This window comes from Pelovirga sp. (assembly GCF_059864205.1).
The window spans coordinates 1-57,671 of record NZ_JCBCBS010000116.1 but is presented as its reverse complement, the minus strand read 5'-3'; the positions used below and the strand labels follow the sequence as shown (position 1 = coordinate 57,671).

At 55.0% G+C, this 57,671-nt stretch carries 53 protein-coding genes and 1 tRNA gene (1 of these 54 running past the window's edge); 20 read left to right on the top strand and 34 right to left on the bottom strand.

What is annotated here, in order from left to right; all coding sequences use genetic code 11:
- The 9 genes from fliJ to AC6F7T_RS07730 form a co-directional block, all read right to left on the bottom strand.
- On the bottom strand, positions 1-357 hold the 5' portion of the coding sequence (gene fliJ / locus AC6F7T_RS07770) for a flagellar export protein FliJ (protein WP_500717579.1). It extends 84 nt beyond the left edge of the window; 357 of the gene's 441 nt are visible here — the first part of the coding sequence; its start codon is at positions 355-357; its stop codon lies off the left edge, out of view.
- Between the two features lie 3 nt (positions 358-360).
- Positions 361-1,689 (bottom strand): FliI/YscN family ATPase, encoded by a 1,329-nt coding sequence (locus tag AC6F7T_RS07765; RefSeq protein ID WP_500717577.1) that lies wholly within the window; start codon positions 1,687-1,689, stop codon positions 361-363.
- Complete coding sequence (locus AC6F7T_RS07760) at positions 1,686-2,417, bottom strand: FliH/SctL family protein (RefSeq protein WP_500717575.1); 732 nt, start codon at positions 2,415-2,417, stop codon at positions 1,686-1,688. Before AC6F7T_RS07760 ends, AC6F7T_RS07765 begins: the two co-directional genes overlap by 4 nt.
- Positions 2,356-3,369 (bottom strand): flagellar motor switch protein FliG, encoded by a 1,014-nt coding sequence (fliG, locus tag AC6F7T_RS07755; protein WP_500717574.1) that lies wholly within the window; start codon positions 3,367-3,369, stop codon positions 2,356-2,358. The genes AC6F7T_RS07760 and fliG overlap by 62 nt, the downstream gene beginning before the upstream one ends.
- Before the next feature lie 37 nt (positions 3,370-3,406).
- Positions 3,407-5,026 carry a flagellar basal-body MS-ring/collar protein FliF gene (fliF, locus tag AC6F7T_RS07750; RefSeq protein WP_500717572.1) on the bottom strand — a complete coding sequence of 540 codons (1,620 nt, stop codon included), beginning with the start codon at positions 5,024-5,026 and terminating at the stop codon, positions 3,407-3,409.
- A 79-nt stretch (positions 5,027-5,105) separates the two neighbouring features.
- On the bottom strand, positions 5,106-5,411 hold the full coding sequence (gene fliE, locus AC6F7T_RS07745; protein WP_500717570.1) for a flagellar hook-basal body complex protein FliE: 306 nt from the start codon (positions 5,409-5,411) through the stop codon (positions 5,106-5,108).
- Between the two features lie 5 nt (positions 5,412-5,416).
- Complete coding sequence (flgC, locus tag AC6F7T_RS07740; protein WP_500717569.1) at positions 5,417-5,848, bottom strand: flagellar basal body rod protein FlgC; 432 nt, start codon at positions 5,846-5,848, stop codon at positions 5,417-5,419.
- Between the two features lie 18 nt (positions 5,849-5,866).
- The gene (flgB, locus tag AC6F7T_RS07735; protein WP_500717567.1) at positions 5,867-6,271 is read right to left on the bottom strand and encodes a flagellar basal body rod protein FlgB; all 405 of its coding nucleotides are present in this window, start codon (positions 6,269-6,271) and stop codon (positions 5,867-5,869) included.
- Positions 6,272-6,314: 43 nt separating this feature from the next.
- Positions 6,315-8,714, bottom strand: coding sequence for a tetratricopeptide repeat protein (locus tag AC6F7T_RS07730; protein WP_500717566.1), 2,400 nt, complete (start codon positions 8,712-8,714; stop codon positions 6,315-6,317).
- A gap of 542 nt (positions 8,715-9,256) precedes the next feature.
- Here AC6F7T_RS07730 and AC6F7T_RS07725 point away from each other — a divergent pair.
- The 4 genes from AC6F7T_RS07725 (at position 9,257) to AC6F7T_RS07710 (ending at position 13,331) form a co-directional block, all read left to right on the top strand.
- Positions 9,257-10,894 (top strand): molybdopterin-dependent oxidoreductase, encoded by a 1,638-nt coding sequence (locus AC6F7T_RS07725; RefSeq protein ID WP_500717564.1) that lies wholly within the window; start codon positions 9,257-9,259, stop codon positions 10,892-10,894.
- Positions 10,895-10,973: 79 nt separating this feature from the next.
- The gene (locus tag AC6F7T_RS07720) at positions 10,974-11,843 is read left to right on the top strand and encodes a ChaN family lipoprotein (RefSeq protein ID WP_500717563.1); all 870 of its coding nucleotides are present in this window, start codon (positions 10,974-10,976) and stop codon (positions 11,841-11,843) included.
- A complete protein-coding gene (locus AC6F7T_RS07715; protein ID WP_500717561.1) occupies positions 11,843-12,292 on the top strand; it encodes a YaiI/YqxD family protein in 450 nt (149 codons plus the stop codon). The genes AC6F7T_RS07720 and AC6F7T_RS07715 overlap by 1 nt, the downstream gene beginning before the upstream one ends.
- Before the next feature lie 166 nt (positions 12,293-12,458).
- On the top strand, positions 12,459-13,331 hold the full coding sequence (locus AC6F7T_RS07710; RefSeq protein ID WP_500717560.1) for a carboxylate/amino acid/amine transporter: 873 nt from the start codon (positions 12,459-12,461) through the stop codon (positions 13,329-13,331).
- Between the two features lie 5 nt (positions 13,332-13,336).
- Here AC6F7T_RS07710 and lspA read toward each other — a convergent pair whose 3' ends face one another.
- From lspA to AC6F7T_RS07690, 4 genes are all read right to left on the bottom strand, one after another.
- The gene (lspA, locus tag AC6F7T_RS07705; RefSeq protein ID WP_500717558.1) at positions 13,337-13,840 is read right to left on the bottom strand and encodes a signal peptidase II; all 504 of its coding nucleotides are present in this window, start codon (positions 13,838-13,840) and stop codon (positions 13,337-13,339) included.
- A gap of 1 nt (position 13,841) precedes the next feature.
- Positions 13,842-16,622: an isoleucine--tRNA ligase gene (gene ileS, locus AC6F7T_RS07700; protein ID WP_500717556.1), complete on the bottom strand. Its 2,781-nt coding sequence runs from the start codon at positions 16,620-16,622 to the stop codon at positions 13,842-13,844.
- 52 nt (positions 16,623-16,674) lie between these two features.
- Complete coding sequence (locus tag AC6F7T_RS07695) at positions 16,675-17,448, bottom strand: ElyC/SanA/YdcF family protein (protein WP_500717554.1); 774 nt, start codon at positions 17,446-17,448, stop codon at positions 16,675-16,677.
- A gap of 68 nt (positions 17,449-17,516) precedes the next feature.
- On the bottom strand, positions 17,517-18,173 hold the full coding sequence (locus AC6F7T_RS07690; RefSeq protein WP_500717552.1) for an endonuclease III domain-containing protein: 657 nt from the start codon (positions 18,171-18,173) through the stop codon (positions 17,517-17,519).
- A gap of 145 nt (positions 18,174-18,318) precedes the next feature.
- Here AC6F7T_RS07690 and AC6F7T_RS07685 point away from each other — a divergent pair, with 145 nt between their 5' ends.
- The 3 genes from AC6F7T_RS07685 (at position 18,319) to radC (ending at position 22,299) form a co-directional block, all read left to right on the top strand.
- Positions 18,319-20,823 (top strand): helicase C-terminal domain-containing protein, encoded by a 2,505-nt coding sequence (locus AC6F7T_RS07685; RefSeq protein ID WP_500717550.1) that lies wholly within the window; start codon positions 18,319-18,321, stop codon positions 20,821-20,823.
- Positions 20,820-21,434 carry a GDSL-type esterase/lipase family protein gene (locus tag AC6F7T_RS07680; protein WP_500717548.1) on the top strand — a complete coding sequence of 205 codons (615 nt, stop codon included), beginning with the start codon at positions 20,820-20,822 and terminating at the stop codon, positions 21,432-21,434. The genes AC6F7T_RS07685 and AC6F7T_RS07680 overlap by 4 nt, the downstream gene beginning before the upstream one ends.
- 181 nt (positions 21,435-21,615) lie before the next feature.
- Positions 21,616-22,299, top strand: coding sequence for a RadC family protein (gene radC / locus AC6F7T_RS07675; protein ID WP_500717587.1), 684 nt, complete (start codon positions 21,616-21,618; stop codon positions 22,297-22,299).
- 9 nt (positions 22,300-22,308) lie between these two features.
- Here the strand turns inward: radC and AC6F7T_RS07670 are convergent, their stop codons facing one another.
- From AC6F7T_RS07670 to folK, 6 genes are all read right to left on the bottom strand, one after another.
- Positions 22,309-23,670, bottom strand: a complete 1,362-nt coding sequence (locus tag AC6F7T_RS07670) for a sigma 54-interacting transcriptional regulator (RefSeq protein ID WP_500717547.1) — start codon at positions 23,668-23,670, stop codon at positions 22,309-22,311.
- 574 nt (positions 23,671-24,244) lie between these two features.
- Positions 24,245-25,117, bottom strand: coding sequence for a succinate--CoA ligase subunit alpha (gene sucD / locus AC6F7T_RS07665; RefSeq protein ID WP_500717545.1), 873 nt, complete (start codon positions 25,115-25,117; stop codon positions 24,245-24,247).
- Between the two features lie 14 nt (positions 25,118-25,131).
- Positions 25,132-26,295: an ADP-forming succinate--CoA ligase subunit beta gene (sucC, locus tag AC6F7T_RS07660; RefSeq protein ID WP_500717543.1), complete on the bottom strand. Its 1,164-nt coding sequence runs from the start codon at positions 26,293-26,295 to the stop codon at positions 25,132-25,134.
- Between the two features lie 233 nt (positions 26,296-26,528).
- Positions 26,529-27,173 carry a fructose-6-phosphate aldolase gene (gene fsa / locus AC6F7T_RS07655; RefSeq protein WP_500717541.1) on the bottom strand — a complete coding sequence of 215 codons (645 nt, stop codon included), beginning with the start codon at positions 27,171-27,173 and terminating at the stop codon, positions 26,529-26,531.
- A 15-nt stretch (positions 27,174-27,188) separates the two neighbouring features.
- Complete coding sequence (locus AC6F7T_RS07650; RefSeq protein ID WP_500717540.1) at positions 27,189-27,458, bottom strand: YHS domain-containing protein; 270 nt, start codon at positions 27,456-27,458, stop codon at positions 27,189-27,191.
- 4 nt (positions 27,459-27,462) lie between these two features.
- On the bottom strand, positions 27,463-27,960 hold the full coding sequence (gene folK, locus AC6F7T_RS07645) for a 2-amino-4-hydroxy-6-hydroxymethyldihydropteridine diphosphokinase (RefSeq protein ID WP_500717538.1): 498 nt from the start codon (positions 27,958-27,960) through the stop codon (positions 27,463-27,465).
- A 115-nt stretch (positions 27,961-28,075) separates the two neighbouring features.
- On the opposite strand from folK, the gene AC6F7T_RS07640 reads away from it, so the two are divergent.
- Positions 28,076-28,477, top strand: coding sequence for a VOC family protein (locus AC6F7T_RS07640; protein WP_500717537.1), 402 nt, complete (start codon positions 28,076-28,078; stop codon positions 28,475-28,477).
- Positions 28,478-28,498: 21 nt separating this feature from the next.
- Here the strand turns inward: AC6F7T_RS07640 and glgC are convergent, their stop codons facing one another.
- Positions 28,499-29,782: a glucose-1-phosphate adenylyltransferase gene (glgC, locus tag AC6F7T_RS07635; protein ID WP_500717535.1), complete on the bottom strand. Its 1,284-nt coding sequence runs from the start codon at positions 29,780-29,782 to the stop codon at positions 28,499-28,501.
- A 190-nt stretch (positions 29,783-29,972) separates the two neighbouring features.
- On the opposite strand from glgC, the gene AC6F7T_RS07630 reads away from it, so the two are divergent.
- A complete protein-coding gene (locus AC6F7T_RS07630) occupies positions 29,973-31,199 on the top strand; it encodes an MFS transporter (protein ID WP_500717533.1) in 1,227 nt (408 codons plus the stop codon).
- A gap of 101 nt (positions 31,200-31,300) precedes the next feature.
- Here the strand turns inward: AC6F7T_RS07630 and AC6F7T_RS07625 are convergent, their stop codons facing one another.
- The 6 genes from AC6F7T_RS07625 to AC6F7T_RS07600 form a co-directional block, all read right to left on the bottom strand.
- Positions 31,301-32,188 (bottom strand): EamA family transporter, encoded by an 888-nt coding sequence (locus tag AC6F7T_RS07625; RefSeq protein WP_500717532.1) that lies wholly within the window; start codon positions 32,186-32,188, stop codon positions 31,301-31,303.
- A 2-nt stretch (positions 32,189-32,190) separates the two neighbouring features.
- A complete protein-coding gene (locus AC6F7T_RS07620) occupies positions 32,191-32,985 on the bottom strand; it encodes a ThiF family adenylyltransferase (protein ID WP_500717530.1) in 795 nt (264 codons plus the stop codon).
- Positions 32,982-33,743: a TatD family hydrolase gene (locus tag AC6F7T_RS07615; protein WP_500717528.1), complete on the bottom strand. Its 762-nt coding sequence runs from the start codon at positions 33,741-33,743 to the stop codon at positions 32,982-32,984. The genes AC6F7T_RS07620 and AC6F7T_RS07615 overlap by 4 nt, the downstream gene beginning before the upstream one ends.
- Positions 33,744-33,759: 16 nt before the next feature.
- A complete protein-coding gene (locus AC6F7T_RS07610; protein ID WP_500717527.1) occupies positions 33,760-35,304 on the bottom strand; it encodes a M48 family metalloprotease in 1,545 nt (514 codons plus the stop codon).
- A 28-nt stretch (positions 35,305-35,332) separates the two neighbouring features.
- Positions 35,333-36,334 (bottom strand): acrylyl-CoA reductase family protein, encoded by a 1,002-nt coding sequence (locus tag AC6F7T_RS07605; protein ID WP_500717525.1) that lies wholly within the window; start codon positions 36,332-36,334, stop codon positions 35,333-35,335.
- 194 nt (positions 36,335-36,528) lie between these two features.
- On the bottom strand, positions 36,529-36,924 hold the full coding sequence (locus tag AC6F7T_RS07600; protein ID WP_500717524.1) for an SDR family oxidoreductase: 396 nt from the start codon (positions 36,922-36,924) through the stop codon (positions 36,529-36,531).
- A gap of 453 nt (positions 36,925-37,377) precedes the next feature.
- Here AC6F7T_RS07600 and AC6F7T_RS07595 point away from each other — a divergent pair, with 453 nt between their 5' ends.
- On the top strand, positions 37,378-38,202 hold the full coding sequence (locus AC6F7T_RS07595; RefSeq protein WP_500717522.1) for an alpha/beta fold hydrolase: 825 nt from the start codon (positions 37,378-37,380) through the stop codon (positions 38,200-38,202).
- Positions 38,203-38,467: 265 nt separating this feature from the next.
- Positions 38,468-39,958, top strand: a complete 1,491-nt coding sequence (locus tag AC6F7T_RS07590) for a glutamine synthetase beta-grasp domain-containing protein (protein WP_500717520.1) — start codon at positions 38,468-38,470, stop codon at positions 39,956-39,958.
- A gap of 152 nt (positions 39,959-40,110) precedes the next feature.
- On the opposite strand, the gene AC6F7T_RS07585 is transcribed toward AC6F7T_RS07590, so the two are convergent.
- From AC6F7T_RS07585 to uvrB, 6 genes are all read right to left on the bottom strand, one after another.
- Positions 40,111-40,206 (bottom strand) — tRNA-Sec (locus AC6F7T_RS07585).
- 90 nt (positions 40,207-40,296) lie between these two features.
- On the bottom strand, positions 40,297-41,106 hold the full coding sequence (gene larE / locus AC6F7T_RS07580) for an ATP-dependent sacrificial sulfur transferase LarE (protein WP_500717518.1): 810 nt from the start codon (positions 41,104-41,106) through the stop codon (positions 40,297-40,299).
- A 75-nt stretch (positions 41,107-41,181) separates the two neighbouring features.
- The gene (locus tag AC6F7T_RS07575) at positions 41,182-42,561 is read right to left on the bottom strand and encodes an MATE family efflux transporter (protein WP_500717516.1); all 1,380 of its coding nucleotides are present in this window, start codon (positions 42,559-42,561) and stop codon (positions 41,182-41,184) included.
- A gap of 33 nt (positions 42,562-42,594) precedes the next feature.
- Positions 42,595-43,236 (bottom strand): YkgJ family cysteine cluster protein, encoded by a 642-nt coding sequence (locus AC6F7T_RS07570; protein ID WP_500717514.1) that lies wholly within the window; start codon positions 43,234-43,236, stop codon positions 42,595-42,597.
- Positions 43,237-43,249: 13 nt separating this feature from the next.
- The gene (locus AC6F7T_RS07565; RefSeq protein WP_500717512.1) at positions 43,250-43,909 is read right to left on the bottom strand and encodes a LysE family transporter; all 660 of its coding nucleotides are present in this window, start codon (positions 43,907-43,909) and stop codon (positions 43,250-43,252) included.
- A gap of 46 nt (positions 43,910-43,955) precedes the next feature.
- Positions 43,956-45,950 (bottom strand): excinuclease ABC subunit UvrB, encoded by a 1,995-nt coding sequence (gene uvrB, locus AC6F7T_RS07560; RefSeq protein ID WP_500717510.1) that lies wholly within the window; start codon positions 45,948-45,950, stop codon positions 43,956-43,958.
- 159 nt (positions 45,951-46,109) lie between these two features.
- On the opposite strand from uvrB, the gene AC6F7T_RS07555 reads away from it, so the two are divergent.
- On the top strand, positions 46,110-46,973 hold the full coding sequence (locus AC6F7T_RS07555; RefSeq protein ID WP_500717508.1) for a YitT family protein: 864 nt from the start codon (positions 46,110-46,112) through the stop codon (positions 46,971-46,973).
- Between the two features lie 6 nt (positions 46,974-46,979).
- Here AC6F7T_RS07555 and AC6F7T_RS07550 read toward each other — a convergent pair whose 3' ends face one another.
- Both AC6F7T_RS07550 and AC6F7T_RS07545 read right to left on the bottom strand, forming a co-directional pair.
- Positions 46,980-47,789 carry a peptidoglycan DD-metalloendopeptidase family protein gene (locus tag AC6F7T_RS07550; protein ID WP_500717506.1) on the bottom strand — a complete coding sequence of 270 codons (810 nt, stop codon included), beginning with the start codon at positions 47,787-47,789 and terminating at the stop codon, positions 46,980-46,982.
- A gap of 3 nt (positions 47,790-47,792) precedes the next feature.
- The gene (locus AC6F7T_RS07545) at positions 47,793-51,362 is read right to left on the bottom strand and encodes a DUF748 domain-containing protein (protein ID WP_500717504.1); all 3,570 of its coding nucleotides are present in this window, start codon (positions 51,360-51,362) and stop codon (positions 47,793-47,795) included.
- Between the two features lie 318 nt (positions 51,363-51,680).
- Between AC6F7T_RS07545 and AC6F7T_RS07540 the strand changes: the two genes are divergently transcribed.
- The 8 genes from AC6F7T_RS07540 to AC6F7T_RS07505 all read left to right on the top strand — a co-directional run.
- On the top strand, positions 51,681-51,881 hold the full coding sequence (locus AC6F7T_RS07540; RefSeq protein WP_500717502.1) for a DUF2905 family protein: 201 nt from the start codon (positions 51,681-51,683) through the stop codon (positions 51,879-51,881).
- A 9-nt stretch (positions 51,882-51,890) separates the two neighbouring features.
- The gene (locus AC6F7T_RS07535) at positions 51,891-52,349 is read left to right on the top strand and encodes a pyridoxamine 5'-phosphate oxidase family protein (RefSeq protein ID WP_500717501.1); all 459 of its coding nucleotides are present in this window, start codon (positions 51,891-51,893) and stop codon (positions 52,347-52,349) included.
- Between the two features lie 8 nt (positions 52,350-52,357).
- Positions 52,358-53,359 (top strand): nucleoside recognition domain-containing protein, encoded by a 1,002-nt coding sequence (locus AC6F7T_RS07530; protein WP_500717499.1) that lies wholly within the window; start codon positions 52,358-52,360, stop codon positions 53,357-53,359.
- Positions 53,356-53,853, top strand: coding sequence for a dihydrofolate reductase (locus tag AC6F7T_RS07525; RefSeq protein ID WP_500717497.1), 498 nt, complete (start codon positions 53,356-53,358; stop codon positions 53,851-53,853). The genes AC6F7T_RS07530 and AC6F7T_RS07525 overlap by 4 nt, the downstream gene beginning before the upstream one ends.
- An 18-nt stretch (positions 53,854-53,871) precedes the next feature.
- Positions 53,872-54,642, top strand: coding sequence for an SIMPL domain-containing protein (locus tag AC6F7T_RS07520; protein ID WP_500717495.1), 771 nt, complete (start codon positions 53,872-53,874; stop codon positions 54,640-54,642).
- 9 nt (positions 54,643-54,651) lie between these two features.
- Positions 54,652-55,299, top strand: coding sequence for an isochorismatase family protein (locus AC6F7T_RS07515; protein WP_500717494.1), 648 nt, complete (start codon positions 54,652-54,654; stop codon positions 55,297-55,299).
- A gap of 5 nt (positions 55,300-55,304) precedes the next feature.
- On the top strand, positions 55,305-56,492 hold the full coding sequence (gene pncB, locus AC6F7T_RS07510) for a nicotinate phosphoribosyltransferase (protein ID WP_500717492.1): 1,188 nt from the start codon (positions 55,305-55,307) through the stop codon (positions 56,490-56,492).
- A 189-nt stretch (positions 56,493-56,681) separates the two neighbouring features.
- Positions 56,682-57,671 (top strand): aminoacetone oxidase family FAD-binding enzyme (locus AC6F7T_RS07505; protein ID WP_500717491.1); only part of this gene is annotated, 990 nt, incomplete at its 3' end.

The following is a 57,671-nucleotide window of genomic DNA, read 5'->3' as shown; positions in this document are numbered from 1 at the left end:
CTCCTGACGTTCTTTGAGTTTGTCCATGACCTGCCGGTCACGTGCCGTTTGAAGCAGCGTCTCGCGCTGCCTGACAATTTTTTTTTCAAGCACTGCAAGCTGCGTCTGCAATTGTGCACTACGGCGCCGACAATGGCTGATGCGGTTTTCATAAAGGTCGATCTCAGCGATGGTCAGCCCTTCTTCCTGCCGCTGTTTAAGCGCTTGATCCTGGGCGTTCAACTCCTCTTGCCGGGTGGCAAGGGCGGCGATCAGTTCCTGCTGTTGCTGGTGGCTTAAAGCTAGGGCCTGCTGCGCCTGTTCCTCAAGGGTCGTGCGGTAATTCAGAACCGACTGCAGTTTGAACTTTTTAGCCATGATTTAATCTTCCCGTGGCGCTTTACGCCGATCAAGCACCAGTGTATTCATCTCCTCAATGGTCGTTCCCAGATCAAAGGACTCATCCATCTCCTGGCGTAAAAAGTCGTTGACGGCCTCAATACGACTGATGGCGTAATCGATCTTCTTATTACTCCCCTCGGCGTAGGCACCGATATTGATCAGATCTTCCGCCTCTTTGTGGGTAGCCATGATCTCGCGCATATTGCCGGCCAGCTGCAGATGTTCCTTGCTGACAATATCGCGCATGACGCGGCTGGCCGAGGCAAGAACATCGATGGCTGGATAATGATTGCGCGCTGCCAGGTCGCGCGACAGAACAATATGCCCATCGAGGATCGAACGCACGGCATCGGCCACCGGCTCGTTCATGTCATCCCCTTCCACCAGCACAGTGTAAAGACCGGTAATACTCCCCTTGTTCTTGAAATTGCCGGCACGCTCCAACAGTTTTGGCAGGGTCGCGAACACCGACGGGGTATACCCTTTTGTGGTCGGCGGTTCACCGATAGCCAGACCAACTTCACGCATGGCCATGGCAAAACGCGTGACCGAGTCCATCAACAACAGCACCTCTTTGCCTTGAGCGCAAAAATATTCGGCGATGGTGGTGGCGACAAAAGCGCCGCGCATGCGCAGCAGTGGTGATTGGTCTGAGGTTACCGTCACCACCACCGAACGCGCCAGCCCCTCCGGACCCAGATCGCGCTCGATAAATTCACGCACCTCACGGCCACGCTCACCAATCAGGGCAATGACATTGACATCCGCCTTGGTATGTTTAGCGAGCATCCCCAACAGTACACTCTTGCCAACCCCGGAACCGGCCATAATCCCCAGGCGCTGACCAGTACCACAGGTCAACAGGGAATTGATCGCCCGCACTCCCAGATCGAGGGGCGCGACAATCGGTTTGCGCGCCATCGGGCTGGCCGGCAGCGCATAGAGGGGGCATTCGTCCGTACAGGGTTCCAGCGGCATCTCATCCAGGGGTCGCCCGAGGGCATCCAACACCCGTCCGAGCAACTGCTCACCGACCGCCAGGGTTGCACTGCTGCGCACCACCTGAATCAGACAACCGGGACCTAAACCGCGCAATTCTCCCAGGGGCATCAACAAAGCACGGGAGTCACGGAAGCCAACCACCTCGGCGGGCACCGCCGGACCACCGTCGTGGGGCAGGAGTTCACACAGGGTGCCAACGGTCGCCGTGGGGCAATAGCCCTCAACCACCAGACCGACGATCTGAATGATCTTGCCACTGACTTTGAAGGGGTTGACGGCTTTGACCCGTTGCACCAGATCGATCATGATGTTCCCGTCATCGCTTCCTGCAGGGCTTGACGGATAGCCGCAAGCTGGGTTTCCACAGTAGCATCCACCTCACCAAGGTCCGACTCAATCTTACAACCACCGGCAGTCACCAGAGCGTCTGCTTCAACTATCAGATTTTTCAAACCGCTGATACTCGCCAAAAACAGGGGTTTGTGTTCGTTGACGGCAGCCAGATCGGCTGGATTAACCTTGATGCGGTAATGATCGGCGCGTACCGAGGCCTTTAACGCCTCGGTAATCACCTGATTGATCATATCGGAGTGAATGCTGACCTCACGCTGAACAACCTGTTCAGCGATCGCCATCACCAGACGCAGCATGTCATCGCGGCTGTTCTGTGCCATCTGGACGCGCAACTGGGAAACTTCCGTCAGCGCGGTTGCCAATGCCTGGGCTGATGATTCCAGCCTGGCCGCCGCCGCCTTCATGGCATCATGTTGGCCGCGAGCGTAGGCTTCATCCATGTCTTGCCTGGACACTGCAGGCGCTGCCGAAGAGGTTGCTGGGCTAGCGGCAGGAGCCCTGGCTTTTGTCGGCTGGTCAGCAACAAAAGCGTGCGAAGCCACGGCAATCGTGCCCCCTTCACCAAAAGAACTGAAATGAAATTCTCTGGCTCCGGTGACCTCTGCGCCCCGATAAATTCTAGACAAGTTCATCGCCACCACCACCTCGACCAGGGATAACAACCGTGCCTTCTTCTTCAAGCTTCAGGGCAACCTTGACAACTTCCGTCTGCATTGCTTCAACCTCGGACAGTTTGCGCGGTCCCATGGCCTCAAGATCTTCCATAATCATGTCGACAGCGCGGCTTGAGATATTGGAAAAAATCTTTTGTTTGACAGCATCGCTGGCAGTCTTCAACGCCAGGGTCAGCATGTCGGTACTGATTTCACGTAGAATCGCCTGCATACCGCGGCTATCGATGGCAACCAGATCCTCAAAGGTGAACATGCGGCGGCGGATTTCTTCGGCCATGTCGGGGTCAGTTGCTTCAATTCTGGTCAGAACGAGCTGATCGGCGCCTTTTTCCATCTTACCGAGAATCTCAACAACCTTATCAATACCGCCGATCTGCTTGTGGTCGTGACCGACCACCACACCAACTTCGCGCTGCAATGCCGCCTCGATCTGATTGATCACCTCGGGTGAGACGTTGTCGATCTTGCCGATGCGATAGACCACCTCACCACGCATTTCCTCCGACAGTTCCACCAGAATCCGGCCGGCGTGATCGTCACGCTGGGTCGAGAGGATCAGGGCAATGGTCTGTGGATGTTCATTTTCGAGCAAGCCGGCGACCATCCGCGGATGCATTTTCGAGATGGTTTCCAGCGGCCGTCCCTCGATCCCGGCAGAGACCTGATCAAGCAGCTGCTGGGCACGTTCACTGTCAGCACCACCTAAAATGGCGTGCTTGGCAAATTCATCTCCGCGGATATACACCCCGATATCCGTGCCACGGGCATTCCTGTATTCTTCGAGAATTTCCCGCGCCAACGAGGGTTCGACGTGCTCAATATCCATCATACAGCGGCTGATTTCGCGCACCTCGGCATCATCCAGCGCTTCAAAAATCCGCGCTGTGGCCTCCTCTCCCAGACACAACAGGAGCAAGGCCGCTTTTTTGGCACCTGACAGATGTTTGGTTTTTATCACTGATAACTCTCCCGCGCTCAGCGCAAATCTTAATCGGTCAGGACTCGGCAGGTTCTTGCCGCAACCAGTTTTTGATTACCTGGACCGGCAATATATCACCGCCTAACACCTCCTGGCGGATTTGCGCCAATGGATCACCAGGGCCACCCAGCAGCGGGGTCAATGACTGGCCACGCAATTCGCTCTCAAGTTCCTCGACGGTTTTCAGCGGCGCAGTCTGCTCGTCGACACCACCTAAGGTGCGAACCAGTGGGCGCAGGAAGATCAGATAAACCATCAGAGCGGCAATCGCCAACAGCGCGTAGCGAATCAACGGCAACAGCGGATAGACCCGATCCACCACCGATGGCTCGGGCATGGTCATATCACCAAAGCTGCTTTCAAAGGGCATGGAGACCACCGAGATCAGGTCGCCGCGGGCATCATTGATCCCCAGGGCGGTACGGACCATCTGTTCGATCTCCTGAATCTCTGCGGCACTGCGCGGTGTCGTCAGCGGCGCTGCGCCATCACCGGCCGGGGCAACCCGGTCGGCCACCAGTACCGAAACGGACAGATTCTGTATGGTTCCCACCGACTGGACGGTCTTACTGACCACCTTGCTTAACTCATAGTTGACGGTTTCTTCGGTACGGCTTGAGGGAATATTGGTCAACGCCCCGGCACCCCCCTGTTCCAAATTAGCCACAACGCCCGGCACGCCACCGGCAATCTGGCGGCCCCCCTCTTCGTTCATGGTCTGCTCACTGACCACCACCGCTCCACGTGGATCATAGGCTTCCTCGACCCGTTCACGTTGATCAAAATCAATACCGGCATTCACTTTAACCAGGGCATTGCCAACGCCAAGGGCGCGCTCAAGCAGGGTCTGGGCGCGATACTCCAGACGACTTTCCAGCGTTTGCTGATAACTCAGCATCCCCGGGGTCATGGGCCCGGGCATTTCATCGTTACGATTGTTGGAAAGGGTGCGCCCATTGGAATCCACAACGGTGACATGTTCCGGTTCGAGCCCTTCAACACTACCGGATACCAGATGAACAATCCCCTGCACCTGAGTGTCGCGCAAAGTGCGCCCGGCGACCAGTTTGACAATAACCGAGGCCGTAGCGGGTTGCTGCTGCTCACGAAACAGGCGTTTCTCCGGCAGGGCAAGGTGGATCCGTGCCGCCTCCACCGGTGCCAGAGAGGTGATGGTGCGGGTCAACTCCCCCTGCAGGGCACGGCGGTAATTGACCTTCTGGGTGAAGTCGGTCATGCCAAAGCTCTGCTTGTCAAAAATCTCAAAACCAACGCCGCCGTCTGCCAGGCCGGAACCGGCCAATTCGAGCCGCGCCTCGTAAACCTGATCGGCAGGGATCATAATCATGGTGCCGTTGCCTTCAAGGCGATAGGGGATTTTGCGATCTTTAAGCCATTGCACCACTTCCGCCGCATCACGACTGGGAAGGTTGGCAAACAGCAGACTGTAATCGGCAACCCGCGCCTGCATGATGATCAGGCCGAACAGCAACATGCTGACCACCGCGACACTCACCAGGCTGAGTTTACGCGCCATTGACCAGGCGGCAACCACATCGATGAAAGTTTGTTTTTTGTTGTTGCCGGTGGCGCCTTTATCACTGGTGCCGATCAAAGCCGGTTTATCCTCAGCCATCGACTTGCTCCTTTTTCACTGGTTCTTGACCAAACAATGAGCTCGCTACCCACTACCCACTACCCGATTTTCATCCAACCTAGACCTGCATGCGCATTACTTCCTGATAGGCTTCGACCGCCTTATTACGGACCTGGACCATCATGCGTAATGAAATATCTGCCTCTTCGAGGCGAATCATCGCTTCATGAAGGTTTTTGGTGTCGCCGGCGACAATATTCTCAGCAGCGCGATCGGCAACAATCTGCGATTGATTGACCCCGGCAATGGAAGTTTTCAATGCCTGGGCAAACTTGTCACCAATCTGCTGTGCCGGGGCAGTGCGCGTCTGCGTCAGGCCTTTGAGATGGGTTGCTAATGTGACATCCGTTATATTTTTCATCATTCACCTCAACGTCCGATATCGAGAGCTTTAAGAGCCATTCTCTTTGCCGCTTTGACCACGGTGACATTCGCTTCATAAGCGCGTGCCGCCGACATCATGTCCGCCGTCTCTTCAACCAGACTGATGTCGGGCATGGCCACCGTGCCATTTGCATCCGCATCCGGATGGGAGGGGTCATACACCAGTCGCGGTGGGCGGTCGCTGGCTTGCACATGCGAGACGCGCACAGCATGAGCGGCATCACGCATACGCCCATCGAGGGTATGGGCAAAGTCCTGCTGGGTACTCTGAAACACCACTTCGCGCTTGCGATAGGGACCACCGTCGGGAGTGCGCGTCGTTTCCATATTGGCCAGATTGGAACTGATTGCGTTAAGCCGAGTGCGTTGTGCTTTCAGTGCTGACGAACTGATTTTCATGCTACTGAACAGATCCATAAAATCTCCTTTAACGCCTTAACGACCGTCCGATACGGCGTATTTGAGCATGGTCAACTTCTTTTTCAAAATTTGCGTGCCGGCTTCATAGAGCAGCTGGTTTTCCGCCAGGGAAAACATTTCTTCATCAAGGGACACGGTATTGCCATCACCAATACCACTGGTATCGACATCACGCTCGATGCGTCCCTGGAGTTGATGGAGGCCGGTACCATTGACCGGAATATGGCGCGCGTTAGCCGGCTTGGTGTTCATTTCCGGGCGCTTGATGGCCTGGCGCAGATTGTCCTCAAAATTCAACTTGCGCGCACTGTAGCCCGGGGTATCGGCGTTAGCCATGTTACCTGCAATCACCTGCTGGTTCCGGGCACGCAGATCGAGACTTTTTTCAAGAACAGCAAGGGTATGATCAGTTATTTTCATGGGTCTCTCCTGACTGTTTTTTTGACACTTACGCTAAAAAGTTTCAACCTTGCTCCTGTATGAGCAAATCCCGCGCCAACTTTCCCCAGGGACCGTTGGCGTCGTCACGAATCAGGGCTTGCAGCTGCTCCAGCGCCGCCGCAGGTTGGCGCAGCTGGAACAATATCTGGGCATTGCGGTAGCGCGCCTGGGATGAAAAATCGTCATCAGCAACAAGACCTTCATAGAGGCGCAATGACGACGACAGGTTACCGAGTCGATAATATGACTCGGCCAGCCGGGCCTGTTCGCTTGCTAACAACGACTGCACGGCAGCGACCCGTTCGAGGGTGCTGACGACCGCGGCAAAGTCATCCTGTTGCCAATATATCCCTGCCGCGCGGAGATTGACTGCGGGGGTGTCAGGACGATCACGGCGCTGCACTGCGTCACGCATCTCATCCTCAAGCCCCTGCCGTTCGAAGCTGTTGATCAACAGCACAAACAGGTCCCCGGCGTCGTTGCCGTCGGGATACTGACTTAAATACTGGCGCGCATAATCACCTGCCGCCAGATACTGGTCACGATGCATCATACTTTGCGCCAACGGCAGAAAAATCTCTTTTTGCTCAGGGGTTCCAGCACTCTGATCGAAAAGGTAAAGCAACACCCGCGATGAACGCTCATAGAGACCAAGACGATCAAAAGCACGAACCAGATTGTGCAGAAACGCCCGGTCGTAACCACTGGCCAGCAACAATTCGCGGTTCTGCTCAACCAGCACCACCGCCTGCAGATCATTCCCTTGAGCGAGCAACTGCTCAACGACAATCGGCAATTGCCGACTCAGCAGGATATTGGCCTCGCGGCGCCACTGGGAAGCAGCAAAATCGCGGCGGAAATTCATCAGGCGGTTAACGCTGGTTCGATGCTCGCCGGTCAGAAATAATACCAATGCTTCCTTAAAAAAGGCCTCTTCACGCAAACTGCGTAGCTGTGAGCGTTGACCGATAGCGACATACTCACTCGCCATGGAACCGACAGTTGACGGATCGCCGTTGACTACCCTGATATCGAGCAAACGTAAGGCGGCGCGATCCCCCCCTTCACTGCGAGGATAGTCGTCGGTTGTGCGTTCCAGCCCAATCCGCCCCCAATCCGTATCGCCCGCTTCAAAAACGGCAGCGGCGGCGGCAAAATGGATCATATCGGCACCCTCTTGATGGGTAAAAGCCAGCGCCAGGGGGTGATAAAGACGGCGGGAAAAGTCGAAATCCCCTCGCTGAAATGCTGCATGGGCGGCACGCTGGCAGGAAGCATAATAAAATTCACACAATAGTGGTTCGGCTGCCAGGGCACGGTAGCCGGTCAGGGCCTGAACGCCCTCACCCAATCCGGCCAGGGCATCGGCCAGACGAATCCTGCGGATTGTTTCAAGATGGTCTGGCCAGACCAGTTCATCATCACTGAGCAGCTTAAACGCTGACCGATACTGAGATACGGCCAGTGCCGCTTCAGCGTGAAGCAGACGCGTTGGTGCTGCCAGCGGATGTGCCAGCGGCAGCGTCATCAGGGTGGTTTGCAGATGGAGCAGGGCACCGATGGCGTTGTCGCGCGCGGCCTCTCCCCAGGCTGTCAAATAATCGACACGGATCTGCTGATCAGCTGTCAGTTCATTCAGCGCACCTAAGCGCGCCAGTCCGGCGGCATAGGAACCAGTGCGCAAATAGGCATCACCCATCAGCAGATCACGCTGACGCCGTTCTTCATCACTCAAACCGCCCAGCTCCATTCCGCGCTGCAGCAGGCTTAGAAACAACTGCTCGTCGGCCAACTGCTGTAATCGCAGCAATGGACTGTCGCTAGCGGTGATGGGATCAAGGGGGGGTGCTGGAGTCAGGCGGGGCGGGATGTGGATGTTCCAGGGGCTGCGATAGTCGCGGAAAAATTCCAGCCAATTGTTATCCCACGGCGACTGTGTTTGCAAGCGCGGGGCGGCAGAGCCGCCACGGCGGGACGGCACATCGGCAAGCCGAAAAGCGATCCCCGGACGGGCCGCGTCATCGCCCGCCCACTCAATATCGATCAGGATGCGCGGAGGATTGTCCAGCGCCTCGGCACTCACCCGTTCAGGGATGCGGCGCATCAGCAAAGACACCACCAGATCGTTATGACGACGGATCAGGGTCGTGCGCACGACGGTGCCATCTTCCGGCAGGGTGCGCAAAGTCGGACCGGAACCTGTTCCTGCGAGTAACAGGTCGATACGCTGCCCCGAAGAATCAATGCCGAATTCCGTCCGTTGTGACAGCATAACGGTCACCCGGGTATGGTTTGGCTCTTCCTGCTTTTGAATCCCGGTAACAATTGTTGCGGCTTTGGCCGGCAGCGCCAGACTCAAGAAAAACAACAATAGAAACAGACCAATTCCGATAATTTTTTTCCAGGTCAACAAAGGGGTCATGCGTTCCTCCTGCAATCGGCAGAGCTCGTCGCGGTGTATCAATGGCGAGAATCATGCCAATCCGCCGGAATCACTCCTATCCTATTATTTTTATTAATATTTTTATTTTTACAAAAACTAAAACGAGCCTATAGGGAAGACTCTCTCAACCATGGTCAGTATTTTGACAGGCACGGGTTTAAGCTTCAGCTTCAAGAATATCCAGCAATTGGCCCATTCGGTTTATATGGATTGAGCGCCATCCCAACAATCCAACCATAGTGAATTGCTTCAATCAGGGGCTCCTGCTAAAGTAGCTCCGTTAAAATGAGATATCATTCGTATCTGTTCAGCCCAGTCCTTGCGCAGGGTCGGGGTTCCTGTGGCAAGGGTGTTTGTCGCCATGGATGGCGACAACAAGCGGTCATGGATGACGAAAAGCGTCCCTTGCCATAGGATCCCCGACCCGGTGCATAATAGTTACGATCATTCTTGTCAATCACAGCCAAAGGGCCCAGACCATGAATTTTTTCTGCAGCAAAGACTGTCCGGATCTCTGTGGGATGGATATTCACAGTGAAGAAAACATGATCAGTTACCGGGCCGAACCCCAACCGTGGAGTTCTCCCGGCTTTATCTGTTCAAAATTCAAAGATTTCGCCACCCGTGAAATCAACAACGGTCTGCTGTCGTGGCAAAAAACCGGGGACGACATACAGCATTTCCCCGACGCCACCAGTGCCCTTGGCGCTCTTGCCAAGTGGCTGGTTCCTTATCGTAACAAAAACATCCTCTACCTGCGTGGTTCCGGCAGTCTGGGTTACAACATGGGCTACTGGGATCAGCTGTTTGCTGTCTTTCCCCATTGCGTCACGGTCAACAGCGATCCCTGCAATGCCACCGGTGGCAAAGCCCACAGGCTGGACTTCGGCTGTGTCAGCAACCCCTGTGTCACCCAGCTGGCCGACGCCGAAACAATTATACTGTACGGCAAAAATGCCGCGGTCACTTCGCCGCATCTGTACAGCTACTTAAAAAAGCTGAAAAAATCGGGCATCGAAATCATTCTGATTGATCCGGTCAGAACCGCCACTGCCAGCCTTGCCGATCACTTCATTCAGATTCAGCCGGCCTGTGATGGTCTGCTCGCCTGTGCTCTGCTGACGGAGCTGGGGCATGAACGGGACTACCCGATCCTTCAGCTTCTTGAAACTGCAGGAGTGACCAGCGAACAATTCACCCTGCTGCTTGACCGACTGCGCAATAAAAAGGTCGCTCACATCCAGGGCATGGGGCTGCAGCGCCAGGAAAACGGCATGAACGCCATGCGCTGGATCAACCGCCTGGCTCACTTTACCGCAGGGGTGGACTTGCTCTACTACGGTCATAAATCCAAACGCCGCTGGCAGCCACACCCGGCGCGTTTCAGTAAGGAAATTTCTCTGGATGAGATAGCAGTACGTCTCGCAGCAGGAGAATTCGATCTGTTTGTCAACATTGCTGTCAATCCGGTAGTAACCTATGCCGATAGTAACCTCTGGATTCGCGCTCTGAATCGCACCCCCACCCTGGTGGTTGATACCAACATGACAACAACGGCTACCTATGCTGACTTTTTCCTTAAGGTCGGCGGCATGTTCGCGCAAGCAGATTTTCAGGGCAGCTACTTTTTCCCCCACCATTATTCGCGCCCCGCCTTCACTGATGAACTCAGTGACATGCAGGCGGCCCACGCCCTGGCAAAAAGGCTCAACATTCCGCTGATCCGCACAATCGAAGAGGCATTGCGCGCACCTGCACCAGCACCACGCACGTACCAAACAGAAACCCTTGATCTGCACTGGCCGCAAGAGATGAAGGATTTTCGCCTGCTAACTGCCTCGCACCTTGACTACCTTAACTCACAGATTATTAACGGGCAGGAACAAGGTCTTCAGGTTATTCACATCAACCCCCTTGATGCCGAACAAAAGGAAATAGCAAGTGGCGATCGCCTGCGCGTCGAAGGGGATTGCGGCGCCTTCAGCGCTGAGGCCCTGATCACGGACGCGGTGCGTGCAGGCACCCTGATGTGCTGGAAAAATCTGCCGATGCTTGATGGCTTCTGCAATGGTGCGGTTCCCGGCCGCCTGACCGATGGCGAAACCGGGCTGGCCTATTATGCTGCAGAGGTGCGCATCTTCAAGATCAACGGCGCCTGATCGCCCCCGCTCCCTTGACCCCGCACACGGGTACAACGCAGAATAGAATCTGACTCAGATACTCCCGTGGAGAATGACCATGCGCTCTGTCCGTATGTTGTTGCTGATCACCATCAGCTTGTGGTTCCAGGTTGTTTCAGCCACAGCCCATCCTCATATACTTGATGTCGCTACCGGAGACATGCTGGAGTTCCGGCAACTGATCGAGAAACTCGAACAAAGCCGGGTGGTTTTTATTGGTGAACAGCATGATCATGCCGGGCACCATCAGATGCAGTTCGAAGTGATCAGTGCCCTTGCCAAGCGACAAGAAGTCGCCATCGGTCTGGAGATGTTTCAGACTGAAGATCAGCAGGCATTGGATAACTGGACGGCCGGTACCAGCAGTGTTGAAGAGTTTCGGCAGATCTATCAGCGCAACTGGGGGTGGTGGTCGCTCTATGAACCGATTTTTTCCTATGCCCGCCAGGCACGGATCCCCATGGTCGGGCTTAACCTCCCGCGCAGCATCACCCGCCAGGTGGCGATGAGCGGTTTTTCCTCCCTTGATCAAGAGCAGGTCAGCTTTCTTGGTGGCATGACCTGCAGTGTCGATGCTACCTATGAAGACTTTATCCGTCGCGCCGTTGGGAGCCACGGCCATGGCAGTTTCGATTTTCGCAACTTCTGTGAAGCCCAACTGGTATGGGACAAAGCCATGGCGCGCTATATGTCTCTCTATCTGAAACAGCATCCGCAGCATTCCGCTGTCATTCTGGCCGGTAGCGGTCACGCCTGGAAGTATGGTATACCCTCCCAGATTGTTGATTTCGGCCATAGCGATTACCTGGTGCTGCTCCCCGAGGTGCGTGGCCGCCTGACCCGCGATCAGGTAACCTTGGAAGATGCGGATTATCTGTGGCTGGATCTTGGTGAGGGTTCGTGGACTGTCAATGATGAGGAATACTGATGCATATCTGGGTTGATGCCGATGCCTGTCCGGCGACGATTAAAGACATCCTCTTCCGTGCTGCACAGCGCACCGATCTGCCGTTAACCCTGGTGGCCAATCACGGCATGCGCATTCCGTCCTCACCAGGTATCTCATTTGTCCTGGTCGCCGCCGGTTCCGATGTCGCCGACAATGAAATTGTCAAACGCCTGACCGCGGGCGATCTGGTCATTACTGCCGACATCCCCCTGGCTGCCGAGGTGGTTGCCAAAGGCGCTGTCGCTCTGGATCCGCGTGGAGAACTCTACACCGAAGAAAACGTCCGCTCGCGGTTGAATGTGCGTGATTTCATGGAAAGCCTGCGCAGCAGCGGCGTCGAAACCGGTGGCCCGGCAACCCTTACAGCCAAGGACCGCCAGATATTTGCCAATCGTCTGGATACACTGTTGCGCCAACGTCTCCCCTGAAGACAAAATAACCTGATCAGCCCAACCTTTGCCCTCCGATAAGACACGAACAGCCTCCCCTTAAGCACACTAGTAAACCCCAAGTGTATATATTGGTTGACTAGTGTCGGAAGATTGAGTATTGTCCCCCCTGTTTTTAAGCATTTCCTTAAAAAAGGGGTTCTCTATGGTTTATCTTGTCGGCATTACCCTGCTTTGGGCTTTCTCTTTCAGCCTCATTGGCGTTTATCTGGCCGGTCAGGTCGATTCCTACTTTTCTGTTTTCATGCGCGTGGCTCTGGCCGCGCTGGTGTTTCTTCCCCTGCTGCGACCCATACCGCTAAAACTGGCCGGTCAATTGATGGCTCTGGGAGCCATTCAACTGGGGTTGATGTATGTTTTTTACTTTCATTCTTTCACCCTGCTCAGCGTCCCCGAAGTACTGATCTTCACTATTTTGACCCCCATCTATGTCACCCTGATCCATGATCTGCTGCAGCGGCGTTTCCGCCCGGGCTACCTGTTGACCGCTATCCTGGCGGTTATCGGCGCGGCGATTATCCGTTACAGCCCGGTGGAAAGCCAGGTGCTGACCGGATTTTTGGTGGTCCAGGGGGCTAATATCTGTTTTGCTCTGGGGCAGGTTGGCTACAAGACATTGATCGAAAGAACGCCGACAAGGGTCCCGCAACGCTACCTGTTCGGTTATTTCTATCTTGGCGCCCTGGCGGTGACGCTGGTGTTATGGCTGGCGTTGGGGAATATGACCAGACTGCCGACGACCGGGGTGCAATGGGGAATACTGATCTATCTGGGGGTTATTGCTTCGGGGTTGGGGTATTTTCTCTGGAACAAGGGGGCCACCCTGGTGGATGCCGGCAGCCTGGCGATTATGAACAATGCGCTGATTCCGGCCGGGCTGATTGTCAACCTGCTGATCTGGAATCGCGATGCGAATCTGGCACGTCTAAGCCTTGGCGGAGGGATATTGCTGCTATCGCTGCTCGTGCATGAATATTGGGTGAAAAAACCGGAACTCGTGGCAGATTCCGACGGCTGAAACGATCAATCCCGAGGGGCTGCGTTGCGCTGACGCCTTTGCGCCAACTCTTCCCGCAATGAAGCAATGAGCAGGATGGCGACCCCGACACTGATCGCACTGTCAGCCACATTAAAGGCCGGCCAATGGTACTGATACCAGTGTACACCGATAAAGTCGACCACCTCGCCGAGACGGATGCGGTCAATGACGTTACCGACCGCGCCGCCAAGAATCAGCCCAAGTGAAAAGTGCATCCCCCTGGCCGTCCCCGGCAGGCTCCGCAGGTACCAGAGGATCCCCACCACCGCAATCAATGCTACGGTCAAGAAAAACGGCAAGCGCCAGGTGCTGTCGGCGAGAATGCCGAAGGCGGCACCGGGGTTGCGCACATGGGTCAGGTAAAGGTGATTCTCGATCAGCACCTTGAATTGCCCAAGGGTGTAGTTACGCTCAAAATAGACCTTGGTGAGCTGATCAAGAATCAGCACAACCAAGGCGATGCCGCAGAATATACTGTATTTTTTCATTTCACTCCGCCGCCAGGGCCGCAACACAGCGCGAGCAGAGGCTTGGATGCTCAGCGTGCTCACCAACACTGGTAGCGTAATTCCAGCAGCGATCGCATTTACTGCCCTCGGCAGCAACAACCTGTACCTTGAGTCCCGGCACCTGGATTGATTCCTCTGGCGTCAGGGAGTCTTCGATTAATTCCACCTGCGAGACGATAAAATAGGCCGGCAGCAACGGCAGATAGTGCTTCAGCAATTCTCGATAGTTGTCCGGAACCTGAAGCACGACCTTGGCCTCCAACGACTGGCCAATCAGTTTTTCCGTCCGTGCTTTTTCCAACTGCCGCGACACCTCGTTACGCACCTTGAGCAACCGCTCATAGGTGGCTTCCAGAGCATCATCCATATCAGCCGTCACCACTTCCGGAAACGCCGCCAGGTGGACACTCAGGGGACGATCACCGGGCAGGCGTTGCCAGATTTCTTCAGCGGTAAAGCTCAATACCGGGGCGATCAACCGGGTCAGGGTATCGACAATGCGGTACAAGGTGGTGCGGGCACTGCGGTATTCGATGCTCGACGGGGCACTGGCGTACAGACGATCTTTTAAGATATCAAGATAAAAAGCACTTAAATCGATACTGCAAAAATTGTGGACGGCATGATAGAGCGTATGAAACTCGTAACGCTCATAAGCCTGACGCACCCGTTGCGTCAACCGGGCCAGTCGTGACAAGGCCCAACGATCCAGCTCCAGCAGCTGTGATGAATCAACCTGATCGGCGGCAGGGTTAAAGTTATTCAGGTTGCCGAGCAGATAACGGGCGGTGTTACGAATGCGCCGATAGGCGTCGGACAGGCGTTGCAGGGTTTCATCACCCAAGCGGATATCGTCACGGTAGTCGGTAGCGGCCACCCACAGACGCAGAATCTCAGCGCCATATTGTTTGATAATTTCATCCGGAGCAATGACATTGCCCATTGATTTGGACATGGGGCGACCGGCCTTGTCGAGAACAAAACCATGGGTCAGTACCGCTTTGTAGGGGGCGCAATCACGGGTACCGACCGATTCCAGCAAACTGGAATGAAACCAGCCGCGGTGCTGATCTGATCCCTCCAGATAGAGATCAGCAGGACTGTGAAGCTCGTCACGCAGTTCACAGACGGCGGCGTGGGAGACGCCGGAATCGAACCAGACATCGAGGATGTCGGTTTCCTTGGTGAAGCGGTCATGGTTACAGGCCGGACAGCGGGTACCGGCCGGGAGCAGTTCAGCGGCGTCCTTCTCAAACCAGACATCACTGCCCGCCTCGTCAAACTGATCGGCGATATGATGCATGATAGCGCCATCGTTAAGGGCTTCGCCACACTTTTCACAATACATGATGGTGATCGGTACCCCCCAACTGCGCTGGCGACTGACACACCAGTCGGGACGGGCTTCAATCATATTGTAGATACGGTCGCGTCCCCAGGCCGGAATCCACTCGACCTGCTCAATCGCTGCGAGAGCCTTGTGACGCAGGTTGTTGTGGTCCATGCTGATGAACCATTGCTCGGTCGCACGGAAGATGACCGGCTTTTTGCAGCGCCAGCAGTGAGGGTAACTGTGGCTGAGGTCGCTCTCATGCAACAGCGCCCCAACTTCCAACAACTTGTCGTTGACCGCACGGTTGGCTTCAGCCAGTTTCATGCCGCCGAACAGCTCCAGTTCCGGGCGATAGCGGCCATAGTCATCAACCGGATTGTAGATGTCCAGACCATACTTGAGGCCGATCACGTAGTCATCATGGCCATGCCCGGGTGCCGTATGTACACAGCCGGTACCGGCTTCAAGGGTAACATGATCGCCAAGCATGATCAGAGCGTTACGCTCGTACAGGGGGTGACGGCAATTTTTATTATCGAACTCGGCCGCATCGAGGGGCGCAACGACCCGGGCTCCTTCGAGACCAATGGCTGCTTCTACCTTTTCACGCAATCCTTCGGCAACCACCAGATAGTCACTCCCCGTGTCAATCACCACATAGGGGAGTTCCGGATTCAGGCTAATCCCCAGATTGGCGGGAATCGTCCAGGGAGTTGTCGTCCAGATGACAAAACTCAAGGGCTTGTCGGTCAGATGAGCCAACGACTTCGGCAAGGCCTCAACATAGGGGAATTTGACATAGATCGAAGGGGAGCTGTGGTCAGCATACTCAACTTCGGCTTCGGCCAGGGCGGTGACACAGGAGGCACACCAGTGAATCGGCTTTTTCCCCTTGAACAAAGAACCACGTTCGGCCAGCCGTGCGAGTTCACGGGCGGTGGTCGCCTCGTAGCCGGTGGTCATAGTCAGGTAGGGGTCGGCCCAATTGCCGAAAATCCCCAGGCGCTGGAATTCCTCTGACTGGGTGGCAACCCACACCTTGGCATATTCACGGCATTCGCGGCGAAATTCGGTTTTGCTCATCTCGCGCTTCTTTTTGCCGAGCTTTTTATCAACCATCAGCTCAATCGGCAAACCGTGACAATCCCAACCCGGAACGTAAGGGGTATGGAACCCTTCCATCCGTTTGCTCTTGACAATGATATCCTTGAGCACCTTGTTCAGGGCATGCCCCATGTGAATATGGCCATTGGCGTAGGGAGGACCATCATGCAGAACAAATGTTTGCTTGCCGCTATTGGCTTCTTCGAGTTGACCATTGAGATCGGCCTGCTGCCACTGGGCGAGGATTTCCGGCTCGCGCACCGGCAAATTGGCGCGCATGGGGAAATCGGTCACAGGTAAGTTCAGTGTGTCTTTATAGTCCATGAAATGTCTCTCCACGGGGCATCAGGGCCCCTGATGATGTATGTTGTACGACCTACTGCGCGCCTTGCCCCATCAACCGCGCCCATAGAATTCCCATATGCTCGTGAATCAAGGCATCAGTCCGGGCCAGGGCTTCACCGTCGGGCAATCTCCATAAATGCCTGGTCGGCTTGCTTAAATGCCCGGTGGGCGCAGGGGTGGGATCAAGCCCGGCACCACGAAACAGTTCCATCGAGCGCGGCATGTGGGTCGCCGAGGTGACCAGCACCATTTCGGTATCAGCAAAAAGATCGGCCATCAATTGTGCTTCTTCCGCCGTATCGCGCGGGCCGACAAAGGTCAGGATATCCCCATCGGGAACGCCCAGGGCAACGGCCAACGCTCTAAGCTTTTCCGGATAGGCCACCGGATCGGCCCAAAGACCGTGATAGCCGGTAAAGATCAGGCGACTGCCGGGGTGCAACCGGTAGATACGAATTCCTTCGGCCAAGCGCACTATAGCCGTTGCACTGAGCTCGCTGGTCAGCGGTTGATCGTCCACCGTCTGGTGCCAACTACCCAAAACGGCAATGAAGTCAGCTGAACTCTCACCCGCTTCATAGGCCGGGTAGCGCGTTTCCAGATCGGCTATCCAGCGGCTATTCAAAGGCGCGTAACTACTAACAAACAGCAACGTTGTCGCGACAACAACGCACAATACGCCAAACCAGCGGTTTTTGCGACGCAGCAAAGAGGGAACCGCCAGGAGCAGTAACAGCAGGGTCAGGGGGACCGGCGTTAAAAAATCTCCCAGGATTTTTTTCAATAGAAACAGCAGAGAATCCATCGGCAGTATCCGGGCAAGGCAGAAAAATGCTTAAAACAGCGGGAGATTAGCGCAGAAACAGGAAATGTTCAAGCCACCTGACTGGCATAATCACAGATATCTGCAAAAAGGCAGGTCGAACACAATGGCGTTTTGCGGCAACACTCTTTGCAGTGGGTCACAATCAGGGCATGATAATGCTGATAAAGGGAAACCTCCTGATTCACTCCTGCCATGAACAGGGTACGGATGTCATCATAGCTTTCTCTACCTGTCAGCAGCCCCAAACGACCCAAAAAACGCCGCGTGTAGCTGTCGACGACAAAGGATGGGCGCCGGCCGGCATAGAGCAGAATCGAATCCGCCGTTTCCGGACCGATACCGGAGAGGGCCAGAAGCTCGTTACGGGTTTGTTCAAGATCGCGCTGCAGCAGATCTTCGAGGGATCCACCGTGCTGATCCAGGACATAACGACAGAAATGCTGCAGGCGCTGGGCTTTCTGGCGAAAAAAGCCGGACGGGCGGATCAGCTGTTCCAGTTGCACCAGGGGCATATCCGCCAGCAGACGCAGATCCAGAGCCTCGACCTGTTTGAGATTAGCCAGTGCCTTCTCAACATTGTTCCAGTTGGTATTCTGGGTCAGAAAAGCCCCGACAGCAACCTCAAAAGGGCTTTGTGCCGGCCACCAGTTATCAAGACAATACCCCTGACACAGGTGCCGATATATTTCCAGGATTGTCAGCATAAAAAATCCCTGTCTTTATCCAGCGAAAAGCAAAGACTTACTGCAAAAATGTCTTTGCCGCAATACAATCCTTCCCCTTCTCATCCTGCTTCCTCTATAATCCCGCACCATGCTCGCTGACTTCTCACCAGATTGCCTCGACCAGATGCGCTACGCCATTAGGCAAGCCCGCGGTCGTGAAGTATTTTTTCTCGGCCAGACCGACGCACAACTTCGCGTTGTCCAGGTTGAGGTGCTGGCCCGTGGCTCGAAAAAGGCGGTTCCTGCCATCCTCAACACCTGCTCCCACGGCGATGTTGTCATCCATAACCATCCATCGGGCAACCTTGAGCCATCCCCGGCCGATATCGATGTGGCTTCTACTTTGGGGGACCTCGGTGTCGGCTTTTTCATCGTCAACAACAAGGTTAACGATCTCTACCGGGTGGTGGAACCCTTTGCTGCCAGGAATGTCGAACATCTCGACTATGGACAGATTCAGGATCTGCTTGGACCCGACGGTGTCATTGCCGGCAAGCTGCCCGATTACGAAGAACGCCCGGAGCAATTGCGCATGGCCTTTGCTGTCGCCGATGCTTTTAACCAGCGCCGTCTGGCGATTATCGAGGCCGGCACCGGCACCGGCAAGAGTCTGGCCTATCTGGTGCCGGCCCTGTTGTTCGCTCGTGACAATCACGAACGGGTGGTGATTTCAACCCGCACCATCAACCTGCAGGAACAGCTGATCCGTAAGGATATTCCCTTTTTACAGCGCGCCACCGGCATCAACTTTCAGGCAGTACTGGTCAAGGGGCGCAGTAATTATTTCTGCCTGCGCCGTGGCGAAACCGCCGGTGCCGAACTGGGCCTGTTCGACCAGGAGCAGAGTGCCGAGCTGCAACAGATACTGAGCTGGGCGGCCGCCACTGAGGATGGTTCACGCGAGGATCTGTCTTTTATCCCTTCGTACCCGACCTGGGAGGAAGTATGCTGCGAACCGGATCAGTGTGCGCGGGTTCGCTGCAGCCATTACAATCGCTGCTTTTTCCATCGCGCCCGGCGTCAGGCGGCACGTGCCAACCTGCTGGTGGTCAACCACGCCCTGTTGTTGTCCGACCTGGCGCTGCGCGAACAGACCGACAACTATTCGGCCACCGCCGTTTTACCGCCTTTCGAGCGCGTCATCCTTGATGAAGCCCACCATCTCGAAGATGTCGCCACCAACTATTTTTCGGCCCAGACCACCCGCTTTACCTTTTCGCGAGTGCTCAACCGACTGCGCCATCCGCGGAAACCGGAGCAAGGGCTGCTGCCGCGCCTGCTCGATCAACTGGCGCGGGTACTGCCCGACAGTGCTGATACCCTCTACCGCAGCTTCCATGAGGCGATTGAGGACTTAACCAACCGCCGTCAGTGCCTTTATGAACTGTCCATTGATGAAATGCAGGCGATTGCTTCAGAATTACCGGCAGCCCTGGGCAAAAGTGTTGGTAACGGGGCCGAGCTGAAACATCGCATCCTCGGCGATTTTTTGACGACAGAGTTGTGGCAACGCCTGTGCCGGCGACTGGAGGGGTTACGCAATGAAACCGTCCGGCTTGAAGAAGGGCTGAGCTCCCTGCTACGACTGGCGACAACGCTGCCTGATAACATTGCTGAAAAAGTGAGTCCGACCCTGACGGATCTGCATGGCATGAGCGGCCGTTTAAGTGTCATTGCCGGTGAACTGGCATCCTTTCAGGCCGCTACCCCCGCCAACTGCCTGTGGATTGACATCCGTGAAGGGCGCATCGGGCGCGGCAAGGGGCTTCTGACCAGCCTCTGTCAGGCGCCCCTCGATGTCGGAGCCAGCCTGAAAAACGCCCTTTACGACCGCGTCCAGACCCTGGTCATGACCAGCGCAACCCTGACTGTCGCTGACTCCTTTGCCTATTTCTGCTCGCGCATCGGCCTGAATCACACCGAAGCGGGGCGGCAAAAACAACTGGCCCTGCACTCTCCCTTCGATTATCAGCACCAGGCGCTGGTGGTTGTGCCGACCGATATCCCGGAACCGGGCCGACCCGGTTTTGCCGAAGGGGTCCGTGATGCCGTTGAAAAAGCACTGCGTATCAGCCAGGGACGTAGTTTTGTCCTCTTTACCTCCTATGCCCTACTGCGCGATGTCCATGAGCAGCTCGCCCCCATCCTCACCGCCCAGCGCCTGCGCTGTTTGCGCCAGGGGGAAGAAAATCGCCATCAGCTGCTCAAACGTTTTGCCGAAGAGATCTCCAGCACCCTGTTTGGCACCGACTCCTTCTGGGAAGGGGTCGACGTCCCCGGTGCCGCGCTGGAACAGGTGATTATCACCCGACTCCCCTTCAAGGTCCCCACCGAACCGGTTCTCGAGGCCCGTTGTCAGGCCATCACCGCTGCCGGCGGCGATCCTTTTATGGAGTATACCGTGCCTCAGGCCGTTATCCGTTTTAAACAGGGGTTCGGCCGCCTGATTCGCCATCGCAGCGATCGCGGTGTCGTGCTGATCCTCGACAGTCGAGTGATCAGGCGTGGCTATGGGCGGATTTTTCTCAAATCTCTGCCTCCCGCACCAATAATACGTGGCTCATCCGAGCAGGTTTTTGCTACACTGCAGCAGTTTTTTCAATCCCCTGCATCAACAAAGGAAACATGATGAACTTTCTCTTCAGATCGATCCTGCTACTCGTACTGCTTGGCCTGTTGGGCGCCTGTGATAATCCGGCGGGTCTCACTCCGTTACGCCCCTACGACAAAATCCTCGCTTTTGGCGACAGTCTGACCGCCGGGACCGGTGCCGAAACCGACAGCAACTATACTGCCTATCTGAATCGCCTGATCGGCCGTAACATCATCAACGCAGGAATTCCCGGCGAGGTCAGCGCCGACGGTGCCAGTCGCTTGCCCGGTCTGCTCGACACCCACAAACCGCACCTGGTGCTGATTATGCACGGCGGCAATGACCTGCTGCAGAAACGCGACGAACAACAACTCAAAGAGAATCTGCGGCGCATGCACGAAGCAGCCCACCAACGCCGTATTCCGGTGGTTTTTATCGCCGTTCCCAAGCCCGGGCTGATCATTGAGGATGCACCCCTGTACCAGGAACTGGCCGACGAATTGAAGGTTCCACTGCTGGAAGGGGCCTTAACCGAACTGATGAAAAACAGTTCTCTTAAAAGTGATGCTGTCCATCTTAACGCGTCCGGCTACGAAGCCCTGGCCCGCAAGATTGCTGATTTTCTCAAGCTGAAGGGCGCTATCTGAAGTTAAATATGATGTTTTTGCAAAAAGCATCAGGTTGGATGGCTAAGCAAAAAGCGCCAAATGCAAGGCGCGCCATTGTTGAACAATGAGGCGTACTTACGTACGTCGAAGCAGTGAAACGATGGCGGCAACGCAGCAGTTGGTGAGTTTTTGCGACGCCATCTACAATGGAGGGGGAAACATGCAGCGTATCAAGGACTGGCCCGCCGACGAGCGTCCGCGGGAGAAACTACTGGCGCGTGGCGCCGATCATCTGACCGATGCCGAATTGCTGGCATTGATTATCCGCACCGGCGATTCTTCCAGTAAAAACAGCGTAGTTGACCTGGCACGCGGATTACTGCAGCGCTTTGGGTCCCTGCGCCAACTGGCTGCCGCCACCATCACTGAACTCTGCGAGCAACCCGGCATCGGCCCCGCCAAAGCGGCTGAAATCCAGGCAATGTTCCAGATCGCCCGGCGCTTTTCCGACCAGCGCCTGCAACCGGGGCACACCTACCGGAGCTCCACCGACGCCTTCTATCATTTCCACGAACGCCTGTGTGACTACCGCAAAGAGGTGTTTATCGCCCTGCTGCTCGACACCAAAAACCGTCTGATCCGTGAAGTTCAGATCTCCGAAGGAAGTCTCAACGCCAGCATTGTTCATCCGCGCGAGGTTTTTGCCCCGGCCCTTAAGGAATCGGCGGCGGCAGTGCTCTTTGTGCACAATCATCCGTCCGGCGATCCGACGCCAAGCCGCGAAGACATCGAGATCACCAGTCGCCTTAAACGGGCCGGCGAACTCCTCGGCATCCGCGTGCTGGATCACATTATTATCGGTAACGGTGCCTATATCAGCCTGGCGGATCGGGGAGAGTTGTAGCTGGGCAGTTCAATTGATACCGTAATCCTTGATTTTGTACATCAGCGCCCGCAGGCTGATTTCCAGCAGTTGCGCTGCCTGGGTACGGTTGCCGCTGGTTCGCTCCAACGCCTGACGGATGTACTTTTCCTCCAGTCGCCGGGAAGCAACTTTTAACGACAGGTTGCCTGCTGGCGGCTCATCCCTGGTTGTCAACGTTGGCCCCAAAGGCGGCAGTTCCAACTCATCAGTGGAATTAAAAATCAGGGCCTTTTCCAGATAGTTTTCCAGTTCACGAATGTTTCCCGGCCAGCTATACCGACGCAGTTGACCGATGGCGGCATCGGTCAGTAGCGGCACCGGGCGATGTTCGCGAGCACAAAAGCGCTGTAAAAAATGACGCCCCAGCAGCGCTATATCGTCCGGACGCTCACGCAGGGGCGGAATATGCAGATCGACCACCGCCAGCCGGTAATAGAGATCACTGCGGAACTGACCGGCCTGTACTGCTTCCCACAAATCACGTCCGGCTGCCGCGACCACCCGCGCTGAGACCTTTTCCGTGCGGGTTCCGCCGACTTTGCGAATCTCTCCTTCCTGCAACACCCGCAGCAGCTTTGGCTGTAATTCAAGCGGCAGATCAGCAATTTCATCGAGCAGCAGGGTACCATTGGCGGCGATGGCAAAGAGCCCCTGTTTTTCCCGATCGGCACCGGTAAAGGCACCCTTGACGTGGCCAAACAGCTCACTTTCGAGCAAACCACTGGTCAGGGCACTGCAGTTGACCGCCAGAAACTCGCCGCTACGACCACTTTCGCTATGCAGAGCGCGGGCAATCAGCTCCTTCCCGGTCCCGGTTTCCCCTTTAATCAGCACCGGCGAATCGGTGGTGGCGACCTTGTTCACCTGGTCAAGCAGTACCCTCATCTTCGGGCTGGCGTGGATAATGTCGGCAACAGAAAATCCCGTGTGATAACGGGACAAGGCTTGTTTGAGGCTGACGTTCTCATGCTGCAACTGCAGGCGTTCTTCTGCCTTGCGCAAGGTCAGGATGACCTCATCGGACTTGAAAGGTTTGGAGATATAGTCGTAAGCGCCGAATTTGATACATTCAAGAGCGGTGTCGATGCTGCCATAAGCGCTCATCATGATGATGGTGATGCCCAACGCCGTCACATCCGGGTGCTTGAGAAAAGTCAAGCCATCCATGTCAGGCATGCGGATATCAGAAAGGATAAGATCGAATTTTTCCTTACGCAACCGCGCCAGAGCATCGATGCCATTTTGCGCTTCGGTAATACGGTAATCATGCTCTTCCAGCACCAACCGCAACATATGGCGCATGGAGGCTTCGTCGTCAATCATCAGCAGATTTCGATATTTCCCCACCATGGCAACCCTCAATTGTCATCATTACTGTGCCTACGCAGCAGTTTTTGTTGGTACTGGTAATGATCAGGATGAAATCACTGCTGCTACGCATAGACAAGAAGGATAGCCATGTTTTAGCGGATGGGCAATCAAAAGAAACCTGATATCTCCGTTCAACAACAATCTCATGACCCCGAACAAAGCATCAGGCCACCAAGACGCCAAGATTTCAAAGAAAAACAGAGCAATTCAGTATCTTGTTTTGTAACTATTCAGCACTATCCTTGCGCAGGGCCTTTGGCTCCTGTGGCAAGGGTGTTTGTCGCCATGGACGGTGACAACAAGCGGTCATGGATGACCCAACGGGAAACAATCGCGCCCCTTGACATAGGATCCGAAGATCCGGCGCTGAACAGTTACCTTGTTTTTATCAAGATCTGCTTTTTCTCTTCCTGGAGTTCTTGGCGCCTTGGTGGCTCGTTTACACTTACCTGGCACGCCGAAACCAATACAATGCAACACATACAACAACAAAGGGACGAGCTTTACTGCCCGTCCCTTTGTTGTTCATCGTTATGGTGCGACTGCTGGTAAATTAAGGTGTCCAGATCTTCAGCAGAGCATCGGCCATTTCCGCTGGAGATTCGGCGACGCTGATGCCACACTCAGCCAGAAAAGCCTTTTTACTGGCGGCATCACCCTTACCCCCGGAGATAATCGCGCCGGCATGGCCCATGCGCTTGCCTGCAGGCGCCGTGGCACCGGCAATAAAGGCAGCGACCGGCTTGGCCATGTGATCGCGCACATAGGCCGCAGCCTCTTCTTCAGCATTACCGCCGATCTCACCGATCATGATAACCGCCTTGGTTTTGGGATCGGCTTCAAACATCTTCAATACATCCAGATGGCTGGTGCCGTTGACCGGGTCACCACCGATACCGACACAGGTTGACTGGCCGATGTTACGGCTAGTCAGCTGCCATACTGCTTCATAGGTCAGGGTACCGGAACGGGAAACAACACCAACCGGTCCGGGCTTGTGGATATAGCCGGGCATAATGCCGATCTTACATTCGCCGGGGGTAATCACGCCGGGGCAGTTGGGGCCGATCAGGCGGCAGTTGCGCCCGTCCATATATTTACGCACCTTGACCATATCCAGAACCGGGACACCCTCGGTGATACAGATCACCAGCTCAATGCCGGCATCAACGGCTTCCATAATGGCATCGGCACTGCCGATCGGTGGGACATAGATAACCGAAGCGGTGGCGCCGGTCTCTTTGACCGCATCTTCTACGGTATTAAAAATAGGAAAGCCGTCAACCTTGGTCCCGCCCTTGCCGGGGGTTACCCCCCCCACCATCCGGGTGCCGTAATCACGGGCGCCCTGGGCATGAAAAAGGCCTGTTGCACCGGTAATCCCCTGGGTAATCACCTTGGTATTTTTATCGATCAGAATACTCATCGCTTTTATTCTCCTTAGCCGTTGACAGCTTTGACAATTTTTGCGGCCGCGTCAGCCATCCCTTCGGCACTGACAATATTCAACCCCGACTCAGCCAGCAGCTGGCGTCCTTTTTCGACATTGGTGCCCTCAAGACGCACCACCAGAGGAATGCTGACTCCGACTTGCCTAGCCGCTTCAATAATGCCGGTAGCAATAACATCACACTTCATGATGCCACCAAAAATATTGACGAGAATCCCTTTAACCTTGTCATCAGAGAGAATAATCTTGAAGGCTTCGGTTACCCGTTCAATCGTCGCGCCGCCCCCGACATCGAGGAAGTTGGCCGGCTCACCTCCAGTATGTTTGATAATATCCATGGTTGCCATGGCCAATCCGGCACCGTTGACCATACAGCCGATATTGCCATCAAGGGCAATGTAGGAGAGGTCGTACTGGGAGGCCTCGATTTCCATCGGATCTTCTTCGTCATAATCGCGCAGATCACGAATCCGCAAGTGACGGAAGAGGGCGTTATCATCGAGGTTAATCTTGGCATCGATGCAGAGCAGATCCCCTTCTGCTGTGAGGATCATCGGATTGATTTCAAGTAGTGAACAGTCCGCTTCAATAAAGGCCTTGTACAGGTTCAGGAACAAAGACACTGCCTGCTTGACCTGGGGCATCGCAAGACCAAGTTTGAAGGCTACTTTGCGCGCCTGGAAAGCGGTCAGACCAACGACCGGATCGACAACCTCAAAGAAGATCTTTTCCGGGGTTTTGGCGGCCACCTCTTCGATATCCATTCCGCCTTCAGCCGACACCATCAGGGTGACGCGGTCGGTGACACGATCAACCAGGAAGGACACGTAGAATTCATCAGCGATATTGCTGGCATTCTCCACCAGAACCCGCTTGACGGTTTTTCCTTCCGGGCCGGTCTGGTGGGTGATCAGAGTCATTCCGAACATATTCTTGGCGTACTGCCGCACTTCGTCTGCGGTCTTAGCGATCTTTACCCCACCACCCTTGCCGCGTCCGCCGGCATGGATCTGGGCCTTAACCGCCCAAGGGCCGTCGCCCAGTCGCCGGGCCCAGTCGCGGGCCAGGTTACTGTTGTAAACCACGTGCCCGTCCGGTACCGGGACTCCGAAATTGCGCAGGATGGCCTTGGCTTGATACTCGTGAATGTTCATCGTGTCCTCACCTGGTTAGAAAAACTGACATGAAAAAAGCACTGAAACAAAGGATTAGCAAAACAACCAAGATCTACCTGAACTACCGGCATACTGTCAAGTGGTCTGACCATATTGTCGATGAAATTTTTAGTTTGGCTGAAAAAAATTGGATCGAAGAGGGAAAATCAAAAACGCCGGCACCTGAGCAACAGTCAGAATACCGGCGCAGGGGATCACTGCTTGTTGTGCGATCACACCTTGGCTTTGTTCCAGTCAGCCAGAAACTTTTCGATACCGACATCGGTCAGAGGGTGCTGGGCCAGCTGCTTCATCACCGCGAAGGGGATGGTGCAGATATCGGCACCGATCAGTCCGGCATTGAGAACGTGCAGTGGTGAGCGCACCGATGCGACGATGATTTCTGTGTCGTAACCGTAATTCTCATAGATGGTGCGGATCTGCTCGACACCTTCCATCCCCTCGTGACCGACATCATCCAAACGTCCGACAAACGGGGAAACGTAGGTTGCACCGGCCTTGGCAGCCAGCAGCGCCTGCAGCGGTGAAAAAATCAGGGTGACATTGATGTTGATCCCCAACCGGCTGAATGCTTTTGTAGCCTTGAGCCCTTCGGTGGTCATGGGCACCTTGATGACAATATTCTGGTGTATCCCGGCCAGCTCTTTGCCCTCTTTAATCATTCCTTCGGCATCAAGGGCAATCACCTCCGCAGAGATCGGGCCATCGACAATCCCGGTGATTTCGGTAATGACCTCTTTGAAATCACGACCACTCTTAGCAATGAGTGAGGGGTTGGTGGTCACTCCGTCAACCAGCCCCAGCTCGTGGGCGGCGCGGATTTCTGACACTTCGGCGGTATCAATAAAAAACTTCATGTATCACTCCTTCAATCAGGATTGGGGGGGATCGCTATCACTGTCTTTAAAACGCTCAAGACAGGCCTTGGAACAAAAGTAGTAATCGCTGCCCTTTATGTGAGCCTTGATCGCATCCTCCTGGGGCAGGCAGGTGCCACAGGCCGGATCCTCCACCATGAGGTCACCCTTAACCTGCCTGGCCGGGGGATCTTTAGGAGGAATGCTGGTCTTCGGGCGGATCAGGGAGAGAAAAAAAGAATAGAGGACAAAACCCAGGAGGATTAACAATAACAGTTTGATCATCGGTTTACCAGGCACCTTGCAATTGGATATCGCCTGCGCTTCTTGGCAGGGCTGTCAACAACTCCGCCATCGTGCAACCAGACAGGGGATGGATCAGGTCCGCCGCCAGATCAGCCAAAGGCTGCAGAACAAAGGAGCGCTCATGCAGGCGTGGATGAGGGAGCGTCAGCTGCGGTGTTGAACAGATCAGATCATCTGCCAGCAACAGATCAATATCGATGGTACGGGCTCCCCAGTGCACCTCACGCCGGCGACCACCGCGCTGTTCCAACTCGCGACAGTAGCCGAGCAACTCCAGCGCAGGAAGACTTGTTGCCAGTTCAAGAACGGCATTGAGGTAGTCAGGTTGCCCTACCGGACCGCCAACCGGCGCCGTTCGATACAGAGGGGAACTGGCGACCACGGTTATTTGCCGATGGACGTGAAGCGCCTGGCGCACCTCTAAAAATCGCGCCCGCGGCTCACCCAGATTACCACCCAAGCCAATGAATACTCGACACATGCCTCGCGCTGTCATAATCTGCGGCATTAAAACACAGGCGGAAAAATAAAATCAATGAGTGTCCGTTGGCAAAACAGCGGATAAACACTCATTGACCCGTAAATGGAGCCTACCCATGCAACTAAGCCTCACCCTCGGAGCAACAGACCTCGACCTGACCTATGGTTTTTATGACCAACTGCCGGACCTGAAGGTACAGCGACTGACGGACTCGCGCGGTGCCGTGACCGCCCTGATGGTCACGACGTTCAACCTGCGCCTGGTCTTCCAGTCCCTTCACAGCCTTGAGCAGCAACACCCGGCATTGCTTCAACATTTAAGCCGAACAAATCTGGGTGCCGGGGTTGTTCTTGAGTTTGAATGTACCGATCTCGATGCTGTTTATCGCACTGCGCGACGCAACGATTGGCCGGTCCTCTACGAACTGGTCGACCGCGAACATCGGCGGCGCGAGCTCTGGTTGCAGGACCCCAGCGGCTACCTTCTCGCCTTCAATGAAGAACCCGGAACAGCATAGCCGCAATAATCAGGCACCGGATCAGATGTATCCACCCTGCTGCCCAAGCATTTCGCGGGTCACCAGGACAATCCCCTTGGAGGTTATACGGAAACCGTTTTTGCGATCCTGGTCGGGGTCGTAACCGATCACCGTACCGGCCGGAATTTCACAGCTACGATCAATAATGGCGCGACGGATACGGCAGTTACGGTGGACAACGACCTCGGGCAGGATCACCGTCTCATCGATGGTAGAATAGGAATGCACCCGTACATTGGAGAACAGCAGGGTCTTATTCAAACGCGAACCGGAGATAATACAGCCGCCCGAAACCGTTGAATCAACCGCCATACCGCGACGATCATCGTCATTAAACACGAATTTTGCCGGGGGCAGATGCATCTGATAGGTCCAGACCGGCCAGTTGGGATCGTACAGATTCAGTTCAGGGTTCGGTGAGATCAGTTCCATATTCGCCTCCCAGAAAGCATCCAGGGAACCGACATCGCGCCAGTAGGCGCGCTGGTTGGTTTCGGGATTACGATACGGGTAGGCCATGACCCGATGCTTATCGATGATCGACGGGATAATATTTTTGCCGAAATCATGCTCTGACTGGGAATTTTTGCCGTCTTTTTTTAGCACTTCTTCAAGAAATTCCGTATTAAAAATATAGTTACCCATGGAGGCCAGCGTCATCCCCGGTTGTCCGGGGATTTCTGCGGGATGTTGCGGTTTCTCATCAAAACGCACAATCCGCATGTCATCATCCACCGTCATCACACCGAAACTGCCGGCAGCCTCTGCGACCGGCACTTCCATGCACGAGACCGTCATGTCAGCCCCACTCTCAACGTGGTTCAACAGCATGTCGCGATAATCCTGACGGTAGATATGATCGCCGGAAAGAATCAAAACATATTTCGGCTTTTCCGCCCGGATAATATCCAGGTTCTGATATACCGCATCCGCCGTCCCCTGATACCACTCCTCGGAAAAACGCTGAGACGCCGGGAGAATCTCAACAAACTCGTTGAGTTCTTTCTTGAAGTGACTCCAGCCACGAACCAGATGACGGATCAGCGAATGTGATTTGTACTGGGTCAAGACTCCGATCCTGCGGATCCCGGAATTAACGCAGTTGGAGAGGGGGAAATCGATGATCCGGTACTTGCCGCCGAAATAAACCGCCGGCTTGGCACGCCAGTCGGTCAGTTCGTGTAATCTGCTCCCCCGCCCGCCGGCCAGAACCAGGGCAAAGGTATCTTTGACGAGATGACTGACATAACGATAGACAATATGAGGTTCGGGCTGTGAACTCATAGACAACTCCCTTCCGGTGGCAAAGTGTTCATTGGATAAATAGGATTTCATTGTACACACTCTTGTGTGGTTTGTCCCTCATATCTCCTTGCGGGAGGAAAAAAAGAAAGCAGTTGCCCGGGAGACAGTCATCGGCTTTAATGATCCGCTACAGAGCATCGGGTTTTTAAATTTCCATGAGCGAGCGGCCATGACCCACCGAAACAACATCACCAGCAGTTTGTTACTGCGCCTGTTCATCCCCTTTGGATTGGGCTATGCGATTTCCTACCTGTTTCGCAGTGTCAACGCCGTTATCGCGCCGGATCTGATTGCCGACCTCGGCCTTACCCCCGCCGACCTGGGGTTGTTGACCTCCATCTATTTTCTCTGCTTTGCTGCTTTCCAACTGCCTTTGGGGTTTCTGCTGGATCGCTTCGGTTCGCGCCGGATCGAAGGGATTCTGCTCGCCTTCGCCGCAGGAGGAGCATTGATTTTCTCCCTGTCACAATCCCTGACCGGCCTGTTGATCGGGCGTGCCCTGATCGGCCTTGGCGTTTCTGCCTGCCTGATGGCCGCCTTTAAAGCATTTGCCACCTGGTTGCCGAAGGAGCGTCTGGCCTTTGCCAATGGCGTGCAGATGGTCTCCGGCGGCATCGGCGCCCTGCTGGCAACCACCCCGGTGGAAGCCTCCTTGAGGCTGACCGACTGGCGCGGCGTCTTTCTACTGTTGGCGCTGCTGACCCTGATAACCGCCTTCATTGTTTTTTTTGTGGTTCCGGAACAGCGCCATGATGGTGCCATAGAAACGTTTCCCGAACAGCTTCAGGGACTGAAAACGGTCCTGACCAATGCGTCTTTCTGGCGTATTGTTCCCTGGGCGGTAACCAGCCAGGCAACTTATCTGTCGTTACAGGGACTATGGGCCGGCCCCTGGTTACGAGATGTGGCAGGACTTGAGCGCGGCGCAACGGCTCAGGTGCTCTGGTGGATGGCTCTGGCCATGATCGTCGGCTATTTCAGCAGCGGCATCCTGGCAGAAAGATTGAGCCGCCGGGGAATCGGCATGGAACAGATCGCGGCAACAGGGATGGGGCTGTTCATGGCCAGCCAACTCCTGTTGATTCTCGCTCCAGGCGTTCCGACCCTGCTCTGGATCAGCTTCGGGCTTCTCGGTACCGCCGGTATCCTCCCCTACGCCATCCTGGCTCAGTATTTTCCCCGCCGGCTGGTGGGGCGGTGTAATTCCATCCTGAATCTGTTAGTGTTTGCCGGTGCCTTTGCTTCGCAGTGGCTGGTCGGGATCATCATCGGACTCTATCCGCAAACCGCCGGCGGTGGCTATGCAACCACAGGTTATCAGTCTGCTTTTGCTTTCATGCTGATCCTCCAGCTGATCACGGTAGCCTGGTTTTATCTGGGCCGAAACCGCGGCTGAATCTTGTTTGATACTTTCGCAAACGTAACTGCTCAGCACGAGATCGGGGCTGAGTAGTTACTCGCAAACAGTCATTGGTGAGTTTTTGCGCCGCTGCCATCTTATTTATTGGTCAGATATAAACCGCCACTGACGAACATCAGACCAACCAGCAGTGACCAGGTTAATGGCTCACCCAGCAACAGGATCGACAGGCATACAGCGGTCAACGGCACAATATTGATAAACTGCCCGGCGCGGGTCGAGCCAATCCGGACGATCCCCTGATAATACCAGACAAAACCAAGCACCGTTCCGAACAGTGCCAGATAACCTATATGTCCCCAGGCAACGACACTGATGCCGGACAGTCGCGTCGACATTCCTTCCAGCAAGGCAAAAGGGAAGAGCAGAAAGGTCCCGATCGCTGCTGAATAGGTAACCGCTACCAATGGTGAAAAGTGCCGCATCACCCGCCGTCCGACCAGAGAATATGTTGTCCAGCTGAGCACACAGCCGAAGATCATCAATTCCCCCCAGCCGACCCCACCGCTAAGGATCTGACCTAAGTCACCACGCACGACAACCGTGACCGCTCCAATGACGGAAAGTCCTATGCCAACGAATTTTTTCAGGGTCAGGATTTCACCATAAAAAAGTGCTGCACCCAGGGCAATCATTACCGGGTTGTTGGCGATAATCACCGCCGCACGGCTGGCCTCAATCCACATCAAGCCGCTAAAGAACAGGGCATTGTAGGCAAAGACTCCACTTAAACCCAATAACAGCAAGGGGACCAGATCGTCACCATTGATCCCGGGCAAACGACCGAAATATCTCCTGGTCAAGATCAGCAACAGCAGCGTTGCCAGGGCAAAACGCAGAAAAGCCGCAGTGAAAGGAGCAACTTCAGCCGCCAGCAATTTTCCGGAAATAAAGGTTCCACCCCAGAAGACAGCGGCAAGCGCCAGCTTCATGTAGATTTGCCACAAGGGCGCAGTGCCGGACATTTTTATTGCAATCTGCCGGCGGCTGTTAATCCGGTCTCGCCTATCAATTGTTGCACCACAACACCTGCCATGGTCAGCCCGAAGATCGGTGGTATGTAGGACGAACTGCCGAGAATCGCACGGCGGTCGCTGCAACTCCAGCGCTGTTCGTCACGATTGGGGCAGATGCAGTTGTCGGCACAAATATGGGCTTCATCACTTAAAGGGCGAAATTCTTCCGTCGAGTAAACCACCTGTACCCCCCGATGGATCCCGCGTCGCCGCAACTCTTTGCGCATAATCCGCGCCAGTCGGCATTTTTCCGTGCTGCTGATATCGGCAACTTTGATTTGGGTCGGATCAAGCTTGTTTGCCGCACCCATGGAGCTGATGACCGGAATCCGCTGTTTTACACAGTTTTCGATCAGATGAAGCTTGGCGGTAATATGATCGATGCAGTCGAGAACATAATCGTAGCCCGCCGGCAACAGCTCCGGCGCAGTCTCAGCCTGATAAAATGCCTGCCTGGGGATCACCCGACAAGCGGGGTTGATCTGGTGACAGCGCTCAGCCATCACCTCGACCTTGGAGCGACCGATGGTCGTATCCAGGGCATGAATCTGGCGATTGATATTGGTGGCGCAGATCTCATCAAAATCGATCAGGGTCAGGCTTCCGACCCCGGCGCGCGCCAACGCCTCCACAGCATAACTTCCTACTCCACCGATACCGAAGACGGCCACCGAAGACCCTGTCAGTGAATCTATGCTTTTCTTGCCGACCAGAAGCTGCATCCGGCTGAAGCGGTGTTCGTTCATTTGTTGCCTTCCTGAATTTTATCAAACAACCTTAGAGCATTTTCTGTCGTTACCCTGGCGACAGTATCAAGGGTCAGGTTTTTAATTTCTGCTATTCTTTTCGCGACCTTAACCAATTCCTCCGGTGCCTGTGCCGGATCCGGCAGATCCGTTTCCAACAGGATGGCAGATATCGGCAAGGCGGCGACAACCTCTAATAGCTTGCGCGCATTGCGGCGCAGCAGAATCGGCCCCACCCCGATAGAAAATTTCAGGTCGACCAACTCGCGGGCAAAAGGCAAACTGCCGGAAAAAGCATGCCAGACACCGCCAATCTGCCGACCGATGTCCAATTCACGCAATATTGCCAGCAGGGCACCCTTTTTTTGACGACAGTGAAGCAACACCGGCAAGCCATGATCCAGAGCCATCCGCAACTGGGCACGGAGGACCTGTTCCTGAACCTCCTGCGCAGGTCTGACAACCGCATCCAGACCTATTTCACCGATGGCCACGACCTTAGGATGGCGGGTCAATTCTTCTAACCGCAGGGCCACCTCGTCATCCCATTGATCTGCGTACAGAGGATGAATTCCCGGAGCGGCATATACGCTGGAATGGCGCTCTGCCAAAGAGATCAGCGCATCCCATTCAGCGCTTCTGACGCCGGGCTGAATCAGGCGATCGATGCCCGCCGCTGCGGCGGAGTCGACCCATATGTCGGCCATCCCCTCCACACCGGCGGCGACCAGGTGAATGTGGGTATCGCAAAAATACATCAGTTACCGACAGTCATTACTCTGCAACCCGGGCCGCAAGGATGCGGCTGCCCAGGTTCTTGATGCCGGCAGGGTCGCTGATCGGGCCAAGTCCGGTGACCACCTGATAGGTGGTTCCGGCAGCGACCGGCCCGGCAATGCGCAAACGGGTCTGCCGGCGCTTACCGGCCTGATCGTTGTAACCAACCTCAAGGGTGATATCACCTACCGCTACCGGGGTCTGATTGACCAGACGGGCAATCAACTGCCCCTGACGATCAAGAGCAAGATCGAGCTTGAGATATTTTTCCGGGTTGGTGGACAGGTCCAGGCGCACCAACGAGGCATGGGCCTGCCGCCCCGCCGCTGAGTCAGAACTGGCTGCACTGGTAAAATATTCCAGCGCGCGGGCACGATTACCCTGATTAAGAGCCAATTGCCCGAGAGAGTTCATGGCCGGAGCCGTCGGTAACAGGGCGACGCTGCGCTCCAGATCAGCGTTAGCTGACCTGATCTCCCCAAGCGCCTGATAGGCCAGGCCGCGCTGCAGATAATAATGGAAATAGTCGGGCTGGCGCTGCAAGGCCTGATCGAACGCCGCTACCGCTTCGCGTTCACGCCCTTGCTTGCGTAAAGCATCCCCACGCAGGCCGTAGAACAAGGCTTCCTTGGGCTCCCCGGCAATGGCCTGATCAGCGAGGGTCAGGGCACGATCAGCGCGGTTGTCATTGAGGGCCTTGCGCCCTTCGTCATGGGCATCGTAGGCTTTTTGCGCAGAAATTAATGGAGCCAGCACCCGGCGATAACGCTCTACCCCCATTTCACCTCCCGCTGGGAGCTCACTCACGGTACGCCGGTTAGCGTCAACCCGCTCCTGGGATGGGGGATGACTGGCAAACAGACCCTCAAGCCAGTTGCTCTGGCGCCCTTCCGACAACCGCACAAAGGTCTGTTGCAGATCAACCGCCGCGCTGGGATCATAGCCGGCACGCGACATGTAAAGCATGCCGTAATAATCAGCCTCGCGTTCGGCCTCCCTGCTGTACTGCTGACTCACCAGTCCAGCCGCGAGCGATGCTCCACCGATCGCCAGCCCGGCATATTCACTGTTGCCTGCCGCCATCGCTGCGACAACCACAGCCCCCTGTAACAGCATCCCCCGTTGCATACTCTGGGCACTGTGACGCGCGGCGGCGTGGATAATTTCATGACCAAGCACCGCTGCCAGCTCTGCTTCGCTCTGCATCTCGGTCAGCAGACCGCGATTGATGGCGATCTTGCCGCCGGGCAGCGCCCAGGCATTCGGCGTCGAGTCGTTAATCACCTGAAACTCATAGGGCAAAGGACGATCACTGACTGCCGCCAGACGCCCGCCGATTTCCTTGACGTAGGCTGTAATCTGCGGCTGGGTGCTATAATCGCCTCCCTGCATCTGCCGCAGCGGCGCATACTGCTCAGCACCAATCTGCAATTCAGTCCCCTCACCGATCAGCGTCAGCTCCTTGCGCCCGGTGACCGGATTAACGGCGCAACCGACCAACACCACCAGCACCAGCATCCATACCAGATGTCGAAACATCATCGCCTCCCGCTCCACTGACACATTATCATCAGGCCTCAATCAGAGAAACCAACACCCGGCGCTTGAGCTCACCGGCAAGCATCTGCTTGATTTTTTCTTCCAGTTGCTCCAGCGCCACCTCTTCGACCATCTTGTCTAGATCGTCGAGTTTCCACTCATCTGCCAGCTTGATCCAGACCTGCTGACGGCGCGCCATGGGGGCTGCGGCTGAATCGATACCGATCAGGCGCACGCCGCGAAGAATAAAGGGGAAGACATTGATCGGCAGATCGGGCGACGCCACCAGGCCACAGCAGGTCACCACCCCATCGTAACAGGTGGATTTAATCGCCGTTGCCAGCATCTCACCACCGACGCAATCAACCACGCCGGCCCAAGTAGTTTTCAGCATCGGCCGCTCACTACCGGTCATAAATGTTTCGCGACTGAGCACCTGCACGGCACCGAGACGTTTGAGGTAAGGCTCCTCATCGAGCTTGCCGGTGACGGCCGTCACCTGATAACCGAGTTTGGCCAAAATCGCCAGCGCCAGGCTGCCAACGCCACCGGTCGCTCCGGTCACCAGAATCGGCCCGGAGTCCGGAGTTACACCATTGGCGAGCAATTGTTCAACCGACAAGCCGGCGGTCAAGCCGGCGGTACCGTACATCATGCTTTCTTTAAGGGTAAGGCCCTTTGGCAACTTTAGCGCCCACTGCGACGGCACGCGAATCAACTGACCAAAACCGCCATCCGTTTCCATCCCCAGGTCATAGCTGGTAACAATCACCTGATCGCCAGGCTGGAAACTGCCGTTACCACAACTGATAACCTCGCCGGCAGCATCGATCCCGGGAGTGTGAGGAAACTCACGGGTCACCCCCGGATTACCGGTCGCCGACAGAGCATCTTTGTAGTTAAGGGACGAATAATGAACCTTGACCACCAGATCGCCGACCGGCAGTTCCCCCAGGCTGCGGGTTTCAATCGAACGGACAAACACCTTTTTTTCCGGCTGACTCACGACTAATGCTTTAAATTTCATCGACATAAAACCTCCTTAACAAGATGTGATCGAAAGCAATTATGCAAAGTTGAAGTAAAATGTTGGCAGTACACATTATACCACTGACACAGCTGCGACCATAGCCACCGACCAACTGTGCGATAATGGAGACCCTCACCCGATTTCCGAAAAAGGAAGATGACAGGGAGGCTTATCATGTTTAACAGCGAGACATTCAGCTACCGCGCCCTGCACCTTACTCTTATTTTATTATTCCTCGCCATTTTACCCTGCAGCGCAGCGGCACAGGTTATCACCACCGCTACCGAGCGGATCCGCATTGTAGAGATCACCAGCGGGCTGGAGAGCAGATACGCTACAAGACCGGCAATATCCTCCGGGGTGCCAACCCGCCCCACTGGATACTGGCGATGATCCTGCGGGCGTAAGGGCGCGGCGGTGACATGAATCCAGCCGGGGCTGATACTGTTGACGCGAATCTGCGGGCCGAGGCTCATGGCCATGGCGTGAGTTAAAGCCACGACTCCCCCCTTGCCGGCAGAATAAGCCTCGGTGTCGGCTTCAGACTGAAAAGCCCGCGTTGAGGCCAGATTGACGATTGCCCCCCTTGCCAATCCCCTGCGCCCCACCGGTGACCAGAACTACCGGTTTTTGCAGATCATCCATCAGCAGCCCCCTTTTAAAGTGACAACACAGGCCCTTCCCATATCGCTGAAATGCCAAACAGTACCGAGGCCATTTCGCAATACTGCAAACAACTCAATTTATTCTTAATTTTCAGTGTGTTGCGCTAACAACCCAGCCCAGCGCGTCCCCGCCGGACTATAATAACGTTTGCATATTTGCAAATTTACATATATTTGAAATAATACCAGAAAATCCTATCATTTTGTTTTTTCTATGTTTTATAGAGTTTTATCAATGTAAAACATCGGTATATAAATTGCTTTTCCTTTATCACAGCTAAGACATCAACAAGCGCTCAGCAATGGGGCCACCGCCTACAGCCTCAACATACAGCAAAGAATCGACCAATTTCATCATTCATTACCCAAAGGAGAAAACCGATGCACAAGGAACCCACCCTCCCATTTAAGGATTTTGGTCAGGGGCCGGCCGTTGTTCTTATCCATGATCTGCCCTTAACCGCCGAGATCTGGAATGAACAGATCGACCCCTTACAAAACGCCGGTTTTCGGGTCATTCTGCCCGATTTTTCACAATGCCGCGAGCACAATACCATCAGCGACTACAGCCTCAGCATTGTGCGCTTACTCAACCGTCTCGGTCTGCGCCGCTTTGCCGCCTGCGGCATGGGAATGGGCGGAGCGATCCTCTTCGATCTGCTCGAACGCTACCCTGAGCGCATTGCCGGTGCCTGCTTCATCTCCACCCGTCCGGTACAAGACGATGTGCAGGAACACGCCCGCCGCGCCGAACTGATCAATGATCTGACGCAAAACGGCGACTGGGACGCGCGCAATCAATTAATTAATATGTTGTTTGCCGGGCGCGAGCAGCAGCTTCCCGCACACCTGCTAACCTCGGTACGGCGGATGGTTGACAACTACGATCGCGATGCCCTGATTAATGGCCTTAAAGCGATGATTAATCGCCGCGACTACACCCAACTGCTCGCCACCCTGCAACTGCCAACCATGGTGGTCGGCGGTGAACATGATAACATCTGTCATCCCCATCACGTTGCGATTATGGCCGGCAAATTGCCATGCTGCCTCGGCTCGGACAAACTGGACGGCGGCCACCTGCTGTCACTGGAACTGCCACAGGAACTCAGTCGCAAGCTGGTCGGTTTTTTCCGCCGCATCGCCCCGCGCCGCAACGATACTCAAGCAGAAAAACCGGAAGACCTTGCCCTCGCCGGTTGCTAACCCCACAGATTAGTTCTTATCCCGAAACCTCCTGGTGTCCATCCGCAATTTCCGCGTGGGCACCAGGTTAGCAACAAGACAGCTTGCTGTTCTTGGAAAACTCCTTGAACATCAAAACCACATTGGGCTATCGTACGCGCTAAAAATACCCTAAAAATCTCACTTTTCAACTGATCCCTGCCTACATTCAGACCCCGTGCTTCAATGGCGTAGCGCGGTGGCAGGGTGTTGTTATCAACTTTAGCCTATGGGAAGGATCTCAACGATGAGAATGAGCCCGAATGAACTGGTCCAGCACTTAAGAAAACCCGCCGCCGAATTCACCCAAGACGACATCATGCGCTTCTGCCAAGAACGCGACATTGAAATGGTCAATCTTCGTTATGTTGCCGAGGACGGACGACTTCGAACCCTGAATTTTGTTATCTCTTCCCGTGAACACCTCTATACCATCCTGTCCTATGGTGAAAGAGTCGATGGCAGCAACGTATTTTCTTTCATTGAAGCGGGCAGCAGCGACCTTTACATCGTTCCCCGCTACCGCACCGCTTTTTTAAATCCATTCACCGACGTACCCACTGTCGATATTCTCTGCTCTATCTACGACAATATGGGAACGCCCCTCGACAGTGATCCGGGCTATATTCTGCGCCGGGCCAGTGACGAGTTTACCCGCCAAACCGGAGGTACCTTCAAGGCCCTGGGTGAACTTGAATATTATATTGTCGGAGATAAAGATGGTCTGTTTCCAAGCGTCGACCAGAAAGGCTACCATGCCAGCGAACCCTTCGCGAAATTTGAGGACATTCGGACAGAGGCCCTGCGCCTGCTCGCGAAAACAGGAGCAAAAATCAAATACGGGCATTCCGAAGTCGGCAGCTTTTCCGATGGCGATAACTATTATGAGCAGCATGAAATTGAGTTTTTGCCTACCTCTCTGGAAGAGGCTGCCGAGCAAATGATTCTGGCAAAATGGTTTGTCCGAATGCTGTGTAATCAGCGCGGTGTCGGCGTCAGCTTCGCCCCCAAGATCACTGCCGGCAGAGCGGGAAGCGGCATGCACTTTCATATGCTGGTAGAACAAGAAGGTAAAAATATTACCGTTGAAAACGGCAAGCTCAGCGACATGAGCAGAAAAATGATCGCCGGCATCCTTGAAGCCGCCGATGCCCTGACTGCCTTCGGCAATACCATCCCAACGTCATACCTGAGGCTGGTTCCCCACCAGGAGGCCCCGACCAACATCTGCTGGGGAGATCGCAACCGTTCTGTCGTCGTCCGCGTCCCCCTCGGTTGGCAGGGTGCCGACAACATGATCAACGATGCCAACCCCCTGTGCCCACCCCTCGAGTCCGGTGGTGACAGCAAGCAGACCTTTGAATTTCGGGTTCCGGATGGCTCCGCTGATATCTATCTTACCCTGGCGGGGCTGGTAACGGCGGCACTGCATGGACTCAATATGCTGGACGCCCTGGAAAAGGCACGGCAGCTCTATGTCGATGTCAACATCTTCAAGCCGGAATATCAGGAAAAATTGGCCGGCCTCAAGCAACTGCCCGCCTCGTGTGATGAGTCTGCCGATGCCCTGCAGGAAAAACGCGCCATTTTTGAAGCCCATGGTATTTTCCCGTCAGGACTGATCGACAACCGCATTCAAAAGCTCAAAAAGTTTAAGGACAATGGGTTAAGTGAGCGGCTTTATGGCAAAAATGATCAGATCAAAATTCTGGTCAAGGAATATCTCCACATCGGCTGAACAAGCACCTTCAGGCCAACAAAACCGGTGGCAGCAAAAACAGGGGGGACATAAACCGATTATCGGTATGGATGTCCCAAAATTGGCTTATTGACAAGACCACAAAAAACAAGGGGCTATGGAAAAATCCATAACCCCTTATTTTTATTGATTGGCGGAGGCAGATGAGAATCGAACTCACCAGGGACGGGATACGCCCCCCAGCGGTTTTGAAGACCGTGAGCGCCACCAGGCTACTGACTGCCTCCGCAAGTCGTTCATGAGCCCCGATTCTACGTTGATTTCAGACCTTATTCAAGGGCAATCAACGTGAAGGTCAGAGCAGAAGAGGTGCAACCTCAGGCCGGCACCTCGTTCATGCTGCCAGTGCGGTATCCCTGCAGATCGAGGGCGACATAGGAAAAGCCGGCCTCTTTGCAGGCGGCAACCACCGCATCACGCAGGTTTGGATCAAGCAGGCGTGGCACCTCGCTGGGAGATACCTCTATCCTGGCGACCTCGTGATGGTATCTGACCCGGTAATTAACAAAACCCTGCTCGCGTAAAAAAGCCTCACAGCGTTCGACCTGCAGCAGCCGTTCCGGTGTCAGCTCGGTGCCATAGGGAAACCGGGACGAGAGACAGGCAAAGGCCTGCTTGTCGGCCGTCGGCAACCCGAGCCGGCGGCTCAAGGTTCTGATGTCCTCTTTGGTCAGACCGGCCTGCTGCAAGGGTGAACGGATCTGTTGCTCTTTTACCGCATCGCTGCCGGGGCGAAAATCATCGAGGTCATCCAGGTTCGAACCGTCGAGGACCCGGCTGAAGCCGAGTTCCGCTGCCTTGGCGCGACACAGGTTGAAAAGAATACTTTTGCAATGGTAACAGCGGCGCCGGTCATTGCGGGTAAAATCAGGCACCTTCAGTTCATGGCTTTCTACAACCAGTTGGCGCACTCCCATGGTCGCCGCCAGTTTGCAGCTCTCTTCAAATTCATAGTTCGGATAGGTCGGCGACGTTGCGGTCAGGGCCAGGACCCGGTCGGTGCCCAGCACATCGACGGCAACGCGCAACAAAAAGGTGGAGTCCACTCCACCGGAAAAGGCCACCAGCACCGATTCCATTGCCGCAATATCCGCTTTTAACTGCTCATATTTTTGCTCGGTGGTCATTCTTCCTTCCTTCCCGTTAAAAGGTTCAGCATTAATCAACAAGTGGCAACCCTATCAACATAGTACGGCATCCCGTCAATCATTGACCAGCGCCAGGGTTTTCCAGTGGCCGTGACGAAAGCGCAGGTAAAACAAGCCGCTACTGATCAGGAAAAAAGCAATAAATGCCAGCCAGACGGTGATCGGACCGAAATTCAACACCTTGAGAAAGACAAAAACAATCGGCACCATCAACCAGTGCATGGCGACCGATAGCCCCATGGCCCACAGTGTATCACCGGCGCCGCGCAAGGTTCCGCTGAAGACAACGATGGTCGCATCAGCGAGCACATAAAGAGCGGCCAGACGCAACATGTCGACAGCAAGAGGAGCTGCCGAGATAAAAAGTTCGTTGTGCTCACGGGGGGCAAAAAGTGCCACCAGTTGCGCTGGAAAGGTCACAAACAGCAGCAGTATCAGTGACGAGTAGATCCATCCCATCTTCAAACCGGAAAAAGCTGCGCGCTCAGCGACCTCCGGACTTCCCGCGCCCATGTAGCGCCCGACCAGACTGACAACCCCGATCTGCAGGCCGAGCAGCGGCACAAAGGACACCAGATCCCAGTTAAAGACAATGGTCACCGCCGTCGCCGTTACCCCACCGTGACTGTGAAAAATCAGCACAATCAGGGTAAAGGCCAGCAGATTCAAAAACATCTCCACTCCGGCCGGCGAACCATAGCGCAACAGTTTGGCCATAATCGTTCGGTGAAATGACCAGCCGGCACCGATGAAAAACTCATCTCGATTCGTGCACCGCAAATAAGCCGCCAGCAGCACCAGCAGGGCGCAGAAACTGCTGAACAACGTACCGTAAGCGGCGCCCCGCAGACCCAGGGCGGGAAAACCAAGGTGACCGAAGATCAGCACGTAATTGGCACCGGCATTGACAATCAGGGCAACCATGGCGGAAATCATAACGATACGAGTACGGCCAACACCGGAAAAAAATCCGGATAAACTGGTGCGCAGCAGCACCAGCGGTGTTCCATAGAGGAGAATATTGAAGTAGAGCTGCTGTTGTTCGCGCTGTGCCGCTGGAATATCCATCAGACCGAACAGCAGATGAACCAGCGGCCGACAAGCAAAAACCAGCAGGGTGGCGGGGATCACCAGCAACATCGCCTGGGTAACTACCACGCCACATTGAGATTTATGCCCGGCACCCAGATACTGGGCAACCAGGGCGGTGGTGTAGCCGATCAGACCGACAAAAAAGGTCATCAGCATGAAGCTCGAAAGACCACCGGCCATAGCGGCATTCATCGGTTCCGGGCCGATGCGCGAGAGAAACAGCCGATCAATAAAGATCAGCAGGGTTTCACAGGCGTGGGACACCACCATCGGCGCGGAAATAGCGAGCATTTCGCGGAAACCACCGGGGGGGTTGAGTTCTGCTGTGGTTGTTATGCTCACGCGGATTCTCACTGTCGGGCCGGACCTAGAGGGTCAGAAATCGGCGGAAAAGTCGATCAATAACCCACTCGGGATAAAGGTGTCCAGCTCCAACTGATGCTGCCCGGTCAGCTGCCGGGCGAACAACCCGAGCAGATCGAACTCACGGGCAAAAGCATCGCGGAACGGATAGCGCAATTCAGTCCGGTGCAGCGGATTGCTGTCGACAAAATTCAAGGTACAGCAGTCATCGGAAAAAGACTCCCCGGAGCAATCGATATTCGGCAACCCGTGCAACCGGCAGGTCAAGGGGCGCGCCTGATAAACCAGACAGTTGCCATCCGCACCAAGCAATGGACAGGGAGTCAGATCCTCCTCAGGCATCTGTTGCCACTCATCATCGGGCAGGCGATTGAGGATGTAAGGGGGTTGAAATTCCGGCCAGCGCTGCTGCAAGGCGCTCACCCGCAAGCGGGCTTTGACCAGCACCTGTTTTTTGACCGGTTCGGCCAGCTCAGAAAAATCCGACTGCAACAGAGCCGCATCGAGCAGACTGATCTCAAACAGGCCACGACAGCAGGCAGAGCATCCTGGACGGCAGGCAATCTGGTCAGCTGACTGTTCAATACAAGCGGCGAACCAGCGGTCAATACCACCCAACAACTGGCGATATTCAGCAAGAATGTCCTGTATCAACGTCCTTTTCCCCTCAGCGCTGGGAAGTCGCCAGCTTGATCGCCAGCATAACGAACACTGTACCCGCCAGGCGGTTCAGCATCAACTGTACTCGTTGCGAGCGGTTCAACCATTGCCCGAGGGTACCGGCGAGCAGGGCAATGCTGCCGAACACCAGAATGGTCGCGACAATAAACAGACCGCCCAGCAGTAGTAACTGATAGACCACCGCACCCCGACCCGGATCGGCAAACTGGGGCAGAAAGGCGAGAAAGAAAATCGACACCTTGGGGTTGGTGATATTCATGATAACGCCGCGGCGATAATCACTCCAATAGCTGCCGGCCCCGTTAGTTTCACCCCGGATAGTCTCCGGCGCCGCACGAAAAGCCTGCCAGGCGAGATAAACCAGATAACCGGCACCAATCACTTTCAGCACCGTGAAAGCAACAACGGAGGTCTGGAAAATGATGGCGACGCCAAAGGCAACCGCCGCCGTATGCACCAGCAAACCGCTACATAAACCGAGCGTTATGACAAGCCCCGGCCCACGGCCACGCAAGGCGGACTGGGTCAGGACAAAGATATTATCCGGCCCCGGTGCCAGGCCCAAAAGAACTGCGGCCGAGAAAAACGTGATGATGGTTTCAGCAGGAATCATGGGTTGACCGATAATTGTAGGGGCACAATTCATTGTGCCCGCCGTTAGAATGATCTGGCAACATCCTCTTACCTCCTGCTTATAGCAGCAGGGCGCGTTTTTCCAGCGCCAGCAACTGATCGCGCAATTCAGCCGCCTTTTCAAATTCCAATCCGGCGGCGGCTTCGAGCATCCGCGCTTTCATTTCGGTCATTTTCACTTTCAGCGCCTGGGGGTTGGCATAGAGAGCTTCTTCTTCAGCACACAGAGGAAGCTGATCTTTCTCTTTTCTGCCAATGAAGTTTTCGACTATCGAGAACAGGGATTTCTTCACCGAGGTCGGAGTGATGCCGTGCTCCTGGTTATAAGCCAACTGCTTGACCCGCCGCCGCTCGGTTTCGTCGATACAGGACTGCATCGAGCGGGTCACGCGATCTGCGTACATAATCACCCGGCCGTCGAGATGTCGGGCGGCACGGCCGCAGGTCTGGATCAGGGAACGTTCGCTGCGCAGGAAGCCTTCCTTGTCGGCATCAAGGATTGTGACCAGGGCGACTTCAGGGATATCGAGCCCTTCGCGCAGCAGGTTGATGCCGACCAGCACATCAAACTCTCCCTCTCGTAAAGCGCGGATAATCTGCACCCGCTCGACCGTGTCAATATCGGAATGCAGGTAGTTCACCCTGATCCCCGCTTCTTTGAGATACCCGGTAAGATCCTCGGCCATGCGTTTGGTCAGGGTGGTGACCAGCACCCGAGCACCCTTTTCCACCGTAACCCTGATTTCCTCGATCAAATCATCGACCTGGCTGAGGGCCGGGCGCACTTCGATGGGAGGATCAACCAGACCGGTCGGACGGATGACCTGTTCGACAAAGACCCCTTCAGCTTGTGCCAGCTCGTAATCGGCTGGGGTTGCTGACACGTACACCGTCTGCGGCTGGCACTGCTGAAATTCCTCGAACATCAGCGGCCGGTTATCCAGCGCCGACGGCAAGCGAAAACCGTAGTTGACCAGGGTTTCCTTGCGTGAGCGATCACCACGATACATGGCCCCGACCTGGCTGACACTGACATGGCTCTCATCAATGAACATCAAGGCATCATCGGGCAGGTAGGATAACAGCGTAGCCGGCGGCTCGCCGGGATGACGACCATCGAGAAAGCGCGAATAGTTCTCGATCCCCTGGCAGTATCCCATCTCTTCAATCAGTTCGATATCAAAGAGGGTGCGCTGTTCAATCCGCTGCGCTTCGAGCAGCATATTCTGCTCACGAAAATGCTGAATCCGGCGCTGCAATTCATCCTGGATTTCACCGATGGCACGTTTAAGGGTCGGCTTGGTGGCGACATAGTGGCTGGCGGGGAAAATCGCGGTGCGCTCAAGGCGATCAATCACCTGACCGCGCAAGGGATCGATCTCGCTGATGGCATCGATTTCGTCCCCGAAAAACTCAATACGCAGGGCGCGTTTTTCCTCGTAGGCGGGAAACACCTCAACACTGTCACCGCGCACCCGGAAGGTGCCACGGTGAAAATCGATATCGTTGCGTTCATACTGGATCTCCACCAGTCGATGGAGAAAGTCATTGCGCTTCAATTCCATCCCGGTACGCAAGTCAACCAGCATCCCGTAATAGGCCTCCGGTGAACCAAGACCATAGATACAGCTGACTGAAGCGACGATCAGCACATCGCGGCGTGAGAGCAGGGAGCGCGTAGCACTGTGGCGCAACTTATCGATCTCTTCATTAATGGAACTGTCTTTTTCGATGAAGGTATCGGTCGAGGGGACATAGGCTTCCGGCTGGTAGTAATCGTAATAACTGACGAAATACTCTATCGCGTTATGAGGGAACAGTTCCTTGAACTCACCGTAAAGCTGTGCCGCCAGGGTTTTATTGTGGGCCAGCACCAGGGTCGGTCGTTGGAGACGTGCCACAACATTGGCCATAGTGAAGGTTTTACCTGAACCGGTAACGCCAAGCAGCACCTGATGGCGGTCGCCACGTTCAATACCGGCCACCAGTTCCTCGATGGCCTGGGGCTGGTCACCACAGGGGGAGAAGGGGGATATCAGTTCAAATTGCGCCATGTAAGATCATTTCTAAATAGCTGAAGCGTCGTCGACAACGACAGCGCGAACAGGTTGGTCGAAAAAGATTGTTTTTAAATTTTTGCGTAGTATTGTGTCGGTTTTTTTGTTGCAATCCAAGTCGGCTTACAGACCGGTCACAGGATTGGAGGATAAGAGATGAGCCCGCAAAAAAGCAAATTCGTCTACTCGGTATTCTGGAACTGCGCTCTGATTACCGTCGGCTCCCTGATTCAGGCGATTGCTCTAAAAAGCATCGCAACACCCCACCAGTTTGTGCCGGGAGGAATCTTCGGCGTCAGCTCACTATTTTACTATATAACCGATTTTCTCAATCCGGGGTTGTTGTATCTGCTGTTCAACATTCCCCTGTTCATTCTCGGTTATATTTTTATCTCCCGGCGCTTCCTTTGGTACAGCGCGCTGGCCATGGGACTGATTACCCTGTTTTATCAGCTAATCTCCTTTGAGATAAACATTGACAGTCAACTTTACGCTGCCTTGACCCTCGGGGTCATGCTCGGCTTTGGCGCCGGCATGGTGTTGCGCTCTCTGGGTTCCAACGGCGGCCTTGATGTGATCGCCATTATCCTTTACCAGAAATTCAATATCGGCATCGGCAAAACTTACTTCGGTTTTAATTTGCTTTTATTCAGTCTGAGTTTCGCCGGCCTCGACAATGATCTGGTCATTGCCTCGATAATTGCGGTCTTTGTAACCTCTCAGACCCTTGACTATACCCTCGCTCTGTTCAACCAGCGCAAACTGGCTTTTATTATTTCAGAAAAGTCGGAGGCGATTGCCGACCGGGTCATGACGACACTGAAAATCGGCACCACCCTGCTGCCGGCAATGGGGGCCTACCGCAAGGAGAGCCGCACGGTGATGATGGTGGTGATCAACAATATCCAGCTGAAGCGCCTCGAAGAGATTGTTTTTACCGCCGATGAGCACGCCCTGTTTATTGTCGAAAACACCTTCAGTGTATTGGGTTCGACCTTTTCAAAAAGGAAGATTTACTAGGACAGCTCAGTTTGGCATCTCACCAGCCACCAGCGCCGGGTCAAGGCGCACATCGAACCAGTTAAGACGCCAATCGAGATGGGGGCCGGTCACCCGACCGGTAGCGCCGGCGGTAGCAATGATCTGCCCCTGTGTCACCTCTTGACCGACCTCGACCAGAACCTCATGCAGGTGCAGAAAGGTTGAGGCGAGGCCATGGCCGTGATCAACCACCAGGGTGGTGCCGGCAAAAAACATCCCCGCATGGAGATAGGTCACGACTCCACCGGCCGGCGCCTTGACCGGGGTCCCCGTTGATGCGGCGATATCGATGCCGAAATGAGGTTGCCGGGGCTCGCCGTTGAAAATCCGCTGACTGCCATAGACTCCGGTGATGCGACCGGTCAGTGGCCAGATGAACGACTCCAGGAAATTGCGGTTTACGTTGAACTGTTGACGGACAGCAGCAATCTCCTCGGCCTCACGGCGAATCCGCTCAAGATCTTCCTGCGACGGTTCCATGAGCCGCTGACTGATGCCGTCAATCCGCTGGATCCGATAGTCCCGCGGTTCAAGTTGAATCTGCTGGTGATGCACTTGACCATCCGCAGATTGCACCAGCAACTCCTTTGCGAGGGCAGCATCACGGCCGAAACCGATAATGAAGTCGCCCTCAGCCGTCACCGCCACCCGGCGCTCCTGAAATACCACCAGACAATCTGCACAAGTGCGACCATAGACCAGCCCGCCCGGGGTAAAATAGCCACGCAGGTCAAGCTCAACCGCGCCCACCGGCACGGCAACCAGCAGCAGTAACAACAATAACCATCTTTTCACTATCTACCTCGGGACAATCCCCAGTTCAACCCGACTCACCGGGCCCTCTTTGGGGGCAGCAAAGATGTCCGTTTTTTTGAGGAAGAGCCGCGGCCCCAGTTCGTCATTAATCACTTCGAGGGCATTGCGCACTGCCAACGCGCGATCGCGCGCCAGATCCGCCAATTGCTCTTGCTCAACAACAATATGAGCCAGCAGCAGCTTCTCCATCTCCTCATCAGGCAGTTTGGTAAGCATACCGATCAGATTACGCGGGCGCGGGAAGGTCGACTCCTCATATACCTGCAGCAGCAGTTCAGAATAATTTTCGTCATTAATAATCGGTTGTTCTCCCGCCACAAGCGATTGGCCCTGACGTTGCAGCTTACGCAGCAGTGCTTCTTTGAGCATCTGTTCGAGGCGATCCTGACGATAGGCTTCCGGGTCATTGTCGCGATCGGCAAAACCGCTGATTTCTATATTAAATGCCGGTCGCGACTGGAGTACGCCGGCCAGCTCCGTCAGCTTCTGCTGTTGCACTTCATCCAGACGGGCAATACCATGGGCAAATTCGATGCCACTGTAGTCTTTGTCGCTGCCGAGCATGGCGGTCAGCAACGAAAAAGGCGCCGTTGCCGCGCGCACCAGCAAATTTCGCAATACAGTAAAAATGGTGCCGGCCAGGCTGAAGTTCGGGTCGTTCAGGTCGCCGGAAACCGGAATATTGAGATGAATCTCTTCGTTACGGTCTTTCAACAGGGCGATGGCCAGCCGGATCGGCAGGTTGACCGCCTTGTCACTCTGTACCGTTTCCCCGAGATTAAACTGATCGAACATCACCCGGTTAGCGGCGCGGATTTGCTGGTGCTCTATGTGATAATTCAGGTCAAGATTGAGCTTGCCACGATCGATCGTATACCCCAGGTAGGTTCCCGAATAGGGAGTCATGGGGGTCAGGTCGATATCCTTGAAACTCATGGTCAGGTCAAGATACAAATCCTCACTCAAGGGGTTGATTTTGCCGCTGATGGTCAAGGGGGAATGATTTTCCAAACGACCGCGCAGATCGACATCGGCGAGCATATCGGCGCTTGAGCGCATACCGCTGATACGTCCACCCAGGTCATACATGGTGGTGGAAAACACCCCCGGCAGGTGACGGTCGACAAAGGAAACCGTCCCCCCTTGCAGGGTCACCGTATCGATGCGGATATCCGCCGGGGCGCTGGCGGAAGCGGTTTCGACCTCCAGGGGTGCGACGGTAACCATTGACGCTTCATCGGCTGCCGGCGGGCCGAAACCGGTGAGATTCATCTGTCCATCCGCAGTGATCTGAATAGCGGCCAGATAATTATTCAGTACCAGCTCACGGATATGCAGGCGCAACGGCTCGATATCCCCGTCTATTCCTGTGATGGCAAAGCCTTCCCAGGCGATCATATTGCCGCTGCCGACAGGATCACGCAAGGCAAAGTGGGTGAGGTCAAGATCGCCGGCAAAACTGCCACTGACGCCCTCGCCATGCTGTTTGACGGCTATCTTGATATCCGTGTGCAGATAGCCGTCATTAAGTGCAAGATTGTACTCCGGCGGAAGAAAATCGTTGAAATCGGCCAGGGGGAAAGCACCGACATTGACCTGCGCCGCCACTTCGAAGGGGGCATAGACCAGTTGCCCCGCGGCTTGGATCCGCCCCTGCTCGCCGATCTGGGCGGCAAAGCGATAGGGACTGGTTTGCGCGACAGGATAATGCAGCTCCTGCAACTCCAGATTGATATTTTTCAGTTCAACGCGCGGCTTTGCCGCCATCGTTGCATCAGTAAAGCTGACCTGGGTGTTATCAATGGCAAAACGTCCCAGCCTCAGTGCCCACTGTTGCTTAGCTACCGTTTCGACAATCTCTTCAGCAACCTCTTCCACCTCATCGACCAGTTGCTGTTCACGCAGCAGCAATTGCGGTGAAAAACGCCCATCAGCGAGGCGGGTGAGAACAACCTCGCCACCGCTTAACTGAATTTCGGCAACACTAATGCGCTGCTCACGCAGATCCGCCGCGCCACCGATCAGATTCAATTCATCCAGCTTGAAATGATCCTCGGCAGTGAAAGGAATGAACAGATCCCGCAGCTGCACACTGGCCTGGGACAGCTGCACATCGGTCTGCGGGCTGTAATCGATCTGTGCAGCAAGGTCGACAACCCCCAGCACTGGTTCGGTCAACCAGGACTCCAGATAGGGGTAGTAGGGTTGCAAGGGAATGCTGTCAACCCCGACAGTAAAGGCGGCAGACAACGGCTGGAGCGTCACTTCCCCACTGACATCAAGGTTGACCTGGCGGGCACTCTGCAGGGTCAGATCGATAGCGGTACGCTGCTGCGGATGATTGCTCAGCTGCCAAATATCGAGATTGATCGCCTGTAAGCTTTCATCAACCGGTCCCTGAACAAAAGCGTCGTAAAAATGAACCGCTCCGTCAAAAATCGTTATCCGCTCGACATTGAACAACAAGGCTGTAGTTTCTTCCTCATTCTGATTGTGGTCTTCTTCCGGATCGGACGCTGCCGGGGCTGAACTCATCAGGGCTTCAAAATTCCAGTGGCCGGCGGCGTTACGACTGATCCACAACTGCGGATCATGGAGTTCCACCATGGCCAGGTTCACATCCCGACGCAACAGATCGGCCCAATCGAGATCGATCGCCAGCAGCGGCAGATCGAATAGCGGCTGCTGGTTCCGATCCTGCACCCGCAGATCATCAAGCAGCAGCATTCCTCCTATCAGCAACTGCGGCTCTGCGCTGCGGGAAATCCGGTAAGACAGGTCCAGATCGACATCAAGGACGCCACTTGCGACCACAACCGGCAGAGGCACGGGGGAGTGGTAGGCATAAAAGGGCAGATCGACATCACGCAAATTGATAAACAACTGGGTTTCAACGGAATCATGGAAGGGTTTGAGTCGGCCACGGGCAGAGATGACCGCATCATTGAGCTGCAGGCTTAAGCTCGGCTGAACATATTGGTCGAGCAGAAAAGGAATATTGCCGACAAAAGGAACTCTCAACTCCAGCTGGCGGATCCGGTGATGGGCACGTGTCGCGGAGGTGAAATCAACAAAATCGAGGGCACCCCCGGTCACCACAATATTGTTCAACGAAAAATGAAAAGGACGTTTCTGCGCCAGCGGTTCCTGTTGCGCCGCCTCATCCGCCGCAAACAGGGTAACCAAGTCTGAGAAATTATAGTGCTGTTCGCCCAGTAATGCGATATTCAGGTAGGGGCTGTCGATCTCCACGCGCCCAAGAATCAGCGCCCGTCGCCAGAGGGAAGAAGGACTGACCGAAACCATAACCCGCTCAAATGAGACAAAGGGATCGTCCCCGTCGGGTTCGTTCAGGACAACTCCACCCAACTCAAGCTTGAGGGTGAAAGGGTTGAAATAGACCCGTTCATAACTTAAGGTTCGCTCGGTGTGGGTAGCAATCCACTGCTGCGACTGTTTTTGCAGCTGCCAGGGGACAATCAGCATCGACAGCAGCAGTAAACCGATAACAACAGCAACAGTGATCCATGTTATTTTTAACCAGTGGGGCATCGTATCCTCTTCAGGAGATAGTGAAAAAATCCTGTGACACTCACAAGAATAGCAGACCAGCAAAAAAATTTCCTGTCGCTCTATCCTTCTTCCTCTGGTCACTCCTCAGTCATCTTATGCTAGACTGAGTGTAGCTGTTCAGCACCGGGTCGGGAATCCTATATCAAGGGACGCTTTTCGTTTTCCATGACCGCTTTTTGTCGCCGTCCATGGCGACAAAAACCCTTTCCACAGGATCCAAAGGCCCTGGGCGAAGGACTGCAGCTGAATAATTACGACTGGATATGGTAAAGCTATGCCCAAAAGGTGCCCGGTGACATGCAGAAAACCCTGATTCTTGCAGGCCTCGCCATACTTATGATCGGCCTTCTCTGGCCCTGGCTCGGCAAACTCCCTCTGGGACGCTTGCCGGGAGATATCGTCATTGACAAGCCGGGCTTCAAGATGTTTTTTCCGTTCACCAGTATGCTGCTGGTCAGCGGGCTGGTATCACTGGTCATGTGGCTGTTGCGAAAATAAGGGGTGGCTATGAGAAGACATGAAAAAGAAATCGCAGCAACGGGCGAGCTGGAGCAGGTGTTGTGGCAGGGCCGCGTCTGCCACCTGGCCATCCCGGATGACCCCCTGCCCTACCTGGTGCCGCTCAATTATGGCTATCAGGAGGGTGCCCTGTATTTCCACTCCGCCCCCCATGGACGCAAAATCGATCTGCTGAAAAAACAGCAACGAGCCAGCTTTAGTATCACCATTGATCACGGCATCATCGAAGCCGAACGTGCCTGTAGCTGGGGTGCCCGTTTCACCAGTGTTATAGGCTCCGGACGGATTGAATTTATCGAGGATCCACAAGCAAAACAGGCCGCTCTGCACGTCCTGATGGCACAATACTCAGATCAAACCTTCAGTTTTGAGGAGGACCAAGTAGCAGCGACCCGGGTTTTCAAGCTGACCATTGAATCTATGAGCGGTAAACAGTCCCGTGGTTAAATAAACAGATGCTGAAACGTTTTTTCCAGGCAATAAACGACCTGTTTCGCAACGCGCTACGTACCAGTCTGATGCTGTTCAAGATTATTATTCCCATCAGCATCGCCACTCGCTTGCTCCAGCAATGGGGGGTCGTTGATCAATTCGGAATACTGCTTGGACCGGTTATGGAGCTGGTCGGCTTGCCGGGTCAAATGGGGCTGGTGTGGGCCACCGCCATGGTCACCAACATTTACGGCGGAATGGTGGTTTTTGCCACCGTTGCCCCGGGCCTTGACCTGACCGTTGCCCAGGTGACGGTCTTATGCACCATGATTCTGGTAGCTCACGCCCTGCCGGTAGAATTGCGCATCGCCCAGAAAGCCGGCACCCGTTTTCGCGCCAGCGTGATGATCCGCGTGTTCGGCGCCCTGCTTCTGGGCTGGCTGCTGCATCTATCCTACCAGCTGAGCGGCACCCTTCAGCACGCCAATCAGGCCCTGTGGAATCCGCCTGTGGTTGATCCGACCTGGAGTGCCTGGCTGCTGGCAGAACTGCGCAACATGCTGATTATTTTCCTGATTATCCTGACTTTGATGGCGGTGCTGCAGATCATGAAAAAACTCGGCATCACCACCCTGATGACCAGGCTGCTGGAGCCGCTGCTCAAACTCCTCGGCATGAGTCGCGACGCCGCCCCGGTCACCATTATCGGCATGACCCTGGGCCTGAGCTACGGCGGTGGTCTGATCATCCAGGAAGCACAATCAGGGCGCTTAAGCAAACGCGATCTGTTTGCCTCGGTCACTCTGATGGGACTGTGCCACAGTATTTTTGAAGATACCCTGTTGATGATGGTTCTCGGCGCCCATCTGTCCGGTATTTTCTGGGGCCGGCTGATTTTTTCCCTGCTGGCAATTTTTTTGCTGGTACGATTGATCAACAAACTACCGGAGCACCTGTTTGAGCGCTATCTGGTGCGCCGGGTTCCGGTCATCGGTGCCAACACAGCTGACAGGGTAACTGGATGATCATTTCCCTGATCGCCGCCATGGATCGCAACCGCATCATCGGCCATGCCGGGACGCTGCCCTGGCATCTGCCCGCCGATCTGCAATGGTTCAAGCGTCATACCATGGGGCACAGTCTGCTCATGGGGCGGCGGACCTTTGAAGCCATTGATCAGCCGTTACGCGGACGCCGCACCATTGTCGTCAGCCGTTGCCCGGACTATCAGGCTCCCGGCTGTATTGTGGCAACCGATATTGCGGCCGCCATTGCCGCGGCCAAACCCGCTGAACAGCTGTTTATCTGTGGTGGTGGCGAGATTTATCGGCAAACCCTTGACCTGGCCGAACGTCTTTACCTGACGGAGCTTGATATTGAAGTCACAGGTGATACATTTTTTCCTGAGTTCGCTAACGATGAGTTTGAAATCGTCTCGCAGGAACACCATGTTGAACCTTTTCATTACAGTTTTTCGATTTTTCAGCGCAAACAGCAACCACAACCTTTTCTCATTTAAATTAAAGGAAATATCACCATGAGCTATCGATTCGTGCCCGGCCTGTTGTTGCTCTTCATTCTTTCCGCCTGCATGCCGCACCCATTCCATCCCGAACGCAGCCTTGTTGCCGCTGCCCCCGGCCAGGCGCCACAACAATTGCGGGTCCAGGCGGAAGGTCGGATCGAAGCCACCCCCGACCAACTGCGTTTACGCCTTGGCGTTATCACCGAAGCGGCTGACGCCGGTGAAGCGGTGACCGAAAACAACCAGCGCATGACCAGGGTGATGGCGCTGCTGGATGATCTCGGCCTTGAGCGCAAAGATCTGGCCACCGGGCAGTTTCAGATCCAGCCGCAATGGAGCCAACCGCCCAGGCCGACCCCGGCTAGCTGGCAGCGGGAAATTATCGGCTACCGGGTCAGCAATGATCTGTGGATCCGCACCAGCAGAATTGATCTGGCCGGCCAACTCCTTGGACTAGCTCACCAGACGGGCGTGAATCAGGTTGGTAACCTGCAGTTTACCATCGCTGATCAGGACAACTATCAACAGCAGGCGATGACCCTGGCGACCGAAAAAGCGCTGAGACAAGCGCAGGTGCTCGCCACCGCAGCCGGTGCCGAACTGGGTAACATTCTTTCTTTAACCCTTGATACCCCCGGCGGTTTCGGTGGTGGCGCGCCACTGATGGCCGAGGCACGGCTGATGACCGCCACCGATGCCGTGCCTGTCACTCCCGGCAATGTCGATATTCAGGCCACGGTCACCATTGTTTTTGAGTTAATCTCCCCCGCCCGCAACCAGTGAGGTGTAGCGATGATCATCGATCCGTCAGTGACTGCCTGTTTTGACGTCGATCCACAACGTGGATTTTCCCCCTTGTGTCCGCAGGAGCTTCCGGTTGCCGAAGGGGATCAGATCGTTAGCGAGCTGAATGCGCAGGCAACCTTCGGTGACCTCCGCCTGGTCAGCAAGGACTGCCATCCGCCACAAGCACCCTGGATTGCCGCTACCGCGGAAGAGACCCTGCAGCCGGTCAGCGGAAATTTTCCCGATCTTGATGTCAAGTGGCCACCCCACTGCGTGGTTGGAACCGAAGGGAACCGATTATTGCCGGGGCTGCCCGCTGAAGCGGACTACGACCTGGTGATTGAAAAGGGGGTCGATCCCCTCAAGCATCCTTACGGCGCCTGCTATCATGACCTGCAGGAAAGCGAGAGCACCGGGGCCATCGAGTGGTTGCAAGAGCACGGAATCACGACCCTGATCGTTGGTGGTCTGGCCACTGACTATTGTGTCAAAACCACGGTTCTCCAGTTGCTGCGCGCCGGATTCAAGGTTATCGTTAATCTCGCTGCCTGCCGTGGTATCGCCCCTGATACCACCAGGGAAGCTATAACGGCCATGCACCAGCAGGGTGCCGTGCTGATTGACAGCAGCCGCGAACTGAGCAGGGCAGGATGACGCTGATGGACCATCCACCGCTGATCACCAGTTTGATGGATACGGATCTCTACAAGCTCACCATGCTTCAGGCTTTTTATCACGCGCCTGAGTTTCGTACCGTTGAAGCTGAGTGGAAATTTCACTGCCGCAATCGCCACGGCTTTGATCTGGCCGCCCAGATTCCTGAAATCAAGCAGCAACTCGAAGAGGTCTGTCGCTTGCGTTTCGCTGATGAAGAGCTTGATTATCTCGCCACCTTCCCCTTTTTCACCCCTGACTTTATCGAGTTTCTGAGAATTTATCAGCTAGATATGCGGTTTGTTTCGATTCGACCTATGGGTGAAGACATTGATCTGCGTATTCGCGGACCCTTGATTCATGTTGCTCTTTTTGAAATCTACGCCCTGGCGATTATCAGTGAAATACATACCAGAGTGGTTTGTGGTGACGTTGATGAGACGATTGCCACCGCCAGACTCAACGAAAAAATCGCCTATCTGCAGGGGCAGGGGCCCTTGGCGGGTTTTGGTTTTGCCGATTTCGGTACCCGCCGGCGTGCTTCAAAACAATGGCAGGGGAAAGCACTGTCCCTGCTGCTCGATAAAATCCCCTGCTATTTTATCGGTACCAGCAATCTTGATCTGGCCAGGCGTCTGGGAACAACCCCTATCGGCACCATGGCCCATGAATGGTTCCAGGCCTGGCAGGCGATCACCCGTCTTGCAGATGCCCAGAAAGCGGCCCTTGAAGGCTGGGTGCGAGAATTTCGCGGCAGGCTCGGCATTGCTCTGACCGATTGCTATTCGATGGATTCGTTCATGCGGGACTTCACTGACCCCTACTTCGGCAAGCTTTATGATGGTCTTCGCCACGACAGCGGCTCACCCTTTGACTGGGGCGAAAAGGCCATCAGCATGTACCGACAGATGGGGATTGACCCCGTAACCAAGACCCTGGTTTTCAGCGATGGGCTCACCTTTCCGAAAATGATCGAGATCTACCGTTATTTTCAAGGACGGGCAAAGGTGGCCTTCGGCATCGGTACCAATCTGACCAATGATACGGGAATCCCGGCTCTCGACATGGTCATCAAGATGGTGGCGGCCAACGGTCGTCCGGTCGCCAAGATTTCCGACGAACCGGGAAAAAGCATCTGCGAAGACAAGGATTATCTTCGCTATCTGGCATCGGTGTATAACATCGAATTGTAATTGTCAGGTCAACATCATTCAGCCACCAAGGCTCCAAGGGCACCAAGAGAGAAAAAACCAGAATTAGGTAAAACAACAAAGGCCTTGCCCTGTTTTTCTTGGAGTTCTTGGTGGCTTGGTGGCCTAAAAGTTTTTGTGTCTCAGCACTGAAGCAATAATTCATTCCGCGAAGGGAAAATGGGAGCATGAGTGTCTGAGTATGATGTGATTGTCATTGGTGGTGGGCCGGCCGGGCTTTTTGCCGCCGGTGTTGCCGCTGAGCAGGGAGCCAGGGTGTTGCTCCTGGAGAAGAAACACCGCTGCGGCGCCAAGCTGCTGATCACCGGCAAGGGGCGTTGCAACATCACCCATGACGAAGAGGATCCGCGGCGTTTTTGCGAATATTTCGGTCGGCAGGGCAAAACCCTGCTGACGGCACTCTACAGCTTCGGGGTTGCCGCCACCGTCGATTTTTTTGAGCAGCGAGGCTTGCCATTACAGCGTGAACGGGGGGGACGGATCTTCCCGACCCGCGGCGGTGCCGCTGAGGTTCTCAAACTGCTGCTCGATTATGCCCGGCAGGCGGGGGTGGAGATCAAGACCAGCTGTCCGGTGGCGGGGCTGAGGTGCGAAGCGGATCGCATTCGGGCAATCGAAACACCCTCAGGCACCCTTCGCGCCGACAATATTATTGTTGCCACCGGGGGTTTATCCTACCCACAGACCGGCTGCAGCGGCGACGGTTATCGCTGGGCAACAGCCAGCGGCCATCGACTGACTCCCCCCCAACCGGCACTGGTACCATTACAGCTTGATGCCGACTGGACCGGGGAGCTACTCAACCTGAATTTGAAAAATGTTGGCATCACTGCCTGGCACAATAACAAACCGGTTGCCGAACGCTTTGGCGAAGCCTTTTTTACCCGTCACGGCATCGGCGGCCCGACTGTTCTCGATATGAGCGCGCAAGTCCGCAATGCCCTGCAGCATGGTCCGGTCGAGCTTCAGCTCGATCTGAAACCGGCAGTCAGTGCAGAAATTTTTGATCAGCGGCTGCAGCGGGAACTTGCTGCCCACAGCAACAGAAATTTTGGTAACGCCTTGTCCAGCCTGTTACCCCAACTCCTTATTTCACTATTTGTACTGTTAAGTGAAATTCCAGTGGATAAAAAATGCCATTCCATCACCAAACAAGAGCGG

Coding starts and splice junctions, on each gene's coding strand:
- AC6F7T_RS07640 (WP_500717537.1), top strand. CDS start 28,076: ATGCAACTAAGCCTCACCCTCGGAGCAACAGACCTCGACCTGACCTAT.
- sucD (WP_500717545.1), bottom strand. CDS start 25,117: ATGAGTATTCTGATCGATAAAAATACCAAGGTGATTACCCAGGGGATT.
- AC6F7T_RS07685 (WP_500717550.1), top strand. CDS start 18,319: ATGCGCTACGCCATTAGGCAAGCCCGCGGTCGTGAAGTATTTTTTCTC.
- AC6F7T_RS07515 (WP_500717494.1), top strand. CDS start 54,652: ATGATCATCGATCCGTCAGTGACTGCCTGTTTTGACGTCGATCCACAA.
- flgC (WP_500717569.1), bottom strand. CDS start 5,848: ATGGATCTGTTCAGTAGCATGAAAATCAGTTCGTCAGCACTGAAAGCA.
- uvrB (WP_500717510.1), bottom strand. CDS start 45,950: ATGGCGCAATTTGAACTGATATCCCCCTTCTCCCCCTGTGGTGACCAG.
- ileS (WP_500717556.1), bottom strand. CDS start 16,622: ATGGACTATAAAGACACACTGAACTTACCTGTGACCGATTTCCCCATG.
- AC6F7T_RS07720 (WP_500717563.1), top strand. CDS start 10,974: ATGCGCTCTGTCCGTATGTTGTTGCTGATCACCATCAGCTTGTGGTTC.
- AC6F7T_RS07765 (WP_500717577.1), bottom strand. CDS start 1,689: ATGATCGATCTGGTGCAACGGGTCAAAGCCGTCAACCCCTTCAAAGTC.
- AC6F7T_RS07610 (WP_500717527.1), bottom strand. CDS start 35,304: ATGATGTTTCGACATCTGGTATGGATGCTGGTGCTGGTGGTGTTGGTC.
- AC6F7T_RS07535 (WP_500717501.1), top strand. CDS start 51,891: ATGAGAAGACATGAAAAAGAAATCGCAGCAACGGGCGAGCTGGAGCAG.
- AC6F7T_RS07590 (WP_500717520.1), top strand. CDS start 38,468: ATGAGAATGAGCCCGAATGAACTGGTCCAGCACTTAAGAAAACCCGCC.
- folK (WP_500717538.1), bottom strand. CDS start 27,960: ATGTGTCGAGTATTCATTGGCTTGGGTGGTAATCTGGGTGAGCCGCGG.
- fliF (WP_500717572.1), bottom strand. CDS start 5,026: ATGGCTGAGGATAAACCGGCTTTGATCGGCACCAGTGATAAAGGCGCC.
- AC6F7T_RS07540 (WP_500717502.1), top strand. CDS start 51,681: ATGCAGAAAACCCTGATTCTTGCAGGCCTCGCCATACTTATGATCGGC.
- AC6F7T_RS07615 (WP_500717528.1), bottom strand. CDS start 33,743: ATGTATTTTTGCGATACCCACATTCACCTGGTCGCCGCCGGTGTGGAG.
- AC6F7T_RS07710 (WP_500717560.1), top strand. CDS start 12,459: ATGGTTTATCTTGTCGGCATTACCCTGCTTTGGGCTTTCTCTTTCAGC.
- sucC (WP_500717543.1), bottom strand. CDS start 26,295: ATGAACATTCACGAGTATCAAGCCAAGGCCATCCTGCGCAATTTCGGA.
- AC6F7T_RS07730 (WP_500717566.1), bottom strand. CDS start 8,714: ATGACCCCTTTGTTGACCTGGAAAAAAATTATCGGAATTGGTCTGTTT.
- AC6F7T_RS07620 (WP_500717530.1), bottom strand. CDS start 32,985: ATGAACGAACACCGCTTCAGCCGGATGCAGCTTCTGGTCGGCAAGAAA.
- AC6F7T_RS07545 (WP_500717504.1), bottom strand. CDS start 51,362: ATGCCCCACTGGTTAAAAATAACATGGATCACTGTTGCTGTTGTTATC.
- AC6F7T_RS07565 (WP_500717512.1), bottom strand. CDS start 43,909: ATGAATTGTGCCCCTACAATTATCGGTCAACCCATGATTCCTGCTGAA.
- AC6F7T_RS07725 (WP_500717564.1), top strand. CDS start 9,257: ATGGATATTCACAGTGAAGAAAACATGATCAGTTACCGGGCCGAACCC.
- AC6F7T_RS07670 (WP_500717547.1), bottom strand. CDS start 23,670: ATGGTGGGGAAATATCGAAATCTGCTGATGATTGACGACGAAGCCTCC.
- AC6F7T_RS07695 (WP_500717554.1), bottom strand. CDS start 17,448: ATGGATTCTCTGCTGTTTCTATTGAAAAAAATCCTGGGAGATTTTTTA.
- pncB (WP_500717492.1), top strand. CDS start 55,305: ATGGACCATCCACCGCTGATCACCAGTTTGATGGATACGGATCTCTAC.
- AC6F7T_RS07715 (WP_500717561.1), top strand. CDS start 11,843: ATGCATATCTGGGTTGATGCCGATGCCTGTCCGGCGACGATTAAAGAC.
- AC6F7T_RS07650 (WP_500717540.1), bottom strand. CDS start 27,458: ATGATCAAACTGTTATTGTTAATCCTCCTGGGTTTTGTCCTCTATTCT.
- glgC (WP_500717535.1), bottom strand. CDS start 29,782: ATGAGTTCACAGCCCGAACCTCATATTGTCTATCGTTATGTCAGTCAT.
- AC6F7T_RS07555 (WP_500717508.1), top strand. CDS start 46,110: ATGAGCCCGCAAAAAAGCAAATTCGTCTACTCGGTATTCTGGAACTGC.
- AC6F7T_RS07690 (WP_500717552.1), bottom strand. CDS start 18,173: ATGCTGACAATCCTGGAAATATATCGGCACCTGTGTCAGGGGTATTGT.
- AC6F7T_RS07605 (WP_500717525.1), bottom strand. CDS start 36,334: ATGTCGATGAAATTTAAAGCATTAGTCGTGAGTCAGCCGGAAAAAAAG.
- flgB (WP_500717567.1), bottom strand. CDS start 6,271: ATGAAAATAACTGATCATACCCTTGCTGTTCTTGAAAAAAGTCTCGAT.
- AC6F7T_RS07625 (WP_500717532.1), bottom strand. CDS start 32,188: ATGTCCGGCACTGCGCCCTTGTGGCAAATCTACATGAAGCTGGCGCTT.
- AC6F7T_RS07680 (WP_500717548.1), top strand. CDS start 20,820: ATGATGAACTTTCTCTTCAGATCGATCCTGCTACTCGTACTGCTTGGC.
- AC6F7T_RS07525 (WP_500717497.1), top strand. CDS start 53,356: ATGATCATTTCCCTGATCGCCGCCATGGATCGCAACCGCATCATCGGC.
- AC6F7T_RS07530 (WP_500717499.1), top strand. CDS start 52,358: ATGCTGAAACGTTTTTTCCAGGCAATAAACGACCTGTTTCGCAACGCG.
- fliE (WP_500717570.1), bottom strand. CDS start 5,411: ATGATGAAAAATATAACGGATGTCACATTAGCAACCCATCTCAAAGGC.
- lspA (WP_500717558.1), bottom strand. CDS start 13,840: ATGAAAAAATACAGTATATTCTGCGGCATCGCCTTGGTTGTGCTGATT.
- fsa (WP_500717541.1), bottom strand. CDS start 27,173: ATGAAGTTTTTTATTGATACCGCCGAAGTGTCAGAAATCCGCGCCGCC.
- larE (WP_500717518.1), bottom strand. CDS start 41,106: ATGACCACCGAGCAAAAATATGAGCAGTTAAAAGCGGATATTGCGGCA.
- radC (WP_500717587.1), top strand. CDS start 21,616: ATGCAGCGTATCAAGGACTGGCCCGCCGACGAGCGTCCGCGGGAGAAA.
- AC6F7T_RS07630 (WP_500717533.1), top strand. CDS start 29,973: ATGACCCACCGAAACAACATCACCAGCAGTTTGTTACTGCGCCTGTTC.
- AC6F7T_RS07520 (WP_500717495.1), top strand. CDS start 53,872: ATGAGCTATCGATTCGTGCCCGGCCTGTTGTTGCTCTTCATTCTTTCC.
- AC6F7T_RS07595 (WP_500717522.1), top strand. CDS start 37,378: ATGCACAAGGAACCCACCCTCCCATTTAAGGATTTTGGTCAGGGGCCG.